This is a genomic window from Prosthecobacter sp. Pr1 (assembly GCF_057652315.1).
This window is the reverse complement of the sequence record NZ_JBYFBS010000008.1, coordinates 1-57,671: the sequence shown is the minus strand read 5'-3', so window position 1 is coordinate 57,671 and position 57,671 is coordinate 1. Positions and strand designations below refer to the sequence as shown.

50 protein-coding genes, 1 tRNA gene and 1 pseudogene (1 of these 52 running past the window's edge) are annotated in these 57,671 nt (G+C 56.2%); 39 read left to right on the top strand and 13 right to left on the bottom strand.

Translation table 11 applies throughout. The annotated features are described in order from the left end of the window. The 15 genes from AC24GY_RS14715 to AC24GY_RS14645 all read left to right on the top strand — a co-directional run. A protein-coding gene (locus tag AC24GY_RS14715; protein WP_487684334.1) for an FtsX-like permease family protein crosses the window boundary here: on the top strand, positions 1 to 787 show its 3' portion. 380 nt of this gene lie to the left of the window's left edge; only the last 787 of its 1,167 coding nucleotides appear in the window; its start codon lies off the left edge, out of view; its stop codon occupies positions 785 to 787. Between the two features lie 131 nt (positions 788 to 918). Continuing rightward, positions 919 to 1,116 (top strand): hypothetical protein, encoded by a 198-nt coding sequence (locus tag AC24GY_RS14710; protein WP_487684331.1) that lies wholly within the window; start codon positions 919 to 921, stop codon positions 1,114 to 1,116. Between the two features lie 248 nt (positions 1,117 to 1,364). Beyond that, positions 1,365 to 2,429, top strand: a complete 1,065-nt coding sequence (locus AC24GY_RS14705; RefSeq protein WP_487684329.1) for a class I SAM-dependent methyltransferase — start codon at positions 1,365 to 1,367, stop codon at positions 2,427 to 2,429. A 102-nt stretch (positions 2,430 to 2,531) separates the two neighbouring features. Continuing rightward, positions 2,532 to 2,617: transfer RNA gene (locus tag AC24GY_RS14700), tRNA-Tyr, on the top strand. A 226-nt stretch (positions 2,618 to 2,843) separates the two neighbouring features. Then, positions 2,844 to 3,056, top strand: a complete 213-nt coding sequence (locus AC24GY_RS14695) for a hypothetical protein (RefSeq protein WP_487684326.1) — start codon at positions 2,844 to 2,846, stop codon at positions 3,054 to 3,056. Between the two features lie 138 nt (positions 3,057 to 3,194). After that, positions 3,195 to 3,719, top strand: coding sequence for a hypothetical protein (locus AC24GY_RS14690; RefSeq protein WP_487684323.1), 525 nt, complete (start codon positions 3,195 to 3,197; stop codon positions 3,717 to 3,719). Next, complete coding sequence (locus AC24GY_RS14685) at positions 3,716 to 4,528, top strand: RecB family exonuclease (protein ID WP_487684320.1); 813 nt, start codon at positions 3,716 to 3,718, stop codon at positions 4,526 to 4,528. The genes AC24GY_RS14690 and AC24GY_RS14685 overlap by 4 nt, the downstream gene beginning before the upstream one ends. Positions 4,529 to 4,589: 61 nt before the next feature. Continuing rightward, positions 4,590 to 4,964, top strand: a complete 375-nt coding sequence (locus AC24GY_RS14680) for a hypothetical protein (protein ID WP_487684317.1) — start codon at positions 4,590 to 4,592, stop codon at positions 4,962 to 4,964. Next, positions 4,903 to 5,349, top strand: coding sequence for a hypothetical protein (locus AC24GY_RS14675; protein WP_487684314.1), 447 nt, complete (start codon positions 4,903 to 4,905; stop codon positions 5,347 to 5,349). The genes AC24GY_RS14680 and AC24GY_RS14675 overlap by 62 nt, the downstream gene beginning before the upstream one ends. Before the next feature lie 90 nt (positions 5,350 to 5,439). Beyond that, positions 5,440 to 6,510, top strand: a complete 1,071-nt coding sequence (locus AC24GY_RS14670) for a WGR domain-containing protein (protein WP_487684312.1) — start codon at positions 5,440 to 5,442, stop codon at positions 6,508 to 6,510. Positions 6,511 to 6,591: 81 nt separating this feature from the next. Next, positions 6,592 to 6,789 (top strand): hypothetical protein, encoded by a 198-nt coding sequence (locus tag AC24GY_RS14665; protein ID WP_487684309.1) that lies wholly within the window; start codon positions 6,592 to 6,594, stop codon positions 6,787 to 6,789. Beyond that, positions 6,786 to 8,228: a DNA polymerase III subunit beta gene (locus AC24GY_RS14660; protein WP_487684306.1), complete on the top strand. Its 1,443-nt coding sequence runs from the start codon at positions 6,786 to 6,788 to the stop codon at positions 8,226 to 8,228. Before AC24GY_RS14665 ends, AC24GY_RS14660 begins: the two co-directional genes overlap by 4 nt. Positions 8,229 to 8,314: 86 nt before the next feature. Continuing rightward, positions 8,315 to 8,713 (top strand): hypothetical protein, encoded by a 399-nt coding sequence (locus AC24GY_RS14655; RefSeq protein WP_487684303.1) that lies wholly within the window; start codon positions 8,315 to 8,317, stop codon positions 8,711 to 8,713. A gap of 789 nt (positions 8,714 to 9,502) precedes the next feature. Further along, on the top strand, positions 9,503 to 10,909 hold the full coding sequence (locus AC24GY_RS14650) for a reverse transcriptase/maturase family protein (protein ID WP_487684300.1): 1,407 nt from the start codon (positions 9,503 to 9,505) through the stop codon (positions 10,907 to 10,909). 7 nt (positions 10,910 to 10,916) lie between these two features. After that, the gene (locus AC24GY_RS14645) at positions 10,917 to 11,405 is read left to right on the top strand and encodes a hypothetical protein (protein WP_487684297.1); all 489 of its coding nucleotides are present in this window, start codon (positions 10,917 to 10,919) and stop codon (positions 11,403 to 11,405) included. 580 nt (positions 11,406 to 11,985) lie between these two features. Here the strand turns inward: AC24GY_RS14645 and AC24GY_RS14640 are convergent. Next, a pseudogene (locus tag AC24GY_RS14640) lies at positions 11,986 to 12,707 on the bottom strand (IS5 family transposase). Positions 12,708 to 13,143: 436 nt separating this feature from the next. On the opposite strand from AC24GY_RS14640, the gene AC24GY_RS14635 reads away from it, so the two are divergent. Then, positions 13,144 to 13,737 (top strand): hypothetical protein, encoded by a 594-nt coding sequence (locus tag AC24GY_RS14635; RefSeq protein ID WP_487684294.1) that lies wholly within the window; start codon positions 13,144 to 13,146, stop codon positions 13,735 to 13,737. 48 nt (positions 13,738 to 13,785) lie between these two features. Continuing rightward, positions 13,786 to 14,061 carry an HU family DNA-binding protein gene (locus AC24GY_RS14630; protein ID WP_487684291.1) on the top strand — a complete coding sequence of 92 codons (276 nt, stop codon included), beginning with the start codon at positions 13,786 to 13,788 and terminating at the stop codon, positions 14,059 to 14,061. 453 nt (positions 14,062 to 14,514) lie between these two features. Here AC24GY_RS14630 and AC24GY_RS14625 read toward each other — a convergent pair whose 3' ends face one another. Together AC24GY_RS14625 and AC24GY_RS14620 are read right to left on the bottom strand one after the other, a co-directional pair. Further along, positions 14,515 to 15,081: a hypothetical protein gene (locus AC24GY_RS14625; protein ID WP_487684288.1), complete on the bottom strand. Its 567-nt coding sequence runs from the start codon at positions 15,079 to 15,081 to the stop codon at positions 14,515 to 14,517. 73 nt (positions 15,082 to 15,154) lie between these two features. Continuing rightward, entirely contained in the window at positions 15,155 to 17,494 is a 2,340-nt protein-coding gene (locus AC24GY_RS14620) for a secretin N-terminal domain-containing protein (RefSeq protein WP_487684285.1), read from the bottom strand. A gap of 933 nt (positions 17,495 to 18,427) precedes the next feature. Between AC24GY_RS14620 and AC24GY_RS14615 the strand changes: the two genes are divergently transcribed. The 16 genes from AC24GY_RS14615 to AC24GY_RS14540 all read left to right on the top strand — a co-directional run bounded on the left by AC24GY_RS14615 (position 18,428) and on the right by AC24GY_RS14540 (position 37,098). Further along, positions 18,428 to 20,593, top strand: a complete 2,166-nt coding sequence (locus tag AC24GY_RS14615; RefSeq protein ID WP_487684282.1) for a cytochrome-c peroxidase — start codon at positions 18,428 to 18,430, stop codon at positions 20,591 to 20,593. A gap of 4 nt (positions 20,594 to 20,597) precedes the next feature. Then, positions 20,598 to 20,855, top strand: coding sequence for a hypothetical protein (locus tag AC24GY_RS14610; protein ID WP_487684279.1), 258 nt, complete (start codon positions 20,598 to 20,600; stop codon positions 20,853 to 20,855). Between the two features lie 104 nt (positions 20,856 to 20,959). After that, positions 20,960 to 22,822 carry a multicopper oxidase family protein gene (locus AC24GY_RS14605; protein ID WP_487684276.1) on the top strand — a complete coding sequence of 621 codons (1,863 nt, stop codon included), beginning with the start codon at positions 20,960 to 20,962 and terminating at the stop codon, positions 22,820 to 22,822. Positions 22,823 to 22,953: 131 nt separating this feature from the next. Then, positions 22,954 to 24,759, top strand: a complete 1,806-nt coding sequence (locus tag AC24GY_RS14600; RefSeq protein ID WP_487684273.1) for a multicopper oxidase family protein — start codon at positions 22,954 to 22,956, stop codon at positions 24,757 to 24,759. A gap of 28 nt (positions 24,760 to 24,787) precedes the next feature. After that, a complete protein-coding gene (locus AC24GY_RS14595; RefSeq protein ID WP_487684270.1) occupies positions 24,788 to 26,146 on the top strand; it encodes an SCO family protein in 1,359 nt (452 codons plus the stop codon). Positions 26,147 to 26,165: 19 nt separating this feature from the next. Beyond that, a complete protein-coding gene (locus AC24GY_RS14590) occupies positions 26,166 to 26,486 on the top strand; it encodes a heavy-metal-associated domain-containing protein (RefSeq protein WP_487684267.1) in 321 nt (106 codons plus the stop codon). A 27-nt stretch (positions 26,487 to 26,513) separates the two neighbouring features. Then, on the top strand, positions 26,514 to 27,305 hold the full coding sequence (locus AC24GY_RS14585; protein WP_487684264.1) for a PEP-CTERM sorting domain-containing protein: 792 nt from the start codon (positions 26,514 to 26,516) through the stop codon (positions 27,303 to 27,305). Between the two features lie 65 nt (positions 27,306 to 27,370). Next, positions 27,371 to 28,303 (top strand): hypothetical protein, encoded by a 933-nt coding sequence (locus tag AC24GY_RS14580; RefSeq protein ID WP_487684261.1) that lies wholly within the window; start codon positions 27,371 to 27,373, stop codon positions 28,301 to 28,303. A gap of 13 nt (positions 28,304 to 28,316) precedes the next feature. Next, positions 28,317 to 29,339 (top strand): hypothetical protein, encoded by a 1,023-nt coding sequence (locus AC24GY_RS14575; protein WP_487684258.1) that lies wholly within the window; start codon positions 28,317 to 28,319, stop codon positions 29,337 to 29,339. Positions 29,340 to 29,411: 72 nt separating this feature from the next. Next, positions 29,412 to 30,464: a hypothetical protein gene (locus tag AC24GY_RS14570; protein ID WP_487684255.1), complete on the top strand. Its 1,053-nt coding sequence runs from the start codon at positions 29,412 to 29,414 to the stop codon at positions 30,462 to 30,464. Positions 30,465 to 30,504: 40 nt separating this feature from the next. Next, on the top strand, positions 30,505 to 31,452 hold the full coding sequence (locus AC24GY_RS14565; protein WP_487684252.1) for a hypothetical protein: 948 nt from the start codon (positions 30,505 to 30,507) through the stop codon (positions 31,450 to 31,452). A 322-nt stretch (positions 31,453 to 31,774) separates the two neighbouring features. Next, positions 31,775 to 32,524, top strand: coding sequence for a hypothetical protein (locus AC24GY_RS14560; RefSeq protein ID WP_487684249.1), 750 nt, complete (start codon positions 31,775 to 31,777; stop codon positions 32,522 to 32,524). A gap of 134 nt (positions 32,525 to 32,658) precedes the next feature. Further along, positions 32,659 to 33,387, top strand: coding sequence for a hypothetical protein (locus AC24GY_RS14555; protein ID WP_487684246.1), 729 nt, complete (start codon positions 32,659 to 32,661; stop codon positions 33,385 to 33,387). Positions 33,388 to 33,680: 293 nt separating this feature from the next. Next, on the top strand, positions 33,681 to 34,577 hold the full coding sequence (locus AC24GY_RS14550) for a hypothetical protein (RefSeq protein WP_487684243.1): 897 nt from the start codon (positions 33,681 to 33,683) through the stop codon (positions 34,575 to 34,577). A gap of 25 nt (positions 34,578 to 34,602) precedes the next feature. After that, complete coding sequence (locus AC24GY_RS14545) at positions 34,603 to 35,334, top strand: response regulator (RefSeq protein WP_487684240.1); 732 nt, start codon at positions 34,603 to 34,605, stop codon at positions 35,332 to 35,334. A 735-nt stretch (positions 35,335 to 36,069) separates the two neighbouring features. After that, positions 36,070 to 37,098, top strand: a complete 1,029-nt coding sequence (locus tag AC24GY_RS14540) for an aKG-HExxH-type peptide beta-hydroxylase (protein WP_487684236.1) — start codon at positions 36,070 to 36,072, stop codon at positions 37,096 to 37,098. A 252-nt stretch (positions 37,099 to 37,350) separates the two neighbouring features. Here the strand turns inward: AC24GY_RS14540 and AC24GY_RS14535 are convergent, their stop codons facing one another. Continuing rightward, complete coding sequence (locus tag AC24GY_RS14535) at positions 37,351 to 38,175, bottom strand: DUF3050 domain-containing protein (protein ID WP_487684233.1); 825 nt, start codon at positions 38,173 to 38,175, stop codon at positions 37,351 to 37,353. A gap of 297 nt (positions 38,176 to 38,472) precedes the next feature. On the opposite strand from AC24GY_RS14535, the gene AC24GY_RS14530 reads away from it, so the two are divergent. Beyond that, a complete protein-coding gene (locus AC24GY_RS14530; RefSeq protein WP_487684230.1) occupies positions 38,473 to 39,030 on the top strand; it encodes a heme NO-binding domain-containing protein in 558 nt (185 codons plus the stop codon). Then, entirely contained in the window at positions 39,027 to 43,997 is a 4,971-nt protein-coding gene (locus tag AC24GY_RS14525; RefSeq protein ID WP_487684227.1) for a PAS domain-containing protein, read from the top strand. Before AC24GY_RS14530 ends, AC24GY_RS14525 begins: the two co-directional genes overlap by 4 nt. A 1-nt stretch (position 43,998) precedes the next feature. Here AC24GY_RS14525 and AC24GY_RS14520 read toward each other — a convergent pair whose 3' ends face one another. The 4 genes from AC24GY_RS14520 to AC24GY_RS14505 form a co-directional block, all read right to left on the bottom strand. Then, positions 43,999 to 44,667 carry a response regulator gene (locus AC24GY_RS14520; RefSeq protein ID WP_487684224.1) on the bottom strand — a complete coding sequence of 223 codons (669 nt, stop codon included), beginning with the start codon at positions 44,665 to 44,667 and terminating at the stop codon, positions 43,999 to 44,001. A 23-nt stretch (positions 44,668 to 44,690) separates the two neighbouring features. After that, positions 44,691 to 45,344, bottom strand: coding sequence for a hypothetical protein (locus AC24GY_RS14515; RefSeq protein WP_487684221.1), 654 nt, complete (start codon positions 45,342 to 45,344; stop codon positions 44,691 to 44,693). A 268-nt stretch (positions 45,345 to 45,612) separates the two neighbouring features. After that, positions 45,613 to 46,257: a LuxR C-terminal-related transcriptional regulator gene (locus AC24GY_RS14510; protein WP_487684218.1), complete on the bottom strand. Its 645-nt coding sequence runs from the start codon at positions 46,255 to 46,257 to the stop codon at positions 45,613 to 45,615. Positions 46,258 to 46,515: 258 nt separating this feature from the next. Beyond that, a complete protein-coding gene (locus tag AC24GY_RS14505; RefSeq protein WP_487684215.1) occupies positions 46,516 to 47,034 on the bottom strand; it encodes a hypothetical protein in 519 nt (172 codons plus the stop codon). A 229-nt stretch (positions 47,035 to 47,263) separates the two neighbouring features. Between AC24GY_RS14505 and AC24GY_RS14500 the strand changes: the two genes are divergently transcribed. Next, positions 47,264 to 49,039: a glycoside hydrolase domain-containing protein gene (locus AC24GY_RS14500; protein WP_487684212.1), complete on the top strand. Its 1,776-nt coding sequence runs from the start codon at positions 47,264 to 47,266 to the stop codon at positions 49,037 to 49,039. Positions 49,040 to 49,143: 104 nt separating this feature from the next. After that, on the top strand, positions 49,144 to 49,506 hold the full coding sequence (locus AC24GY_RS14495) for a DoxX family protein (protein WP_487684209.1): 363 nt from the start codon (positions 49,144 to 49,146) through the stop codon (positions 49,504 to 49,506). A gap of 12 nt (positions 49,507 to 49,518) precedes the next feature. Here the strand turns inward: AC24GY_RS14495 and AC24GY_RS14490 are convergent, their stop codons facing one another. The 5 genes from AC24GY_RS14490 to AC24GY_RS14470 form a co-directional block, all read right to left on the bottom strand. Beyond that, the gene (locus AC24GY_RS14490) at positions 49,519 to 49,848 is read right to left on the bottom strand and encodes a DoxX family protein (protein ID WP_487684206.1); all 330 of its coding nucleotides are present in this window, start codon (positions 49,846 to 49,848) and stop codon (positions 49,519 to 49,521) included. 105 nt (positions 49,849 to 49,953) lie between these two features. Further along, a complete protein-coding gene (locus AC24GY_RS14485) occupies positions 49,954 to 50,181 on the bottom strand; it encodes a TIGR03643 family protein (RefSeq protein WP_487684203.1) in 228 nt (75 codons plus the stop codon). Continuing rightward, entirely contained in the window at positions 50,178 to 51,194 is a 1,017-nt protein-coding gene (locus tag AC24GY_RS14480; protein WP_487684200.1) for an ADP-ribosylglycohydrolase family protein, read from the bottom strand. Before AC24GY_RS14480 ends, AC24GY_RS14485 begins: the two co-directional genes overlap by 4 nt. A gap of 5 nt (positions 51,195 to 51,199) precedes the next feature. After that, positions 51,200 to 52,063: a hypothetical protein gene (locus tag AC24GY_RS14475; RefSeq protein WP_487684197.1), complete on the bottom strand. Its 864-nt coding sequence runs from the start codon at positions 52,061 to 52,063 to the stop codon at positions 51,200 to 51,202. Positions 52,064 to 52,229: 166 nt separating this feature from the next. After that, positions 52,230 to 53,213 carry an NAD(P)/FAD-dependent oxidoreductase gene (locus AC24GY_RS14470; RefSeq protein WP_487684195.1) on the bottom strand — a complete coding sequence of 328 codons (984 nt, stop codon included), beginning with the start codon at positions 53,211 to 53,213 and terminating at the stop codon, positions 52,230 to 52,232. A 720-nt stretch (positions 53,214 to 53,933) separates the two neighbouring features. On the opposite strand from AC24GY_RS14470, the gene AC24GY_RS14465 reads away from it, so the two are divergent. Further along, positions 53,934 to 55,124 (top strand): FIST signal transduction protein, encoded by a 1,191-nt coding sequence (locus AC24GY_RS14465; RefSeq protein ID WP_487684193.1) that lies wholly within the window; start codon positions 53,934 to 53,936, stop codon positions 55,122 to 55,124. 15 nt (positions 55,125 to 55,139) lie between these two features. After that, on the top strand, positions 55,140 to 57,362 hold the full coding sequence (locus AC24GY_RS14460) for an ATP-binding protein (RefSeq protein ID WP_487684190.1): 2,223 nt from the start codon (positions 55,140 to 55,142) through the stop codon (positions 57,360 to 57,362). The last annotated feature ends 309 nt before the right edge of the window (positions 57,363 to 57,671 follow it).

The following is a 57,671-nucleotide window of genomic DNA, read 5'->3' as shown; positions in this document are numbered from 1 at the left end:
CGCCGCAGGCAAACAGCTCAGCCGCCTGGGCGATTGCGTCGTCGGTGCCACCCTCGCCAAGCAGCGCGGATTGCAGCCCGGCGGCCACATTTTCTCCACACCCGAGCAGGCCTTCGACATGGCTGGCGTGTATCCCCTGAAGATGCGCGTCACCGGCATCCTCACCCCAAACGGCACGCCCGATGACGAGGCGCTCTTCGTCGATCTGAAAACCTGCTGGCTCATCGAGGGCCGCTCCCATGGCCATGACGACCTCAAGAAAGACGAATCCGTCGTGCTTACAAAAGAAGAGGGCAACATCGTCGGCAATGCCGCCGTGCGCATGTTCAACGAAGTCACCGACGCCAACATCGCCTCCTTCCATTTCCATGGCGATGTCTCCACCTATCCCATCAGCGCCGTGATACTGCTGCCGCAGGACGCCAAGGCCGAAGCCCTGCTCGCTGGGCACTACGCCCGCTCCAAGGAGCAGCAGCTCATTCGTCCGCGTGATGAAATGGAGGCGCTGCTCACCCAGCTCGTGCGCCTTGAAGGCTTCGCCGCCAGCGCCCTCCTCCTCACCGCCACCGCCGCGCTGCTCGTCACCGCGCTCGTCTTTGCGCTCTCCTTCCGCCTGCGCCAGCGCGAATTCGCCACCCTCGAAGACGTCGGTGTCTCCCGTGTCTCGCTCATCACCGTCAAAGTCCTCGAAGTCCTCATCATCGGCCTTGCCGCCGCCGTGATCGGTCTCCTTCTCCTCCAGTTCTCCTCCTTCGCCGCACCGCATCTGCTGAGGATGGTCTTGTAAGTGGACGTGGTGAATGGTTGGAGCTCAGGCATCTTGCCTGACGACGGACTGGGGCGTCCCGCCTAAGTTCTGAATCAAAGGCCGGAAGTCCCATGGTTGCACTCATCCGCCTTCCGTGAGAAAATTTCCCCATGCTTCTGGAGGAAATCAAAACACAGATCACCCAGCTCAATCCAGAGGAACTCAAAAAGTTTACGGACTGGTTCAACAGCTACATGTCCGACGAATGGGACCGCCAGATCGAACGCGACGTGGCTGCGGGAAAGTTTGACCAGATTTTTGCGGAGATGGATGCGAACATTGAAGCCGGACTGTGCAAGCCGCTTTGAGGAGCCTCTTGCTGGCTTCATTCTGAAGCTGACTTGAGCCAGCTGCCAGCAGATGTCCATGGACTGCCTCACAAGAAAAAGTCGGCAAACTTGGGGCGGTTCGGGTGGGTGAAAGCTATCGTGTGCTTGCCTACCAGACCGAATTGGGCTTGGTCACGGTCACTCACTCCGCGCACCCTTTTTACTTTCTTGTCCTTCGCAGCTCGCAGGGCGAAGAAGGACCACCAACCCCTTTTTACTCCGCAACTGTGTCCTACCCCATCGACGCCCTCATTTACGCCCTGGATGTCAATCCCGACATCAGCACCGAAGGGCGTGTGCTCTTCCTGCGTGCCCAGGCCCATCCCGCCTTGGAGCACTTCGAAGGCCGCCTCGTCTGCCAGCAGACCTGGAAGCCCAAGGCCAATCTCCTCCAGGCTGCCGGACACCGCGTGGAGCGCGAGGTCCACGGCCTCTTCGATCTTGTCCTCGTCCTCCCCGATCCGCAGCGCGATCTCATGGTGGCCGATCTCGCTCGTGCCCATGATCACCTCGCACCCGGTGGCGTCCTCATGGCCGCCGTGCACAACGACGCCGGCAGCAAACGCTGCGAGCAATACCTGCGCGAAGTCGCCGGGCAGATCGAATCCCTATCCAAGCACCACAGCCGCGCATTCTGGGCCACCAAGCAGGAAGGCAGGCCCTGGAAGGCCGACCTCCTCGAACGCTGGCGCCAAGGTGCCGCCATGCGCCGAATTCTCGACGGTCGCTTCTGGTCACGGCCCGGCCTCTTCAACTGGGACCGCATCGACGAAGGCTCCGCCCTCCTCGCCAAGCACCTGCCAGACACCATTGCAGGCAACGTCGCCGACTTCGGCTGCGGCTGGGGCTTCCTGAGCGATCACCTCCTGCGCAACTGCCACGACATCGACACCCTCGACATCTACGATGCCGACGGCGACTGCTTCGAATGCGCCCGCCGCAATCTAGGCCTCGTCCCCACCAAGGTCAAAGCCCACCCCCACTGGCAGGACATCACCACTGGTTTTGAGCGCACCAAGTTTGACACCGTCGTGATGAACCCCCCGTTTCACGAAGGCAAAGAGGCCGATCCCCTCATCGGCCTCAAGTTCATCGCCGCCGCCGCCCAGGCCCTGCGACCCGGTGGTCAGCTCTGGCTCGTCGCCAACCGCCAGCTTCCCTATGAAAACCTCCTGACCGAAGCCTTTTCGCAGATGGACAAGATCGTCGAGACCGGCGGTTTCAAGGTCCTGCACGCACAAAACCCCATCGTCCAGCCCACCTATGTGCGTCGCGGCAAGCGCCGCCGCTGAATCCGACACAAAGAATCTCACAAAGAATGCAAAACAGAGGAACAAAGCGTTTGCAAAACAAGGCACCGACTCGATAATCGCGGCCCACTTCGAAAGGAGAATGGGTAGGTACCCGAGCGGTCAAAGGGGGCAGACTGTAAATCTGCTGGCTTACGCCTACGCTGGTTCGAATCCAGCCCTGCCCACCACCTTCATTCTGAGTGAGTTAAAGACCAAAGCCCCGCCCCAAAGGCGGGGCTTCTTTTTTGGGCGTGCTCAAAATGTGCTCACTTTTTCAGACCGACCGCAATCATCTGTCCGCCTTTCTTTGAGAGATGTTACTTGGGTCAGGTTTGGCCCCTGCAATTCTTCCTCTTTTCACGCTATAAAAACTTGAGAGGTCGGGCTTTATCCCCGGCATTTTCATCACCCACCATGCCTCGGCGAACCCATTATTCGCCCTGCATCGACCGGGTCATCGTCTGCGCACTGTATCACGAAGGCCGGCGGCTACGCCGTCCCATGACAAGACTGGTCAACGATCTGCTCACCTCATCCCTGCAACACACGCAGGGGTGGAGCATCGCTGCCACGCAGATGAGCGTCCCGGCTCAGGGCCGCACTCAGGAGGCTGGCGCCATCCGCTAGCCGCACCACGCCGTCACAGCATCCCACTTCCTCCACCCGGTTCTCTCGTAAGAGTGGCCGGGTGTTTTGTTGTCGGGCCATGTGGCGGCTTCTTCACCCACCCAAGCACATCCACCCCACATCAGGAGACACACCACCATGGCCATCAAACTCAGCGCCAACTATAGCAAAAAACTCGGGCTGCCTCAGTACAGCAGCCATAGCTTCAGCGCCTCAGTTGAAGTCGAACTCAACGACATCACCCAGGTCGAGGCCGAAGTGCAGAAGCTTTACCAGCTCCTGCAGCAGTCTGTCGATCAGGAAATCCAGCACCCAGGCTTCGTCCCGGCGGCCAGCACGAACGGCAACAGTCGTGCCGAACAGCAGCAGAAAGGACGTGCCCAGCCGGTCAATGGCAGTGGTCGCCCGTCTGCGTCATCTAGCGCCGACCGCTGGAACTGCACCGATGGCCAGCGCGGGTTCATCCTGCGCATCGTCAACGAAAACGCCAGCATCACCAAACAGGTGGCCGAGGATCTGTCCCAGCAGCTCTTCGGAATCGGCGTCAAGCAGCTCAACAAGATGCAGGCCTCTCAATTGATCGAGGACCTGCTCGTCAAAGCCGGCAAACCCGCCCCACGCCAGACCCGCTGGCAGCAACAGCCCACCGCCCACGCCGCATGAATACGCCCGCTGCCTCATCTCCAGAGCGCAGCGAGCAGGACATCATCACAGCATTGCAGGCAACAGTGTCAGCTTCCCGGCTGTCGCTGTTCCTGCAATGCCGGTTGAAGTTCTACTTCCGCTACGTGCTCAAGCTCAAGAAACCCAAGACAGCCTCGCTCCATCTCGGCAATGCGGTTCACGCCGTGTTGAAGACCTGGAACAAAGCACGCTGGGTTCAGCAGCCGCTTTCGCTCAAGGTGGTCCATGAGACCTACCAGACAGCCTGGGATGATAAGACCGAAGGATCGGTGGCATGGGAACCCGGTGAAGAAGATGACGACAAAACCACCGGCTGGCGTCTGCTCGACACCTACCTGCGCGAAAGCCATCTTCCCGCTGAGGTCAAACCCGACGCCGTGGAAGTTCCGGTTGAAGCTGATCTGCAACAGCACGGGCTACCCCGTCTCATCGGCATACTCGATCTGGTGCAGCAACGCCAGATCATCGACTACAAGACCAGTGCCACCACCCCCAACGCGGACAAGGTCGCACACTCCACTGAGATCCAGACCAGCAGCTACGCCATCTTGTACCGTCACAACACCGGCTCGCAGGAAGCAGGCATGCAGCTGCATCACCTGGTCAAACTCAAAAACCCCAAGGTGGTCATCACCACACTGCCACCCATGAGCCCGCCGCAGCAGACGCGGCTCTTCCGCCAAATGGAAGCCTACCTCGAAGGCTTGCAGCGTCGTGACTTCATCCCTTCGCCTGGGATGCACTGCTCAAGCTGCGAGTACTACAACGAATGCCGCCGCTGGCATTAAACCCTGCTGCAGGTCGGCGCTCACCACGAGCGCTGGCCTGCGGCCCATCCCCACACCCACAATGAAACATCTCATTCTCATCGCCGGCCTGCTGATGCTGTTCACGCCGAACACGCATGCAGGCTGGTTCTTCGACGATCCGCCGCCAGATCTCGGACCCGAATACCGGGCCAAGATCATCAGGCTGGAAGATCGCATCTCGGAACAACACGCTTCCACTACTCGCTGGGAGATTGCCACCGGCACTCTCGCCGTGGGCTGCGTGCTGTTGTTTGTCATCGGAACCGCCCTCGGGGCCAAAACACGCCAACATTATGATGGAACAACCAGAATGGGACGAACAGTGCCCACCGCTACCCCGGCAGCTCCCAACGGTGCCCGCCACCACCTGGGCGAAGCAGGCCCGCCAGATCGTCATTCGACGCTGGCAGCCTGAACCGCTCAGCGAACCCGTCATTGACGATGCCCTGCCACATCTCAACGCCATTGAGCGCTCTGCTGAGGTGATCAGTTTCACCTGTCGTCGGTTTGAATACTGGCTCTCACCGCAGGGAACCCTGCGGGAGTGGCTCAAGTTCAACCTGCGGCTGGCCATAGGATTTGCGGTGCCAGCGTTGCTGGTAGCTCCGCTGATCACGCTGGCCTTGAATCAATTCAACCTGTGGATCGATGTCATCAGTAAGACGACCTCCAATGTTGTCCTGGTGCCGCTCTCGGTGTTGCTGGTTGTCGGACTCATTGCGGGATTGGTCTCCATCGGGAAATCGATCCTATCAATGCGCATACGTCATCAACAACGCCGGGATCCCTACAACTACTGACGCGCAGCACACGTCGCAACACCCCAACCCGAGAGCCGGATGATCGCAGGATCGTCCGGCTCTTTTCATTTCAAGAAAGAAACTCACCTCATGGAAAGCATCACTTTGTATTTTCGCGAAGGCCCCTCCGACAAAGTGTACCGAGCGAGCATCTCCCCCAAGGATGATGGCTACCACGTACACTTTGCCTATGGCCGTCGCGGTTCCACACTCAGTACCGGCAGCAAAACGCAGACGCCGGTCGAATATCCGATTGCCAAAGGCATCTACGACAAGCTCGTCCGAGAAAAGATGGCGAAGGGCTACACGCCCGGAGCCGACACTGCCACCGCCACGCCACCGGACTCTCCCAACAAACATACCGGCATCCAGTGCCAGCTCCTTAATCCCATCAACGAACAGCAGCTCGACCAGTTTCTGTTGAACCCCGACTATTGGATGCAGGAGAAGCTCGATGGCCGTCGGCTGCTCATCAAAAAGGACGGCGATCAGATCACTGGCATCAACCGCCTGGGTTTTCCCACCGCTGTTCCTGAAAGGATCGCACGCAACGCGGCCAAATACCCGCGCAACTTCGTACTCGATGGTGAAGCAGTTGGAGACACCTTCCATGCCTTCGACCTGCTCGCCATCGGCCCGGAGGACATGCGTCCACTGGCGTTCTCGGTGAGGTATTTGAGGATGCGTGACATGCTCAACGCCTTCGATCATCCCCATATCCGGGAGGTGCGGGTATTCTTCCCCGCTCAAACGGCGGGCTGGTTCCAGCAGTTTAAAAACGAGGGGAAGGAAGGCGTGGTGTTCAAACACAAGGACGCGCCGTACACTCCCAGCCGCCCGAACAGCGGCGGCAGCCAGCTCAAGTTCAAGTTCCATGAAACTGCCTCGTTCATCGTCACGAAGGTGAACGATAAGCGGAGCGTCTCATTGATCCTGTTCGAGGGCGACAAAGTGCGCCCCGCTGGCAACGTCACCATCCCACCCAACCACGAAGTTCCTGAACCGGGAACCGTGGTGGAGTGCCGCTACCTCTACGCATTCAAGGAATCCGGCAGCATCTACCAGCCGGTTTATCTTGGGGCGCGTCCTGACATTCGCGCCGCCGAATGCACCACGGTCCAGCTCAAATACAAAGCCGATGCGATGCAGGCTGCCGCCTAGCCAACTCTACCCACGCTCAAGCCCATGCGTCTTCACCAGCGCATGGGCTTGTTTGCGTACAACCCCCAAAGATCATTCCTCATGAAGAACATTATCCATTTTATCAGGCTGGCAGCCTGTTCGCTGCTCGTCCTCACAGGCACCGCCTGCCCGCACTCCTCTTCGCAACCTGCTATCAAGGAACTGCGGCAGGAATTCATCATCGTCGTTCCGCAAACCAACGTCCCGCCGGAGAAACCATTGCATCCCGGCGATCAACCTCAACCGCCACACCCATGAACCCCATCACACTTCCCATCGCGGAATTAAAACCCGCTCTGGCAGGACTCGGCAAATTGATCAATCCACGATCCACGCTGCCTGTGCTGCATCACGTCAAAGTCGAACGTACCGCCGACGGCTGGATTGCTCTTACAAGCACCTATCTCGACCGCTTCGTCACCCTGCGTCTCGAACAACCCGCCGAAGGCCCGCCTAATGCTGTGCTCATTCCGTATGACCAGCTCCTGCAGCTCTCCAAAAACTGCAGCAAAGACGAACGCCTTCTCATCGAAACCACCGACCAAGGAACCGTCATACGATTCGCTTTGGCCAACAACCTCGGCGCGTCCAAGGTCAAACCGTTCCCTGTGGATCAATTCCCCCAGGTGCCACGCATCAAGACCGACAGTGTTCCTCTGCCACCGACCGTCCGTGAGTCTCTTCATCAGGCTCTCGACTGCGCCAGCACTGATGAAACCCGCTACATCCTCAACGGAGCTTTCATTGATGCCAGCAATCCCAAGGCGTTCAATGTGGTAGGAACGGACGGCAAGCACCTCTACAGTGCGAATTCGTTCACCCTGCCAATCAAGCTCTCGGTCCTCATCCCCTCTCACAAATTCCTCGGCTGGAAGGAATTTAATCAGGATGGCGAATGGCAGATGAAAGCCGATAACGAACACATCCAGCTCTCCAGCCGTCGCTGGAGGTTCATCACCCGTCAGATTCAGGGTAAATATCCTGACTGGCGTGTGACGATACCAAATCCAGCCGACGACAAAACACACATTACCCTGGACCCATCAAAGCTGGAAACGCTCATCAAGCTGATCCAGCGCATTCCTTGCCACGATCCAGACCGATACCAAACCATCGGACTTGAATGGAGAGACGGTCAATTCCTGCTCCTTGGCAAGGACACCGACAACGAGTCTTGGCTGCGCATCCCAGTGCCCGACATCCAAGGCAGTGGCCCCGAGATGACCATCTTCCTCAGCCGGCGGTTTCTCATCAAAGCCTTTAGCTACGGGATGAACACCGTCAGCATGGTCGATTCGATGCACCCCCTGAGGTTTCACTCCAAAGGGAAGCAAATGATCGTCATGCCACTGCGCATTGATTCCGAAAAACAACCAGCCCCACAACAACAACAACAACCCACTCCGGTGAGCATGCCGTCATCCCGGCCTGTTTTGCCGCCTGCACGACCATCCAAGCCCATGATCACGAACCCCACCTCCGAAGGACCACCACCCGCATCCAACGAACCCAAAAACGCCGTGGAAGAAGCCATCGACATGACCTTGCTCATTCGAGACAAGCTCAACGAAGGCTTCAACCTGCTGCGCGATTTGTCCGTGAAGCTCAAAACCATCAATCGCGACCAGAAGGCCAGCAGCCGCGAGTTCAACTCCGTGCGCTCAACACTGCGCAGCCTGCAGGGCCTCAGGCTGTAAGTCAAACCACACACCCACATTCACCGGGGCCGGATGCGCATGTTGCGTGTCCGGCCCCTTTTCATTCCAGAAAGGAATACATCCCTATGATTGCCGATCTCGATCCCCAACCTCAGATCATCCAGCGCCGCAGCCCGAACCTCACTCTTCATTGCGGTGCCTCGCATGTCGAACTCGACGAAGTACACGCCGTTGCCACGCCGCGCCACACGCAGAGCTGGTGTCCTATCCCGCATGCGGAACTCATCAGCACTGTTCAGCGCACGCTGGCCGCCACCAACCTGCGCATAGGCACGCAGGCTCATTCGTTGTCCCACGAGGGCCAGCGCTACTTCGGCCTCATGGAAGTCCACGCCCAGAAATCCAGCGACGACTACTGCTGGGTGCTCGGGCTGCGTAATAGTCACGACAAATCGTTCCCCGCAGGCATCGTGGCTGGATCGTCTGTGTTCTGCTGCGACAACCTCGTGCGCCGTGAGGCGTGAATCATGAACGCAGGGAAAGCCCTGCCATTCTAGCTGAAAATGAATGACTCCAACAACCTAACCTTGGCCCGGCAACGGGATGAGACTTCGAAAGAAGCGGGGGACAATAGCATGGTTGTAAAGCCGCTGTGCGGAAATCTGGATATTCCCAAGAGTCAGCGGCAAGGAGAGGAACATATGGCGAAAGCTAAACTGCCTGAACCCCAGACCCATACCGGAGGATCGCACTCACTGCCCACACCAGATAAGGAGCAGCATCCCCATGACACTCGTTCTCCTAGGTTGGACGAGCCGCATCAGCCAGGGGACGGTGCCGGCAATAAGCCGGACAACGGTCGAACGGGGCGCCTACATGTTCACGATCATCATGATTCATGTACCACGGGATCGCCTACACAGGGGGCAACTCCTGCAAGGCGACGGAGTCTCCATAGTACCCAACGTGCCCGGTTAACGCCGGGTGCAGCCAGCCGCAATGCTGGTCGAAGCAAAGGCAGAACCGACGAGCAATCGGAGGGAAAAGCCCGCGCCCATCGGGGGAAGGGAGACAGTCAGAACAACCAAGAAGAACGTTTCAATGGAGGACAACCAATGTTGACCGATAAAACGATAAAACGACTTCAAGGACTATCTCAGTGCTCACGCAACGGGCACAAGGTGCAGAGAGTGTTTCAACTGATGACCAACTATCCCGATCTTTGGAACGAGGCGAGTTGCAAAATCAGCCGGAACAAAGGGGCCGCTACTCCCGGGGTCGATGGACAAATCCATGCCGACATCTGTGATAGAATGGACCTCATCCGTGAAACACTTCGCAAGGGTGAATACCGCCCGAAACCGACACGCCGGGTTTACATCCCCAAGAAAAGCGGAACACTCCGCCCACTTGGGATACCGACGGCTGCCGACAAGCTCGTTCAAGCCATGGCTGCACGCATTCTGGAGGAAATCTACGAGCCGGTCTTCTCAGACCACTCGCATGGCTTCCGCAAAGAACGTTCATGCCACACGGCCCTCGACGAGCTGAAACACAACTGGAAGGGCACGAAGTGGATCATCGAAGCGGACATCCGCGGATGCTTCGACAACATCAATCACGACGTGCTCATGGAACTGCTGGCCAACAAGATCGAAGACCGATGCTTTCTCAAGCTCATTCGCTCTTTCCTGCAGGCCGGATACCTCGAAGACTGGGTTTACAACCGTTCCTACAGCGGCACTCCGCAGGGAGGCACGGTGTCACCCATCCTCGCGAACATCTACCTGCATGAACTCGATGAGTGGCTCAATCAGAAAGCCCAGACCTTCAACAAAGGAACGACTCGCAAGTACCATCCGGAGTACAAGAAAATGTACAGCCGGTATCAACATGCGCTCTATCGCTCCCGCGACCTGAAGGCTGAGGGCCGACTCGACGAAGCTGAGAAGCTCGAACCTCTGATCCGGCAAACGAAGGTCGATTACCTCGGCTGCCCAACCACGCAGACCCATGATCCAAACTTCAGACGTATGCGCTTTGTGAGATATGCAGATGATTTTGTCATCAGCATCATCGGATCAAAAGCAGACGCCCAGCAAATCCTCGCTGACCTCAACGTGTTTATGACACAGAGGCTGAAGGTGGAACTTGCAGATGACAAGACAGGCATTGTTCACGCTGCCGAGGGAACGCGTTTCCTCGGTTACGACATCAAGATCGTCAGCAGTCCTCACCGGGTCCGCAGGACACGGGGTGGAACACGACGGTCCATGATGAGCGGAGTGGCGACGCTGGAATGGCCGATGGAACGTGCGCTCAAGTTCGCTTGGGAACGCGGCTACATCGACGATCTTCAGAATCGGAAGCCACAGAAGAGAGTGCCTCTGCTTCATCTGTCAGGGGAGGAGATCATCCGGCGCTACATCCAGGAACTGCGAGGCGTGAGCAACTACTACTCACGTGCAAAGAACTGGAGGCACGTCGGCAATCAACTCCATTGGTTGTGCAAAGACAGTCTGGTTAAAACCTTGGCGGCGAAGAATCGCGCCAAACGCACCGATACCTACACCCGCCTGAAAATGGGCAACTCCCTCGGAATCTCACGGGACGAAAAGGCCATTATGCTGCTTCCACCTGCCAAGTGGAAGCGCTACAAGGCTGATCATCCCGACTGGAAACCACAGGGCAGCATCCCCAGCTTTCAGCGCAAAGCCTGAGATGGCAATGTTCGATAGAGAGCCGAATGCGTCGAAAGGCGCACGTTCGGTTCGGAGGGGGGAGCAGCCAGGTCCTTCACAGGATCTGGCGCTCCTACCCTACGCCTTTTACGGAGAGGTCAAACTCGCTCGCAAGCACACGAGGTTCATCGTACGTGATCTGCCCGGCCTCGTGCAGAGCGCCGTGGGCAGACTGATGGAGCGCTGGCACCATCAGGACAGCCGCATCGCCAGCTACAAGCTCGCAGATCTCGATGACCGCACGGCACACGATCTCGTGGTTCGTGCACTTGATGTCGGTGTCTGCCCCAATCGTCAGATCCCGCTGGTGTTGCATGAATGGCGTCAGCCACGTCATGAGGCGTTCCAGCTACGGAACGTCTGGAGCCTCTTCAATGCGTTCACCGAAACACTGAAGGGCAATCTCACCGAACTCCCCCGTCGCACGGAAGCCCTCCATGGCCTTCTCGACAACCATGTCGGGTTATCGGCGTGATCTAGAAAGGCGAGAAGAGGTTCGGCGCAAGCCGGGCCTCTTTTTTTAGCTATTACTGATTCATCTTCAAAGTGATAGCGATGGTCTGCCTTGCTATTTCCAGCCGGAGATCCACTCTGCGCATTAACCTATTGAGCCTTGCGCAATTGACTGACAAGAAGAGCGTTCCTGGTGGAAGTGGACTCGGTGCCTGAATGCGGCAAACTTGCTGCGGGGCTCATTGCAGACGCTGCTGGCAGGCTTGAAGTGTGGCGGAGTGCTGGGTTTGCTTCCCAGCCTGGCTGCCAGAACCCAGGGGAGCACTCGCTAATGCTCGGCACCCCTGGGCTGTATGACGGAAGGCCGTTGGCCTTCAAGACAAGTGCGTCAGTCTATTGAGCAAGTCTCAATAATACGACCAGCAACCGAATCCGTAAAGTTATGACCAAGGCATCGACATCTCGCGGGGCATTGCGCACAACTTCGGCCTTGCAAAAGCACCCCCCCCTCAGGCCAGCGCTTTACAGATGGCCAATCTACGTCTACACTCAGAGGCGGTACGTGACGTTTATTGGCCTGTTCGAGATCTTGGAGGCTGTTATTAACTTTTGCCGAATAGAGAAGAGAGCATGAGGGGCGCGAAAGCGAGTCTGTGCATGCCTGTCAGGGTCGAAGCCAGAGGCTCTTAGTCCAGTGAGAGGCGTTTGAAGCGCGCCGCCCAGCCAAAACTGCGCTCCACAACCCAGCGCTTTGGCAGCAGCACAAAGCCCTTCTTGGCCTCCGAAAGCATGACCACCTCCAGTTTGATGCCGTGCAGTTGTGCCTGTCGTGCAGGCTCTTCCCCGATGTAACCATGATCCACATAGGCTAGTTGCACATTCTCCCCGGTGGCCTGTTGGATGTGCTCTGCAAGGTCGCCGACCTGCGCGCGCTCCTACTCGTCAGCCGCCGTCACCTTCACTGCCAGCAGCTGCCCGAGAGTATCAACCGCGATGTGCAACTTGCAGCCTTTGCGGCGCTTGTAGCCATCATAGCCGGCCCGGCCGCCGCTCTCTGGCGAGGTCTGAAGTGTGCGTCCGTCCATGATGGCCGCCGTGGGCTGGGCCTTGCGTCCCTTGGCCAGGCGGGAGAGTTCACGCAGATCATGGGCCATGGCTTTGAAGCAGCACGCCTTCATCGAGCGCTACGCCTGCTGATAAACGTTCTGCCAGGGCGGCAGGCATGGGGCATCATGCGCCACTGGCAGCCGCAACGCACGATGTAGCACAGCGCGTTGAAAAACTCCCGCAGTGGACATTCCCGCTGGGGAGCATCTTCCTTCATCAGCACAAGGTAGGGACGGCAAAAGCCCCATTCTGCATCGCTGACGTCACTCGTGTAGCCGGGTCTTGGCTTGTTGCTCTAAGGTTCCATCTCAAGCTTATTGCTTGGACCCCCACCGTTATAAAGCACTTTTTAAAGTTAATAACAGGATCTAGCGTCGGACCTAAGCTCTCTGCCACCCTCAAGTCAGCAGGCTTGGCATTCATTCGTGAAGTGGCTGAAGCCAATGTTGATATGCTGGCACTTCTCGTTGTTGGGTATGGACAGCAGCTTCGAGTCTGGCTTCGACTCTTGCAGGCATGCACTGGCTGGCCTTTGCCATTCTCAAGCTTTTCCCCAAAAATCTATAAATCGATTTAGGGTAACCCATTTGTCTGCATGTAGACGAGGAGAGTTCGGATACCTTAGACATCTGGTAAAAGATACTCAATTTTTTATGACTCAATTGTATTTTCAGCAAAGCACCGAAATCCCTTCTAGCAGTCCAGTTGGACAAAATATCGTTACCCCTGAAGTTTCGACTTTCGTAAAGGAATTCCAAAAAGTCAATGAGCCATCAATTAAGCTCCCTCAGAAAACCCGGCTTCCCGCTTGGAATACTGAGCGGACGGCGCAAAAAGAGATCATTGTCCCCTTTGACGAAAGCTCATTTTCCGGCCTGCTCGTGGATAACAAGACCTTTCAAGACGCTTATTCCGTTAGAACTCCTGCGCCGCATAGGGACAATCTCCGTCTTGACGCCGGACGCCCGATCGGCACTCTGGTGAATACTCCTGGATTCTATGACGATCTGATTGGTTTTATTAATGCTATTCTGTTATTTGTAGAGGTTATGCTGCCAGTTTTGACAGCCGCATTTCTACTGTATCACTTTCCAATTTCGAAATGGCTCGCTTGGAGTTTGATCTCCTTTTGGGGCATGATGCTGATAACGCTTAAGCTGTTTATAGTTAGACCGAAATCCTGCCGAGTCTTACTCTGGGGTGGTGCTTCGGCGGTGACTTTGCTTTGGCTGCTCGGGTCTCCTTAATAATCATCGGAGCCGCTTTCATTCCAACAACAAATCTCGTCCACGCGCTTGAACAAAGCTCAACTCATCGACGCCGTGCAGCAAATTCTTGGTGGCAACACCACTAAACGGGCCGCTTCCGACGCCCTCAACGCCGTGCTCAAGGCGATCGCAATAGGAGTGAAACATGGACCGGTTCAACTCATCGACTTTGGCAGCTTCAAGCCCGTTGAACGCAAGGCCCGCATGGGCAGAAATCCAAAATTACCCGAAGTATTGGTTGAAATCAAGGCTTCCAAAACCGTGCGTTTCTGCCCCTCCTCGGCTCTAAAAAGTTCGCTCTGATCCATTTAAGTTTTATTCGTTGAAACGACTCTTGGATTGATCTCGGCTGCAATGCAGAAGGCGCGCGGGTTTTCGGCTGCATCTATGACAAATGAGCGCTGGATGGCTGCATGGCTCCCAAGCCTTTCCGCGAGACCCTGCATGAGTGCCACATGCCTTTGCCCCCGCGTTCGGCGTTTTCGATTGATTGCGCCTTAAGGCATCAAGCACCATGTCCATTTTTGCTCTGGGTCTGCCTCCAGGCTTCAGAGTACCATTTGTTTGAGACGCTTTTTCAGCGGCTCCCAGCATGCAAAGCGTTGTGTTTTCATTGGCATTTCTTCTTGCCTCAATGTCCGCGATTTGCCAATCGACAGGTTTTCAAACACGGCCTACAAACCATGGCCATGTGATGACCCATGGTTATGTCGCTGTTCAGCTATCTGCGGAAGATAATTCTTTAAAATACTTAGATTACTTGGTCTGATTGATTTCTCGATAAAACTGAGTGAACTCGACTTCGCAGTTTACGGTTTTGTTGGAACCAACGGGATTGATCAAAAGATGAGTGACACCAATAAATAACTTCGCTTGTTGAATGTCTTCCAACCACTGGTAGAAGACCTTTTCCAAGGCTCCGGTGATCGTTATTTTCACTTTTGCACGGTTGAAGTATCCAAGATTTGCCTCCACAGGCAATCCATCGGGACCTATTTCTTTAGATTCTTCGATGAATTCTTTGCCGCCGATGCCGAGGCCTCGCTTTGCTGCCTGGGTTGAAATGACCCCGAGCAATTTTGATGAAGCTTCCTCATGGCTTGAAAATGCGGGGATGTGTTCCTCAATCCAGCTGTATTTTTCGGCCCATTCCGAACCCTTCGAGATGGAATGGTTCATATCCGCAATTCGATTGGCGAGAGATTCATTTTCTTCGCGGATGGCCATGTAATTGTTGTACGCATACTTAACACTGCCGCCTCCGACAAGAATGAGGAACGCAAAGGTGAAAACTGTCAGCAGAAACTTTTCACTCTTTTTCATTTATCCGGGATTCCTTTCAATTCGAACCTGAAGTTTTGGTCGCGCCTCGATTGCTGCAAAATGCGTGGACATTTTATTCACGAAAAGGAAGTGCTTTGGGGACGTCTTCCAGCGAAGGTGTGCCGAATTCTACCGTTTCCTCAAAGAGGGCTGAGCGCTCAGATTCTATGGCGTTAGGATTGTCTCCAGAATCATCATTTTTCATGATGTGCGGCTGAATAAATATGAGCAGTTCCTCACGCTTGCTTTCTGTAGTCGTGGTGCCGAACAAGTTTTTAATGATGGGTATGCGGCGCAGAAATATGCCACCTTTGCCTTCTTTGCTTGAACGCTCCGTAATGAGGCCGCCCAGGACGACGGTTGCGTCATTTTTAATGGACACTTCAGTCACCAACTGCTGCGTTCCAATGGTCGGAACAGTGTTGCCGGAGATGATCTGACTGCCAACAATATTGTCATTCACCTGGGCAATGCGCAAAGTGACCTCATCATCAGAGTTGATGAGAGGAATCACTTCCAGCTTTAGCAATACATCACGATAATCAACGCTGACACTGTTACTGACCAGGCCAGACTGAAATCCGCCGTTCGATAAAATCTGTGCAGGAACAGCAATCTTCTGGCCCGAAGAAATGACTGACTTGGATGCGGTCTTTGCATAGACGCTGGGGGTGGCCAGAATTTTGAAATCATTGTTACTGTCAATCACCTTGAGGTAACTGCTCAAGGTGCCGAGCTGTCCATATAGGTTAAGGCGATTCCAGGAAAAATTGACAGCATTTGAAGCAATCTGTCCCCCACTGCTGGAGAGCGAACCGCCCAAGTTGAGGTTGTCTGACGACGAAGTGGAACCATTTGTTTGTCGAATGCTGAAGTCATCCAGCAGTTTGAGAAAGTCGAAGCCATAGTTGTAATTTTTGCCGAGGCTCAGCTGTCCAATGATGGCTGAAATGTATATTTGCTGGGGGCGTACATCCAGTTCTTCAAGAAGCTGATCAATGCGTGAGACATGCTCAGGGGATCCTGAGACAACGAGGCTGTTGGACTGCGGATCGGAAATTAAAAGAGTTTTTCCCACGATCATCGATTCGGGCGCTGCTGCTTTTGCGGGCGAGTTGAGCAAGCTGCGGTTGGAATTGCTTCCATTGCTGTTTCCGTTTGAGCCTCCGAGATTGCTGCTTCCATCCTGGCTGTTGGAGCCTCCGGGTATTCCACCAAGATTATTGCCTGCCGAAGTGCCGGCTGACAGAGCGTCCGTGTCGCCAGGTTGCAGGCTTGCCTTTCTTCGGCCGCCACCAGTTGAAGCCGATCCGTTGCTGTTTTCGATGTCTGTATCTTTTGCAAGTGCATTGTATGCGACCGAAATAAAGTCCTCAACCTTGAGCCATTTCAGCCGCCGTTTTAAAAAGTTGGTCGTGTGATCCTGCTTATCAAGTTTCTCCACCAATCCTTTGATATAGGTGATGTCAACCGGGCGTCCTATGACTAGCAATTCATTCGTTCGTCTGTGGGGGAATACTTTGACTTTGCTGGTCCCCGGACTGGCTGCGGGCGCACCTTGGCCGTTATCCACGGGGTTGATGGTATCACCTTTAGTGGCAGTGCTGTTGGCCTGTGACGAGGTTGAGGACTTACCCCCTTTGTCCTCCTCCCCAAAAATTTCAGTGATGATTTCGGCGACAAGTTCAACGTCTGATCTTTCCAGCCTGATCATTTCGTTGGCAATGTTTGCTGATGGAACGTCGATTATCTGGGCTATTTCATAAATGGTGCGGATCGTGGCGCTATTCTCCGTGATGATGAGCGCTGTGTTGTTTGAAACCGCCGACATCGCCCCGTAGGGGTGCATTTTGATAACCTCTTGAAATGCTTTTGATGCATCATCTGCCGAAATATGCTGGAGCGGCAAAACATAGTGACAAATTTCTTCGTTTACGGGAAGGTCACTTAAAGTGTGATATACTCTCAAACCGTCTGCAGTTGGGCTTTTACCAGCACCGTTGTTGATCAATTTGGCTGTAGAAGCATCGACATGGATAAGGGCATATCCATTCAGCAGCAGTGTTGCCTCAATGAATGCGATGGCATCCCTTTTGGTGAGCGGTTCAGGAGAGATGATGCGCAACTGCTCTCCATTGAGCGACGAATCGAGTATCAGTTTCTTCCGCGTGAGACTCGTATAAAATGGGAGTATGGCTTGAATCGGGGCGCTTGGAAAATTGACCTTAACCATGGCGCTGTCGCTGATTTGGACGTCGTTGCTGATAGCAGCACCTGGCGATAATGGTTCAAGTTTTGATAAGCTCTCCTGTGATCGTCCAATATTCGCGGCTCCCATGAAGAGGATTGGCAAAAATGCGCGAATCTGGCATAGGCGCGTTAATCGAGCGCGGGTGAATGTTGTAACAATCATGAAAATACATAATCACAATAATAAAATTCTACGCTCATGCGCTAGAACAAGTGGAGTAACCCATTTTATTGATCTTCGGTTTAACAGTGATCCCTCTTTGAATGTGCCTGCTGCGGTGATTCCGAAATGAGTTGGCAATCAAAAAGAATGTCTGTTGGCCGCAAGATTTTCCCTTGGTAATGATTCAGCTCTTTGAGGGAAAGTAATGAGGGAACAGCAGACTGCTGCCACCCGGGCATCCCATCTGGATAATTTAAGGCACTTTTGCTTCGTGTCTTTTTGCCGAGCACGCCAAATCGAAAAAGGTGCACTTCACGTTGTTGTCTGACCACACGACGAATGGTTTCACCTTTTGATGGGCAGGTCACCTCCTGAGAGAGTGTAAAAGATGATGAAAAGGGCAGGGGAGGTGATCGTCAGTGCAGCAATATTGAAGGCCGGATGTGACATCGTGTTTTGAACAGGTCTGTGTGCTACACAACTGCTTGAAGATGATATGGAAAGAATGGAAGGTGTGAAAAAGATTAATAGTGCTTAATTAAAAGCTTTTGCCTATCAAATATCGACTTGGTTATCAGGTTGAATACCCAGGGTTAAATAAAAATAATAGGAAAAAGATGGGAAATACAACGGCTTTGCAGGATTGCTGAATTCTGCAAAGCCACTTTGACGAGGCTTAGCCTCATCAAGTTATTTTACTTCGATAAACACAGTGAGTGACACGATAAGTAGGACGTTGAGCATAGTCTGATCGCAGGTCAAAGAAGCGGGGGTGAGGTGGTAATTCTGAATTCGAAAGCGTCATTGAGTGCTCTCCGTGGGTTCCAGAAGGGTTACCACCATAGAAAGTGGAGTAACCCTATCCTTCATTTGTAAACAAACTGTTACGAATGCAAAATTCCATACTCAATAGAAAGCCGGAACTGAAAAAACATGGAAAAAATAGAGATCATCATTGGTCGGAGGAAAATCGGGAGCCGACCTTGTGTATTCTATGTGGGATGTAAATGCCATAATAAAAGCGGGTCTGCTTTGATTGCACTCATGGTGTTTTTCAGCCTTGGGCTACGTGCTCAGGCGCAGTTTACCCCGAAGGTTCAAGAGGCACCATTAACAGAGGCTCAAATCATTGCCGAAGGGGAGATGGCGACACTCTTGCGGAGTCTCAAGGGAGTTATGGTTCCCGGCCCGATGAACCTGGATGAGTTTGTCAGAGATCGGCAAGCAGCCATTGCTTTGGGAAAGGCATTCTTCTGGGATATGCAGGTCGGTAGTGATGGGGTGACTTCCTGTGCCACGTGCCACTTTCATGCCGGGGCGGACAGCCGCCACATCAACACGCTGGCTCCCGCGCTCCTTCAAAGAAATGGTCAGCGTCAGGCAAGTCCAGATACGCAGATCGGGTTGGGAGCTAATCGTGCGCTTAAAGTGGCTGACTTTCCTTTTCACAGACTCTCCAATGCTAATGATCGTCAGTCTCGTGTTGTTGCTGACAGCAATGACATCGTGGGCTCACAGGGGGTATTGAAGGAGCAGTTTGGTCAGGTGGTGCCACGCCGGGCCGAAGAGACGACGCGGACGCAGCCAGACAGTGCCTACCAGGTCAATGGTGTGAACACACGTCGTGTGGCTCCTCGTAACTCGCCTTCAGTCATCAACGCTGTGTTTTACCTGCGCAACTTTTGGGATGGACGTGCGCAGGATGTTTTCAATGGAGTTAACCCTTTCGGGGCGCGTGATCCGAACGCCTTTGTGCTGCAAGCTAAAACGCCGGCGCAAATGGAAGAGGTGCAAGTGAGCCTTCGCTACTCCAGCCTTGCCTCCCAAGCCGTCGGGCCGCCTCTCAATGATGTGGAAATGTCTGCCGCAGGCCGCTCATTTGCCGATCTTGGCAAAAAAGTTCTCAGCTTGCGGCCACTGGCCAGGCAGGTGGTGCATGCAGAGGACAGTGTGCTCGGAGTCATGGTGCATCCTTCGGGCAAAGGATTGGCAGTAGCCAATTACCAGCAAATGATCCAGAAGGCATTTCTGCCGATATGGTGGCAGGGCGTGAACTGGGTGGAAATGTCCGCCGGTGGCGCACCACTGCTGGTCAAGACACCGCAGAATCCAAGCGCCAGGCAGTTCAACCAGATGAACTGGAACTTTGCGCTCTTCTTTGGCCTGGCGATTCAAATGTATGAATCGACGCTCGTTTCGGATGACTCACCCTTTGACCGCTTTGCTGAAGGTTATGATTCAGCACTCACGGCGCAGCAGAAGCGCGGCCTAGAGGTCTTCAAAGACAAGGGCAAATGTGCATCCTGCCACAACGGGCCTGAGTTCTCCGCTGCGACTGTATCGAAGCTTGATAAAATCGACATTCCGCTGCCAGGGGATCCGGTGATCAAGATGCCCGGCACCATTGGAGCACGTCCAAGTATTCCAGACCGCATTGAGCGCATGGTCTTCTCTTCAGTGGCTCCCAAGGCGGACGCCTCTGGCATGGTCAACACTACGGGAAGGCATGTCGTGTACGACAATGGATTCTACAACATAGGAGTGCGCCCGAGTTTGGAGGACCTGGGAATCGGTGAGGATGATCCCTTTGGCAATCCGCTCTCCGAATCGCGCCTGTTTTATGCTGGCAAGCTGCAGGCACTGGGGCTTCCTCTTCCAGCTTTCGCGTTGGACAAACATTACGTGCCATCTGCCGATGGCTCCTTCAAAACTCCTTCGCTGCGCAATGTCGAACTTACAGCCCCTTACTTCCACAATGGCGGTCAGCTGACGCTGAAGCAGGTGGTGGATTTTTACAATCGAGGCGGAGACTTCAAAGATGAAAACATTGCTGATATTCCCACGGACATCACTGATCTCGGCCTGACACCCGCAGAGAAGGAGGCGCTCATCGCCTTCCTCATCAGCCTAACTGATCCGCGGGTGAAGTTTGAGCGTGCCCCCTTTGACCATCCGCAGCTTCTTGTGCCGAACGGGCACCCTGCAGCCGCAGGTAAGATCACTGCAGACGTGCAAGGGCGCGCCATCACCACTTTCCTGGAAATCCCCGCAGTCGGTCGCGCCGGTGGACCTGGAACCCCCAACTTTAACCCCCAATAACCCCATGAGAATTCCGCGGTCCATCTTTTCAGAGAAACGCAACTTCGGTGAGCACGACGCCGCCATCAAGGCACTCCGTCAGCGTGCTTTTGAGATCATGCAGAAAGTCGCCATGGCAAAAAAGAACGCCAGCCCAGCCACACAGGTGCGGCAGCTCGCCGAGGTCAAAGCACTCCAAGGCGCGGCCTCCTATCTCGCATCCCTCAAGTGTCCTTCCGTTCAACGCAAGCTTGAAGCCCGCAAAATGGTCCTGGCGGCCTGATCCCACTTTTCTAACCACCCACACCACCCACACCACCCACACCACCCAGCCACAGCGCCTTAAACGAAGCGTCAAAGCTCTCAAAAATAATACACCACGCACCTATGACGCAAGACGACAGACAAAGCTCCTCAACTCGACGAGATTTCATCAAGACGGGACTCGCCGCCGCAGCAGGCACTTCCGTGTTCAGCATCGGCAATTCCTCTCGTGCCGACGTGCCACTGCCCATTCCTTCGAGCACATTCAAGGGGGCGATCGAAAACACCGTGGTACCACGCTGGACGGATGAGCTTCCCCGCCACCAGTGGGTGCCGCCGCTCAGCACGGGCAGCGAGCCGACGAACTACAATGGCTTGGGCGTAGGCAAGGTCTTCCACGGTGTGGCCCCCGAGTGGGATCCCGCAGTGCGAGCCAAGGAGATCCCCCAGATCCCCGAGGCAGAGTGGAGCAAATATCCTGTGCAGTATTACGGCATGCATGCTGGCGCGGAAACCATGCAGGTGCTCCCCACGAAAATGGGTCTCAAGACGCCGCTCTGGCGCTGGTGTGGGCTGCCTCCAGGTGTAGGTGCTCCAGAGGTAACCTTGCCTGAGTTCCGCTTCCGCATTGGCCAGCCAGCCTTGGTTCGCATCAATAACAATCTGCCTGAAGAAACCGGCGTTCACATGCACGGTGGTCACTGGCCCAGTCACTCGGACGGCCACGCCTCCTTCTTCATTCTGCCGGGTGAGGCACGGGACTACTACTACCCGAATGTGCTGCCTCGCAAACCAGGCACCAGCATTGCCGATGTGTCGGAAAGTCCTTCCAGCATGTGGTTCCACGACCATGCGCAGGACATGACCGCCGTTCATGTGGCCCGCGGCATGGTGGGTGTGTGCAAAGGATTCGATGATCTCGAACTTGCCCTTATCACCCGCGGCGTGCTGCCAGGGATCATCGGCAGATCCAATGTGGGTCCCGAGTACTACAATCCCTACGATGAGTACCTCTCCTTCACCGACCGCGTCTTCACGCAAACCGGTGAGGCGTGGTATGACTCAAACAGTCACAACGGCTACATCGGAAACATCGAAACGGTCAATGGCCGTGCGTATCCGAAGATGACCGTGGAGGCACGCAAGTATCGCTTCCGTCTGCACGGCGCCTCCACCGCCCGCTGGCGCCGCATCCGTGTGGCAGATGCCGCCGGTGTCACCATCAGCTTCCTGCACATCGGCCATGATGCCTGGCTTTTCGACAGGGCTCAAACGAGCCAGAGTGTCTTGCTCTCCCCCGGCGCGCGCGCGGACATCATCATCGACTTCTCGAAGTTCAAGCCGGGCACGCAGATCTTCATCGAAAACATCCTTGAACAGGATGCCGGGGTGGGGCCACGCGGCACGCTGGAGTCAGAAAACGGCAACGTGGTGGTTGGCAAGCCGGCCTTCTCCCACCAACTCATTCGCTTTGACGTGGTTGCCAGAAACATCGCCTATCCCAGTGCGACGATCATCGCCAATACGGCGCTGCGTCCCAATGTGAAGATCCTCGATAAGGAAATTGCCGCCCGTCGCACCTTCCTGTTTGAGCGCAAGAACGGTGCCTGGGCCATGAATGGCGGCTTCTATGACAAGAATGTCGCCAATGCCTGTCCGACTCTGGGATCCGCCGAGGAGTGGACTCTCACGAATAGCTCCGGCGGTTGGTGGCACCCCATCCACATCCACCTGGAATCCCATCAGCAAGTGAGGGACCTCCGGAACAACAAGACCCCTCCTTACTGGGACACGCAGAAGCAGGACATCACGAAGCTCGGACCGAATTCGAGCATCACCATCCGCATGCGCTTCCGCACTTTCAAGGGGCCGTTCGTCTTCCACTGCCATAACAATGAGCACGAGGACTTCGAGATGATGAACCAGTTCGATCCGCGTGCCGTGGGCAGCCTCACGCCGCAGCCGCCACAGCAGTTCTTCCCGTAACCCGCCTGCTGTCTCCAACCCGCTCCGCAGGGAGAAAATTCTCCCTGCGGAGCCCCCCTCAATGACCGGTGCCACCGGGCATGCGCAGAGTCCTTGTCTTTTTTTCCAAGCTTAGATCCGCCTTTTTTCTCATGAACTCATTCCCCAACGAAGTTAGCCGCCGTTCTTTCATCAAGACCGCTTCCTCGGTCGCTGGAGCCAGTGTTTTCAACATTGGCAGTTCGTCACAGGCTAATGTTCCATTGCCGATTCCTGGAAGCAACTTCAAGGGGGCGATTGAGAACACCGCCGTTCCACGCTGGCAGGAAGAGTTGCCTTTTTATAACCAAATCACTCCGCTCAGCACGGGCAGCGATCCTGCCCAGTATGGTGGAGTCGGCGTTGGCAAAGTCTTCCACGGAGTCGCTCCCGAATACTTTGATCATCCGGCCGCTTGGGATCGGATGCCCACGCAGTTTTTCCACATGCGGGCCGCTGCTGCCTTCTCCGAAATGCTGCCAAAGTCGATGGGGCTGAAGACGCCGGTCTGGGCCTACGAGGGCGTGAATGCCGCCGGTGTCGGTATCCGCGCCCCGCAGTTCCGCTTCCGCATCGGCCAGCCAGCCTTGGTACGCTTTGAAAACACGCTGCCAGAGGAGCTTAGCGTTCACATGCATGGTGGGCACTGGCCCAGCCACTCGGACGGGCACGCTTCCTTCCTCACCCTCCCGGGGGAGAAGCGGGATTACTACTATCCTAATGTTCTCCCTTTGGTCCCTGGCACCAATGAGCCGGATGTTTCAGAAGCGCCGTCCACCTTGTGGTACCACGATCATGCGGCTGACATGACAGCGATCCATGTGAACCGTGGCCTGTCTTCCACCGCCAAATGCTTTGATGATCTGGAACTCGGTTTGATCCGTGAGGGCATTCTCCCCGGCATCCGCGGTGTGTCTGACACGGGCCCCGCCTACGACAATCCGTATGACGTGTATCTTGTCATAGGAGACAGAGTCTTCACCAAAGAAGGTGCCATCTGGTATGACTCCAACAACCACGATGGCTACATCGGCAATGTGGAATTGGTCAATGGCAAGGCTTACCCACGTTTCAAAGTGGAAGCCCGCAAGTACCGCTTCCGCTTGATGGGTGGCTCGAGTGCACGTCACCGGCGCTACCGCCTGAGCAACAACGCGAGCTTCCTGCGCCTCGGCAATGACTCGGTCATGTTCCCGCAGCCGCAGCGCACGCAGGCCGTCTTGGTGTCGCCCGGCAAACGTGCCGACATCATCATCGACTTCTCAAAGTACCGCCCGGGCACTAAAATCTACCTCGAGAACATCTTGGAACAAAAGGGTGGGCGCGGCCCCGAGGGCAAACTGGAAGATTCTGACGGCACCACCGTCTCCGGGACTCCTGCCTTCATCCACCAGTTGCTGCAGTTTGAGGTGGTGGCAGCCAATCCCGCGAACCCAGACGCTTCGATCACAGACACCACGGCTCTGCGTCCCCACCGCAAGATCCTGGAGAGCGAGGTCGCTGCACGCAGGTCGTTCCGCTTTGAGCGCAAGAACGGCCACTGGGCCATCAATGGTGCCTTCTATGAGAAGACCCTGGCCAATGCCTGCCCCACCCTCGGTTCGACGGAGGAGTGGACGCTGACCAACGGCTCAGGTGGCTGGTGGCACCCCATCCATATTCACCTGGAGAATCACCAGACGGTCAGAAACCTGAGAACTGGCAAGACGCCGCTGTATCACAACTCCTTCAACCAGGATGTACAAATGCTCGGGCCCAACGATTCCGTGGTGATCCGCATGCGCTTCCGCACTTTCAAGGGGCCCTTCGTCTTCCACTGCCACACCAACGAGCACGAAGACCTGGAGATGATGTTCCAGTTCGATCCACGCGCCGTCGGCAGCCTGACTCCGCAGCCAGTGCAGCAGTTTTTCCCGTAAATTTTCTCCCTCCAATCCATCCGGTCTCATGCCTTCCTATTCAAACTATGTGTTCAAGCGTTTCCAGGTTCTTCTGGGTCTCGCGGCATTGGCGGTAGCCATGCAGCGTCAGGCCAAGGCTGAGCCCAAGAACGATGGGGATGCAGAGCTTCAAAAAGAGTCGATGCGCCTCATGCGGCGCAGCTACGGTGACAAACTGCCGGACATTCCGGTGGTGGACCAGAACGGCAATCACTTCCGCCTGTTCTCAGACCTCATCAAAGACAAGGCTGTCATCCTCAGCTTTTTCTACACCGACTGCAAAGACGCCTGCCCGCTGACGAACAGCAAACTGACGCAGATGCGCAAGGTGCTGAAGAACAGCTTTGGTCGAAGCATTCAGATCCTCTCCATCTCCGTGGATGCCGACAGCGACACTCCGGAAAAGGTGGCGCGTTATGCACGCCTGCAGGCAATCGAATCGTCTGACCCAGACATGCCGGAATGGAAGTTTTTGACGGGGAATGCCGCAGAGATCCTTAAATTGCGCGAGACGATCGGCCTCATTTCCGACGACATCACGCGGTCTCTCGACATCAAGCCAGGCGCGCATGGCAATGTGCTGGTGGTGGGCAACCAGGCTACCGGGCGCTGGACGCTGCTCTCTGCCATCGGCCCCATGGAGCAAAACATGGAGCGCGTGAAGCGCATCGCCGGCTGGACGCAGGCGGTGCGTTATGAAGACCACCGCAAATCCGTGATGGATGCCAGAGCGGCAAGCTCGGGATCTGCCACGTTGCAGGTGCCAGTCTCTGCCGCGATGCCAACCTTGCAGAGCGTGATTCCTGTTCTCGGCAAGATCAACGGAGATCTCCAAGGAACCGAAAGGCTGGGGCGTGGCGTTCGACTCTCGGAGGTGAAAAGCAAAGTGACCGTGCTCAGTCATCTCTACACCGTGTGTCCGCATGGTTCCAAGGCTGTCATCGAGGCCATGCGCAGGCTGAATGAAGAATTTGGCACTCATCCAGATTTTCATCAGGTGTCCATGAGCGCGGGCACCGAGCGCGAGACGCCCGAATTCTTTCGAACTTATGCCGAGGTCATCGAGGTGGGGGCAAAAGAACCTTGGTGGTTTATGACGGTGGAGCGTCCGAAACTGAACGCCTTTACCACGCAGCAGCTGGGCCTGAAGCCGTCACAGCTCATTCCCGAGGAAGAGCGGCTGAATGCTTTTGATCTCTACGAGAACGACCTCCGTCTCGTGCTGCTCGACCGCCAGGGGCAGGTGAGGGGACGCTACCAGATCTTCCATCCCGACCCCGAAGTCGGCGGCAGTGCTGCTGAGGCGCTGCGGCGGGATGTCCGCCAGCTCTTGAACGAACCCGACGCCGTAACGCAGCCCCCCTGAAAACCGCCTCCATCCGCCCATGAAAACACATCTCCTTACCTTGACCGCCTTGCTGGGTCTTCTTCTCGGACAGTCGCATGCCGCAGATGCTTCCTACTGCTATCAGGGCGAAGTGTCAGGCGTCGTATGCAGCGCCTGCGCCAGCAACGTGAAGACCGCGCTCTTGAAGATCGAAGGCGTTCAGGAAGTGAAGATCACGCTCAACAAAGAAGGTGGCAACCCTCGGCTCACCATCCACTCCAAGTCGCCCGATCTCACGCGTGAAGCTGTCGTGAAGGCCCTCGGCAAAGCAGCCGATCATTACGACATACGCAGCCTGGAAAAGACCGCTTCACGCTGAGAATTCCCACTTATTCCGCCAATCAAAATGAAAGCATCTAAAGCATTAATTTTCACCACCATGTTTGCAGCTTGTCTGCTCATCGTGGCCACCAATTCCCGTGCGCAAACCAACCTCGGTTGGAATACGTTTGATTATGGTGTCAGCAGCACCCTGGGGCCGAAGGTCAGCCTCTTCGACGGCGAGCTGGACATCAGCAGTCGAGTCGGCATTTCCAGCACCTATGGCGGCCTCGGATCACCCTGGAATGGTGCGGCTGGAAACGTGGAATATCTGCATGATGACAACTGGCTCGTGGGCGGCATCGGCACTTCCACAAACGGCATCCGTGGTGATCTGGGAACTGCAAGCGAGCTGGTGTTCGAATTTCATGGCAGTGCACGTCTTGATAGTCTGGCTTTGACGATCAGCGCACTCAGCTTTGGTTCCTCCGCGTATGATCAAGGTTTCAATCTGATCGAAGATGATCCCATGCTGTGGTTCAACACCAGCAGCGGCATCTTCAACATCACCGAGCAGGAAATGGTGTCAGCCACCAGCTTCTTTTTGGACGGCACCACGGCAGGTGCTGAGAACGGCTACGTGGACTTCGCCTACTTCAGCTCCAAAATGGGCTTCGACACCACGGTCACCAGCTTTGGACTGCGGGAGACGAGTGGCAATGTCTGGGTCAAAGACATCTACGTCGGAGATTATACCTCCGCGCCAGTTCCTGAACCGGGTTCCGCCCTGCTGATCATCAGCGGTGCCCTGTTAATCCTGCGCCGTCGCCGGCCGCACACCTCTTCCTCAATTTCATCTCGACTGGCTGTTGGGTGAACAAGCGCGGCAGGGGCGGTGACCCTGTTCTGGCCTGCCTCTGCCGCTTGCTTACTTCTCTATTTATGAAACGAGTTCTTTTCCTGATCTTCAGCTCGCTGCTGCTCGTGCTTCATGCACAGGCCCAGTTTCACGTGCCTATCATCACTGCGGTGGAAGGTCCGGTCAAAGGCATCACCCGCAATGCCGATGGCACTCTGCTGCTCACAGTCATGGGGGTGCCGGTGATCCTGAATGCCAGCACTCGTATTCACAGCCCCTCGGCGTTTCTGACGTTCAATCAGTTGTTGAACAACACCAGACTGCCCGGGCGCACCCCACGCGGCTTCATGAATGGCACAGCGATCGCCACCGGAAGTCAGGATGCCAAAGGCGTCATGACCGCGGTTAATCTGTCCATCACGCCGGCAGAAAATGTCGTGGTGGGCATGATCACCAAGAATTCGGGTGGTTCGCTGGAGATGAATCAGATGCCCGTGAAGTTTTGCACTGATGCCCGCATTCCCGGACGCGGTGCCATGAACGCCTTCGCCATTCCGATTGATCTGCCCTCCGTGGTAGTAGGCACCACGGCCACACTCGAAGGCTATTACGACGACGCTTCCGCTTTCCAGTCGATCAATTGTTACATCGACACATTTGCTCCACCACTCAGCACGGCGCCCCAGGTGTCCTTCATGGTCCTGCGCGCCACCGAGCAAATCACCAAGGGGGATGATGTGGAGGCCTTGGGCGGTGTCACATTCTTCCATGCGGGAGGTGCAAACACTCAGACCATCAATCTCTACCGGGTGGATGGCAAAGCCGTCAGCCTGATCGGCAGCGGCATCGCCACACGTGACAACGCATTCACCAACTACGGCCTGTTCAAAATCAAAGTCACCACTCCGGTCTCGGCGGATCCTTTGCTGAGCAAGGCCCCATCCATTCTGCGCGCGGTGAACATCAGCCCAGGTGCTGGCATGGCCTCAACCGAAGACCTGGTGGACATCCGCTAATCATTCATTCGTGATGAACTCCTTTTACCGCTTCTCTTTTACCGCCCTGCTTCTTCTAACCAGCGCTGTATGCACCACTGTGCATGCTGGCCTGGGTAGCTTTGAAGCGGCGGATGGCTATCACATCAGTCTCAACGGGGGCGTGGCCTCCAGCCAGACATTGATTGATGCGGGCGAGTTCACGCAAAACGGCTACCTCCCCACTGCGGAGTATTACAATGTCTCTCTTGCCGCACTGGCGCCAGATTTCCGCTATGGACCTGATGTGAGCCGCTACAATGCTGGAGCTTATGCTGGCGGGCTCCCGCTCGACATCCAGGACAACAGTGGTCTTTGGTCATCCATCTACGGTGGTCGTCTGGTTGAAGATGACTTTGGTGGTCCATGGGATGGTTGGGGCTCCGACTACGCGGCTGCCAACTCAGTGAAAGCCCACAGTGGACTGCAGAGCTTGGCCCTGCGTTCCATGGATGATCGCATTGTTTATGGCTATGCGCTGGACGCGCAGGAGAGAGCTGCCTCGGCCGCCTCTTTCCAGCTCAGCTTCTGGCTTGATCCCTCCGCTGATGACAATGGCTATGACAGCAACGTCTTTGGTCTGGCTCTCAATGATGCCAGCGGTGCCGTGCTCATTGAACTGGGATACTCTGGCAGTGATTTCCTCCAGTATCGCACTCAAGGCCAAAGTTCATGGTACACGACCGACCTCCACCTTGGCAACAACGGCTGGTCGGAAATCTCCCTCCTCATCGATGCCGAGTCGGACACCTTTAGCCTGAGCAGCCAGGGCTTTGACGATTCTCAAGGCGCGCTGCTGGCTGGTCGCACCATCATCTCCGATGCCGCCTTGGGCATGCATTCCAGTTCGATCTCCACGGTGACTTGGAATCTCGAAGGCGGCTATCTCGATGCCAGCAGCACCGACTCGGCCCATTACTTCGACGACTTCACTTTCATGACGGTCTCGGTTCCTGAGCCGGGCTCCGCACTCCTCCTCGTCCTGCCCGGGCTTTGGCTCCTTCGCCGGCGTCGTTAGCCCTCCCTCCTCCACCCACTCCTTAGGGAGTCCACACCTCTCACCTTAAAATTTCCATCCCCAATAAACTCAATGAAAAATAAATCCTCTGCCATCCTCGCTGCCGCAGCTTTGCTCAGCAGCCAAACTTCAACACTCAGCGCCAAAGAAGCCGAAGTAGAAATTCGCCGCGCTCTTTCAGTCAAAGATATCCGCCAAGGGCAAGGCGCTGACGATGCGGTCACTGCCACACCCGACGTCCGCCAAGGACGCGGCGCTGACGATACCGTCACTGCCACGCCTGACGTTCGCCAAGGACAAGGCGCTGACGCTGCGCTTAATGCTGAAGGCACACCGCACATCCGCCAGTCACGCGGCGCTGACGACGCAACCCTTAACGCTGACGGCACAGCTCACATCCGCCAAGCACGCGGTGCTGATGACGCAGTCGTCAATGCTAACGGAACACCTCACATTCGTCAGTCACGCGGAGCGGACGATATCATCACCACTGCTTCCGGTGCTCTGGTGCCTACTGCAGCTGCTTTAACCGCACCTGCACAGACCGCACCTGCACAGACAGCCCTGAAGTCCAGTGGTCGGGAAGACAAGGTGACTTTCGGCGTGGCTCAGCAGGCAGCCCAGACGGTAGGCCTCACCCCCACGGCCGTGCATCGGAGCAAAGGCAAGCACCACATCCTGGATGTGGGCGTGACAGGTTTTGACAAGGTCCCTGACGCAGGCACGGCGGATCTCGAAAATGGCGAAATCATCGGCAATCTGCCGAACAAGCAGCGTCTGCGTTTCGCCCTCTATGCGAATGCCCAGCAGGCCCAGGCTGCCGCCGCTCTATGGGCTGCACCGGCTGCCCAGGACAAGCGCGAGGATCGTGCCGTAGCTGCTGCTGAGACAGGCATCATCGCCTGGGACGACAAATCCGGCGCAGATGATGACAAAGGCACCCATCAGGAAGGCAGCATCAACGGCCTCTTCCTCAGCAGCGACCGCATGCCTGAGATCAATGATGACTTCCTGCGTGGCAAGGTCATCCAGATCTACGGACCGCAGGTGAAGACCCTGGATAAATCAGGCAAGCCGCTTTCCAGCACCCGCCAGGTCTATTGGACCAGCTCACCCCTGCGCTGAGTTCCGCCACCCCGCATCCACATCCCCACCCTCTATTGTGATGAAACCATTCGTTTTGCTTCTGAGCCTTCTGGCGGTCTTGCTGACCTCCATGCCGGCACATGCCCAGGTGCAGCCGGCACCTGCGACGATCCCCGGTTACACTGAAGGCCCCATCTCCAGCATCATGCTGCAGCCAGATGGCAGTGTCATCATGACGGTCATTGGGGTGACGGTGAAGGTCCCGGTGGGCACCCCGGTGAGTTCTCCTTCCCGCAGCCTAACCCTGCGTCAGCTTGCCTTGCGCACCCGGCTGCCTGGGCGAACTGAGCCAGGGTTCATCGGCGCCACCGCCCTGATCGATGGTGTGGTGGATGTCGCCACAGGCAGCTTCACGGCCACCGACATGGTCGTGGAGCCGGCGGAGAATGTGCTCATCGGCGTCGTCACGCAGGCTTCGCCTTTGCGCATTCTGAACAGCGAGATCGCGCCTATCACCGACACCCGCATTCCCTTCAGCATGGTGAATCAGTTCGGCTTCGGCATCACGGCTCCGACGATTCCGGTGGGCACTCCGGCTGCGGCGGAGGGCTATTACGCAGGCGACAAGTTTCAAGCTTTCCTGCTGGAGCTCTCGGGGGATTTTCCTCTGACCAACCCAAAATCCCAGATCAACATCCTGCGTGCGCAAAGCCGGGAGCGAACGCCCAACGCTGCACGAGGAGACGAAGTGGAAATGCGCGGCTTCTACCATGCCCGGAACGGCGGTGTGCCGACCATCCAAATCTTCCGGGTGGATGGCGGTGTCGCCACGCTTCTTGGAAATGCAACCGCCACCCCGGATGCCGATAGCAATCTGCCCAATTTCGGAGGGTGGAGCTTCCGAATCGACACGCCTACCACAGCCGATCCTGTGCTCGGCACGCTCCCAGTCAGACTTCGTGCGGTGTTGGTCGCCCCCGATGGATCCCGCGCCGTCGCCAGCATCGATCCCGAACTGAGACTCTGACGCATGAGTCCTGACCCGCTGCACCTTTCTTCATCTCGTTCACTCATCCGAACTGGCCACGGCTGGCGTCAGTCGGGCAGGAGTCGTGGTCTCCAGCGATGCTTCCGCCGTCATGAAGGAAGGCAGCTCCGGCGGTAAAGGCAAAGGCCTTGGCGCCCCCTGATTAGAAAACGTCCCTCAGGGCTCGCGTGAGCCCTGGGTTACAAGCCCTCTACTCCCTCCCCCATTTTCCCCCTTTCCGAGTCCTGGCACTTCACTACGGGCGGCCAAGACCAAGAAAACCAAACCCAACGCAAACAAACATAGATATATGAAAACAAACATGCTCAAAATCGCTGCCCTCGCTATCGGCGCAGCCATCATCGGTGCCGCTCAGGACAGCCATGCCCAGATCAGCGCCTTCTTGACAGCCACCCCGAACGCCGTGTTCGGAACCTCCCGCGTTCCTGCAGACACGACGTTTACTCTCCCTGGCAACACCAATGCGACGACCCTCGTTCCTTCGGTGGGTTACAAGGTTGACAAGAAAGGCGTGTCCATGCTTCTAGATGTTGTAGGAATGGCTCAAAACCCAATCTACACCCCCATCGCTCTTGGTGACGGACACATCATCGGCGTGATGCCAACCGCTACTCTCCCAGCGGATGTCGCTCCCATCACTGTCGCCAATCGTCGCCCGACGACCACCAAAGGCGGCAGCTGGCGCTTTGCCATCTACACCAACGTGGCTCAGGCCAACGCCGCCATCACTGCTTGGGCAAACCTCGCCCGTGGTGCTGCTGTGCTGGTGCCGACCGCTGCTCAAGACAAGAAGCTACAGTTCGTAGACTCTCAAATCGTGGAGTGGATCGATCCAGCCTTTGACCCGCTGGCTCCAGCCGCCGGTTCCCTGGTTGGTTTCAACTTCAACACTGCTAAGAATCCGTTCTTCACCCCAGCCTACCTCACCGGCAAGGTCATCGTGATTTACGGCCCGGCCCGCATCAACACGGCTGCCAAGACCACAGCACCTACCCAGAACATCGGCTACCAAACCCGTGCCGCCTACTGGGTCACCCCAGCTCTGAAGTAATCGAGTCCAGCTGCCTTCATCCTGGGAGGCGTCGCGTTTGGCGCGCCTCCCAGTTTGATGGCGGACTCCCGCACCCCAAGACCGAACTCACCTCATGCATGCGTGGGGGCACACCCTGCCCCGTGCCTCCACGCTTGTCTGACACGTTCCCGTTTGCACTCAGCATGATCTCCCGATTTTCCATCCCCCTTCTGGCCGCTGCCACGGCCGGCTTATTGAATGCCCAAGAGCCGGATAAGCCTCAATTCGAGCCCCAGCCCCTGGCTGGCTACCAAGCCTTGTGGACGCGCTCTATGTTCACCACTCATGAGGTGAAATCTGAGGTGACGGCTGTTGAGAACGCCGACTGGGCTACCAATTTGCAGCTCTCAGGATGGTCCGAAGTGGACGGACGTCTTTCAGTGTACCTCTATCGCACCGATACGACACAGACCTTCATCTTGCAGCAAAACGAGCCGGCTGAGGCCGGAGTGATGCAACTCGTCGAAGTGGAAAATGCAGAAACCATCCTCGACGCCCGCGTGCGTGTTCATCTCAACGGGCAGGAGGCCTGGATCAGCCAAAAGAATGAATCTGAGGAGCCGCCAGCGGTGACTCCGGCCCAGCAACCAGCCCAGCTAGCCGCCGCAGGAGTGCAGGCACCTACCTCCGTGGATTCGCGTGCAGCCATGCTGCGGCCCGGCGTGGTCCTGAATGCGGGGGCCACTTTTGATAACAGCCTCGCCAAACCTGAGCAGTCTGCCTCTACTGCAGTATCTGCCAGCTCCAGTGAAGGGAGTCGATCCAACGCCGAAGTACTGTTGCGGCTGAGAGAACGTCATGAGCACCTCTACCGGATGTTTCCGAGACAAGGCGGACAGTGATTTGGGCTAACCCATTTGGCCGATAGCTTGAATCAATGATATGTTGTTTTTTATAGAAAATACAATGGATGACCAAGCCGATAGTGAATACACGCTTCATGACCTCGTAGCCCAAGGTGCATGTTACCCCCTGGCCATGATGGCCTGGCATCAGTTGATGCCCCGGCGACAGCCTCACACGAAATCAAAGCTCTCAAACACCATGATCCATTCGTCATACGTTTTTGAAGGCACTGAGTGTGAAGGTGATGTCGAAGAGTCCGCTTTGAATTAATGCAGGCAAATCAGAAATCATGTCAACTTTCCTCACCCCGCCTTCAAGGCAAGAAAATGTTGAGAGGCTGCAAACCTCTCGATGGAGTATTCAGCACCTCCTGCGCAAGAGCTGTGAAGTGACTCAGGCTCTTGGTGCTGTACTCATGACGCAAGTGGATGGATGCGAACCGCAGTACAGAAGCTGCCACCGGGTGGCCAAAGCACTGGCGGAGAATATCATTGATCAGTTTAAAAATGAACCCTTTTCACCAGGAAAGACAGCCTGCAGCCTCAAAATCATCGGCATGGGGACTGTTCTTTGCATGGCGGTCAGCACGTTGATCAATCAATCAGAGAAGGGAAGGTGGAACCAAGCTCGTCTTGTCGTCATTATTCCAACGGAGCGGCAGGTAGGCAATCATGCGGTGAGTCTGTTGGAAGACGTTCTCAACGACATCGGTCTGGCCTTGGACTTTTACCAACGTCATGCCGCCTATTTCACAAGGTTTGACGAGCAAGCGGGACTCAAGACTTGTTTGATTTGTGAAAATCTGCACTCTTCCACCGGTCAATGGCTGCGTTGGAATGAGTATTTGGTTCGCCACATTGGCGTGAGCCTCAGCCATACCGTATGCTGCAGATGTGCTTCTCTTCACTATCCCGAATGCTCGGGGGCAAAAAATGCGTCGCAGAACTTCCAACGGAGCAGCAACTCCATTTTTCGTTCGTTTCATCAGGGTGCCTGCATCGACGTTTGTGCTATTTGCGAAAATTTGAGTACCGAGACTGGGGAGTGGGTTCGCTGGGACGAATACTTCAGTCGCATGGCCGGTGTTAGTTTCACCCACACGCTATGCCCTGCATGCTCTGGTCATCAAAAAGGAGATTGTGTGATGATCAATGGCCGATGTGATCTAGTAGATCAGGTAGCCTAACCTGGCCAGGTTAAGGAATTAAAAGATGATTATCAAAGCGAAGATGCCCAAAGTCGTAAGGATCGGTTTGGTCGAAGATGACCGGATCACAAGAATGCTCCTCGTTGAGATGATCAGCCGACAGGCGGAACTGGAACTTGTTGGACATTGGGGGAGTGCGGAGGAATTTTGGCATGAAGGAAGAGAAATCCCGGCGGATGTCCTGCTTGTGGATCTTGACCTGCCCCAGGAGGACGGCGCATCGCTGATATGCCGAATCAAACAGGAGAGGCCTGATCTTTCCTGTGTTGTTCTTACAGCTTCATGTGACCCTCAGGATGTCTTCAAGTGTCTGCGCAAGGGTGCCTCAGGTTATCTGGTGAAAGACACGTCACCGGCTGAACTGCTGGATGGAATTCGTGCAGTCGCCAAAGACGGTGCCTCCCTCAGTCCACTGGTCGCACGCTTTTTGGTGGAGGAGTTTCGCAACGTCTCCGTCGTTGACGTGGAAAAGCCAGGTCTGAGGGTGTTGACCACACGGGAATTGGACATTCTTCGAAGGCTGGCGTCTGGCCAGACGCCCAAAGATGTCGCCAACGAACTCACGCTGAGCTACGAAACGGTGCGTGCTCATTTGAAGAAAATTTATCAGAAACTTCATGTTAAATCGCGTGAGGATGCGGTGGCGCGTTTCGTCACGGAGGGCGGCAAGGTTGGGAAGACCAGTCCTTCTCACTCAGAAGTCACTGTCTTGAGTCCGCTGGAGCGAGGCCGTTAGAAATTCCAGAGTCAGGCAGGGCAGATTTATCGCAGTGCCGAGAGATTAATGACTTAATGAGAGTTGAGTTAACCCAACTGAGGGGCTGTCCTCCTTTTGATGCTATTCTACTCTTGTAAAGTGCATGATAAACAATTCAGTCATAGATGATGTCTAGACCATCAGTTATTTTCAATTTTAACGAAAACGGAATTCTGGATTTTATTCATTATCGCTTGTCCAGTGCCGGATGGGTGATGGACGATTTGCCTTACCATGGATGGAAACTCTTGGTTATTGTAGGGGGGCGGTGTTCATTTCCGCACTCTTTCTGAGGCGTTTCATTTCAAGAAGAAGGACTGTGAAACGCCTTGCAACAGCAAACTTGATCAAATGCAATGTGACATCCTCACGGAAGAGGATCTTGGTGGCGATACACTATCAATACAATATTGGAGAAATTTGTTACAGGTCATTTGAGAAAATTATTCGATATCCGCAAGTCAATAACGAGGACTATCGAGCTATTTGCAGGTCGGTGATTGCAGGAATTACACGTGAACCATTGCTGGAGGTTTACGGCAGTTCAACCACGCGTCTCAAATCGCATTCTGTACAAGAAAGCATCAAGCGCAGAGTTCCTGAACTGGTAAACGCTCAATTTGGAGTTTAGGCATGCGCCTATTTTGGGCGTGGTGAGGTTTTGTTAAAAATCAAAATGCAATTACAAACAAGCATGCTGTTCATGCTATGAGCATGGTCTCCAGCTATCCTTCTGTTCTGATGAATTCTGCGCCGGGGGAGGGGCATTCATCTGGTGCAGGACTTGATGATGTTTGGTTCACAGGCGAACCTTCTGCCAAGGCGGCGGCGGCACTGGCCCGGGCCTGGAGAAAATTCTGGCAAGGTCAAGCCAGACACGCGCTGAAGGCTGCCTCCGAGGGGGTAAACCAAAAAGTTTGCCGATTGATGCTCTGCGTGGATACGCTGGATCTTAGCCGAAAACTGTCTCCCCGGATGATTGCGCGTCTAGCAGTGCTGATGGACGCCATGTCAAATGAGGATGGTTATGGCGTATTTGATACACTGCAGGCGTGGATAGGCGACAATCCCGAACAGTGGTACATTGATGAGTGTATTTTGGAGTCTGTGGCGGCGCAGGACTGGGAGGGGCCGTTGCTTCGAGAAATCAGGTCCACGCAAGTGGCAGGTGTCGCCGCCCTGGAGTTTTTTCCACTTCTTGAGGAGGACTTGAGCCCTTATAAGAATGCTTTGATGCAGGCGCTCGATCTTATTCAGCAGGTGGATCAAGACATGTATGGGGAAATACAAACGCATGTGGGGATGATCAAACTTTTTGACGGACATGGCATTGAAGGTCTCAGCACACCGAAAGCATTTGGTGCCATCTGGTTAAAAGCCCCTGGTCATGAAAATGCCGTGGCTTGGTTTCTTGAGCATCTGGTGCATGAATGCTCGCATTTGCATCTGAATTCCCTGATGGCTTTTGATCCCTTGTTGAGAAACCCCAATGAAATCAACCGATCGCCGATACGTCCGGATCCACGTCCGATGTTTCAGGTGCTTCATGCAACTTTCGTTTTATGCCGAAATGTGCGGGTTCATTCACGGCTGCATGCCAGGTTTCCAGAGCTAAACCTTGGGAACGCTTTGCAGGAGTTCAGCTCGCAGTTTGAATCTGGTGTCGCGGTGTTGGAACAGTTTATGAAGCCCACCCGGCTCGGGCAAAAGTTGCTTGATTCACTCCTGTCAATGGAGGTCTAGTTTGATGGCAGCGAAGGGGGGCGGCATTTGAGCGGCTGTTGTTTGGAGATTTCAATGAGCCGTTTTCCCGAAGTTGTCGGTGTAGTGGAATCGCTGCGTTTCAAGCTTGTTTGCAAGCAATGAGAGAGGGAGCGCTGAGGAGCATTTCCCTCTTCGAGCTGCATGTGGCGCGTGGGTGCCCGTGGCAGTTGAATCCGTGCGGATTGCGTCCCTGTAACGTGGTCTGCCAGCACGCTCGACTGGTGGTGTCGATCAAGCGGGCTCCAGAATCGCAGGCTCTTTTTTTGTTTCCATTGCCAGTGCGATGCCGTCCCAGAGCAAATTTCGAGACCGCAGGGCATCCACCGCTGCCTGAGTGGCCTCATCTTCACGGCGAGAATCTCCTTCGCAAAGCAGAGCCACCATTTGCCTGCCCATTTCTCCGTGCTCGTCGCCGTCCAGAGCGATATGCCTGTCTAGGTAATAGCGCAGGGTGTCCAGTCTGCCGGGAAATTGGTTCTCCAACCCATGCACCAGCTGGGTGAACATTTCAGGAATCAAATCCTCCCGTCCGTAAGTAAAGGCTGCGGCGATTTCATGAGGACGACCACGCTCAATCACCTCAAAAGTTTGCCGTGCGAATGCCGCCACAGCGGCCGGCACACCAGTCTGTTCCAGAGCCTCCACCACAGTCTTCCCTGATTCCAACTCATGGATGAAACGGTCCATTTGAACTGTTTCGGCTCCTGTCTCTTGCATGGCCTGCAAATATAGCTCGAAGTGACTGGCTGCCCCGCCAGCGGGCAGCGCATCGCTCTCTTCCCCGAGCACAATCTCATTGACCAGCCTCCGCACCTGGGCGTTCCCAACTGGTCGCCAGGGCACACTGGCGCACGTCAGGCGCACCTGCAGAGACTTCAGCAGTGACATGAAATCCCACACGGCAAACACATGGTGCTCCATGAACACTGCCAGATGCCTCAGCGTGCGCAACTGGCCATATAGCCGATGCTCCAGCAGTGACTGTCGCTCAGACTTGATAGCCTCGGCCAATCGCTCCTGAAAGGAGGTCGGTTTTGTGTTTTTCGGATTGTTCATTGATTGTTCTGACATTGCTGAAACCTACGTCTCAATGACAATTTGAGATGGCCAAGATTCGCCCTTCTTGTTTCTTCAGCGCTGCAGCTGCTCTGAGGGGAAAATTGTGCAACAGGGTGGCCGCTGTTTCCTGCCGTGCCGCTTTTCTTGCGACAGCCAAGATCCTTTATTATTTTGGAGGTGTCCTCGCGCACAAGGCCAAATGGGTTAACCCAAGATGCAGGTGTGATGTGAAGCGTACGGCAGTTAATTTGGGTTACCTCTTTCTTTCAACTCACCACATTTATCTGAATAATCATGTACGGAATGGTCAACAGTGCACTCATGGATCTTCTCGTGGCTAATCATGGGGAGGCGACCTGGCTGAAGGTGAAATCCAAAGCAGACGTGGAGGATGAGATGTTTATCTCGACGGAGTCCTATCCGGATGAAATGACTTACAGGCTGGTGGACGCCGCGTCGGAGGTGCTTGACCGGCCAGCGGGTGAGATTTTGATTCAATTCGGCCGCTGGTGGGTGCTGGAAACGGCACGCAACAACTATGGCCATCTGCTGAAATTCGGCGGGCGGAATCTGGGGGAGTTCCTGAGGAATTTGCCGAATTTTCATACGAGGGTCGTGATGATGTTTCCAGCGCTGCAGCCGCCGATACTTGAGTGCACCGATCTGGGGCCTGAGGAACTGCGGCTGCACTACCGCAGCCATCGACGCGGACTTTCGGCGCTTGTGATCGGGATGCTGGAAGGGCTTGGGGAGATGTTTGCGGTCGTGGTGACGATCACGCATGAGGAACGGTTGGACGAAGGGGCCGATCATGATGTATTCCACATCGCATGGAGCGAAGCCAAAACATGAATACAGTGGTTGAACTGCCACACCTGCCCTGGTTTCAGGTGGAGGAGGCTTTCCCGTTTCTTTTCGCCTGGAACAGTGAAATGCGTATCGTTCAAGTCGGCCCTTCACTGGCGCGCATCGCACGGAATGTGGCTGCTGGTGCGCAGCTTGACCAGCTGTTTAAACTGGAGCGGCCTCAGGGCGCAATGGATGCGGACTGGCTGTGCAGACACCGCGGTATCCTGCTGCTGCTGAAGCACCATGACACCGGGATGATGATGCGCGGGCAGGTGATGCATCTGGAGGAGATGAATCTGGATGTTTTTCTGGGCTCTCCATGGCTGGCCACACCGGATGAACTCGACCGTTTGGGGCTGGCTCTTGCGGATTTTGCCCCGCACGACTCGGCGCAGGATCTTCTCCAAGTGACGCAGGTGCACCGCATCGCAAACAAGGAACTTCGCATGCTCAATGAGCGTCTGAAGATAAGCCAGTCGAAGCTTATCGAAAAGGAAGCTGAGTCGCGCAAGCTGGCGATGGTGGCGGAACGCACGGACAATGCGGTGATCCTAGCCAACCAGGACGGCCTCATCGAGTGGGTCAATGAGGCGTTTGAACGTATGACGGGCTGGGCGCTCAATGAGGTGCGCGGAAGCAAGCCTGGCTCCTTCCTGCAAGGGCCGCTCACTGACCCGCAGGTGGCCAGTGAAATGGGACGCAAGGTCAGCGCCGGTGAGGGCTTTCACACAGAAATCGTGAACTACCACAAAAGTGGCACTCCCTACTGGGTGGACATCGAGGTGCAACCGATCAAGGATGCCCAAGGTAAGGTGACGCATTTCATGGCGATCGAGGCGGATGTATCAGGTGTGAAGCGCAATGAGATGCGTCGCCAGTTGGAGGCGGCGGCAGCCAAGGTCATTGCCAGCGGGGTTAAACTGGCCGGGCTGATCCCTATGATGCTTGCGGCTTTGGGGCGGCAGTTGCAGGCGACCGTGGGTGCGTGGTGGGTTCCGGGCAGCAGCGGGGAAGTACTGCAAATGGCCCACATGTGGCAGTCTGATGGTGCGCAAGTGGAGCCGTTCATGCAGGCTTCGCGAGAGCTCTCGTTCACCCCGGGGCGGGGGCTGCCTGGCAGAGTCTGGGAAGCACGCACGAGTCATTGGATCACCGATGTGCGCAAGGATGACAATTTTCCCCGATGCGATGCAGCCGCCGTGTGCGGCCTCACAGCCGCGGTGGCCTTTCCTGTGCATTTGGATGGCCAGGTGCGTGGCGTCCTGGAGTTTTTCAGCCCGCAGCTGGATGCTGCAGATCTGGATCTTCTGGGGGCTCTCAACCACATTGGCCGTCAGCTGGGCCTGCTGCTGAAGCGACTGGAGGCGGAAGAGGACCTGCGCAAAAGCGAACGTGCCATGAATGAAGGCCAGCGGCTGGCCCACCTGGGCACCTGGGCCTGGGATCTGCGCACGAACGTGCTCGAATGGTCGGATGAGAAATACCGTATCTACGGTTTTGAGCCCCGCAGTTTTGTGCCAACGCTGGACCATGTGCGCAGCTGTGTGCTGCCGGAGGATCTGCCGCGGTTTTTGGAGGTGCTGGAGGCCGTGGCACGCACGGGAGAGAGCCAGGAGGTCAGTTACCGCGTCACGAGGCCGAGCGGTGAGATCCGCCATGTGCACACGCTGGCGACGGCAGAGCTGGATGCCGAAAACTTGCCCTGCCGCCTGGTCGGCACGATGCAAGATGTGACGGAAAAGGTCCAGACTGAGGACGCATACAAGCAGGCCCAGCGTATTTCCCATCTGGGCAACTGGAATCTGGAGCTCGCGAGCGGCGCGGTGAGGTGGTCAGATGAGAAGTATCGCATCTACGGATACGAGCCCGGTACAGTGGAGGTGGACATGGACTTCTGCCGTCGCGCCATTCATCCCGACGATTTTGAAATGGTGATGCAGTTCATTGATTCCGTGGCGAAAACCGGAGAGCCGATGACGATCACCTACCGCATCACACGTCCGGACGGCGAGGTGCGCCACCTCCGCAGCAGTGCTGAGGTAAGCCATGACTCGAGTGGCAGAGCACGCGAGATTCTCGGCACTGTGCTGGACATCACTGAGCTGGTGGAGGCCCAGCGTACTTTGCAGCAAACCGAGGAGCGCTGGCACTTTGCCCTGCAAAACAACGGCCTGGGAGTGTGGGACTGGAACATCATCAGTGGCTATGTGCTTTACACCGACCGCGTGCAGCAAATGCTCGGCTATGAGGCGGGAGAGTGGCCGCAGCACGTGGACAGCTGGGCCTCACGCGTACATCCAGACGACCTCCCCTTGGTGATGGACACGATGAGCAAGTGTCTCAGCGGCGAGACCCCCGACTACATTTGCGAGCATCGTCTGCGCTGCAAAGACGGCTCGTGGAAATGGGTGCAGGATGTGGGCCGCATCGTCTCCTTCACAAAAGAAGGCAAGCCGCAGCGGATGATCGGCACGCAGATGAACATTCACATCCGCAAGGAGTCTGAGGAGGCGGCGAAGCGGCGTGCTGAACTGCTCAATGGCATTCGTGCGGCACAGGAGCACTTCATCGGCACCACGGATGTGGGGGCTGTGTTCACCGGGCTGCTGGATGTCGTCGTACAGCACACTCACAGCGGTTTTGGCTTCATTGCTGAAGTGTTGAAGGATGAGCAGAGCCAGCCCTATCTCCGCTCCTATGCGCTGACTGACATTTCATGGAATGACGAGATACGGCTGTACATGCAGTCGATGAGGCCGAAGGGACTTGAGTTCCGCAATTTGAAGTCGCTTTTCGGAGCGGCGCTGGTCACCAGGGATGTGGTGATCGCAAATGATGCAGCGAGCGATCCACGCCGTGGCGGGCTGCCACCTGGACATCCGCCTATTCACACTTTCCTGGGATTGCCGATATACAACGGGCTGGAGATGGTGGGGCTGATCGGCCTGGCCAACCGCCCGGATGGCTATGACAAGGACGGGTTAAGGGAACTGGATCCATTTCTCGCTGCCGTGAGCAGTATGATCGTGGCGCGGCGTGAGGGTGAGCGCCGCCGCCAGATCGAGGAGGAGCTGCGTGCCGCGCGTGACAAGGCGGAGGCAGCCAGCCGCGCGAAGAGCGAATTCCTGGCGATGATGAGCCATGAAATCCGCACACCCATGAACGGTGTCATCGGCATGACCGGACTGCTGAAGAAGAGCAAGCTTGATGCAAGACAGTCGGAGATGGTGGATGCTGTTCAGCATAGCGGCGGAGCGCTTATAAACATCATCGATGACATCCTCAACTTTGCGAAGATCGAGGCTGGCCAGATCGAACTGGTCGAACGTCCCGTGGTGCTGGACGAACTGGTCGAGGGCGTGGCGGATCTTTTGCACCATGAGGCCACTTCAAAAGGGCTGGAACTGACCACCATTCTTGCCCCCGAACTGCCGGAGGTGATTCGCGGAGATGCCGGACGCCTGCGACAGGTGCTGCTTAATCTAGCGGGCAATGCAGTCAAGTTCACTGAAAATGGTCATGTGACCATTCGAGTGTCAGGTTTGGGAGATCAGATTGAGTTTCGCGTGGAAGACTCAGGAATCGGACTGCCGAAGGCGGCGCACGAGCGTCTTTTCAAGCCATTCAGCCAGGTCGACAGCTCACAGTCACGCCGTTTTGGTGGCACGGGGCTCGGGCTGGCCATTTGCAAGAAGCTGGTGGACGCGATGAGCGGTGGCATCGGAGTGGAGAGCGAGGCAGGGGAGGGGGCGCAGTTCTGGTTCCGCGTGCCGCTGCATGCCGTGCCTGCTCGGCATGCCGCTCAGCAGGCCCAGCCGCAGCAGGTGTGGATCGCCCACGCATCACCACGTGTACGGGAGAGCATCCGCGCCGCGCTGGCAGCGCCGGGCGTGGATTTTCATGAATTAGAACGTGTGCAAATTCGCAGGCATCTGGCCTCGGGACGTGCAGCAGATGAGGTGCTGGTGATGGATGCCGCCTGGATGCCTGCGACGGTTGTAAAGAAGCGAACTGCGCAGCCAAATGGGGCAGGCTTGAATCGGTGGCAGGTGGTGCTTATCGGTTCGGGGATCTATGAAGCAGGCGCAGCACTTGCGGAGGTGCAGGCGGTCACTATGCCTTTGCGACGCCAGGCCCTGCGGCGGGCTGTCTGGCCCGTGGCTGCGCCATCTGCGGAAGGCAAAACCTCCTCGACGCACCGGCTGGCGCTGGGGCTTAACGTCTTGGTGGCAGAAGACAACCGCATCAATGCACGTCTGGCCTGTCTGCTGCTGGATGATCTCGGGTGCAAACCGGTGGTGGCCGTTAATGGCAAGGAAGCTGTGGCAGCATTTCAGAAAGAGTCTTTTGACGTCGTGCTCATGGATTGCCAGATGCCGATCATGGACGGCCATGCGGCCACGCAGAAAATCCGCCAGTGGGAAAGCCGGCGTGGCAAACAGCAAAAACGGGGTGGGTGCAAGATCATCGCGATGACAGCGAGCGCGCTGCCTGAAGAGCGTGAGCGCTGCTTTGCCTCAGGCATGAACGAGTATCTGTCCAAGCCCTTTAGTTCCGAATCGCTGGAGCGATTGCTGGTCGATATTTCGCGGCAGCCTGGTGCGGCGGAAGGCAGCGGTGGGAAAACGGTGCCTGCTGCCATGGATGATCCTCTTGCACCACTGACGGAACAGATTGGTGCGGTGGAGGCTCGCAAACTTGCGGACATATGGCTGGAAGAAGCACCTGGCCGCCATCAGCGACTCATGGCGGCTTTGAAGCGACGCCAGCCGGAAGTGGCGCGAAAAGAAGCCCACGCGCTGCGCGGAGCAAGTTCCATTTTTGGCATGCGCTCACTCATGGATGCTTGCACCTTTGTGGAGATAGCAATTCGCAATGACAAGCGTGTCGACGCAGGTTTGCTTGAAGAATTCAGTGATCATCTTCAACATTCTGCGGCAGTGCTTCAGCAGAGCATGGCAACAGGATGAATCATCGCTGGGTCTCCTGAGCCAGCACCGCCAGGGCTTCAGATTTTGATTTTACGTGAAGCTTCTGATAGATTTTTTTCATGTGTACGCGCACGGTCTCATGGCTGAGGCCCAGTGCTTCGCCCATGCCCTTCGCACTGCCATGCTTGGCCATGCTGTCCAGCACCTGGCGCTCGCGGGAGGTGAGTGTTTTCAGAGCCAGATACCTGCCTCCAGGCTGGGGAGGCGCATGACGGAACTCATCAATCAGCATGCGCGCGATGAACGGGCTCAGGCTGACTCCGTCTTGGATCACCTGCCTCAGATTTTCTAAAAAAGCCTGAGTATCCAAAGTTTTGACTACATAGCCGGATGCCCCACCCCGTATGGCGGAAAAGACATGCTCCGGCTCAAGCGATGAGGTGAGCACCACGCACCGAGGGGGATTTTGGAGCTTGTTGAGTTGCGAGATTAATTCCAGACCACTGATGCCGGGAAGTTCCAGGTCAATGAACAGCAGTTCCACAAGCAGGAAACGAGTGTCCGCCAGCATGGCCTCAGCACTTTCCCAGGCATGCACCAGTTCGACTTCCGGTGTGTTCTTGAGCAGGCCGGAGAGATAGGCGCGATAAACGGGATCGTCTTCGACCAGGGCGGTTCGCTGGGGAGATGTCAGGGAATAATGAGGCACTGTGAATGGTATGGCGGAAGATTTTAGGCCTGATCTTGCAGCACAAAGCTGTAAAGCGCCAGCGCACACTTCTCGCAAACCGTGCGGAAGGTGCCCTGCACGTCCCTCAGATTACTTTGGTGATCCCAGTGCATCCAGCCATGTTCAAAGGAATGATAGCGGTGGCAGCAGGTGCAGGAAATGGTTTGTTTTCCCAATGCCTGAGCCAATTCCACGCTTTGCTTTGAAAGCTGCCAGCTGATTAGTGCCTGCATGCTGCACCTAAGGCCGTCCACGAATCCCGCCAGACGCGAAGTCAGTTCAAACTGACCTTCAAACAACATGCTGAGCGAGTAGGTGCAACCATCCGCCTCCGGCTGCGTTGAAAGTCTGGCGCACATGTGGGTTTTATCTTTCCAGCGCAACAACAGCACAGGTCTTTCGCGGGAGTTTTGTGCTGAATTCACGAGAAGGGCGTTCAACGAGGAATCGATCTCCATGGCGGAGCCTAAAAGATTGACGAGTTGGCAGTTGTTGCCCCTATGGCGCGTCACCCAGGCATGGGTGCCTCCCAGCAATTCGCAGGCATCTTCCAAACCAGGAATTTCCAGAGGAGATCGAGTATCCGATGTGCTCGTATGAATGGCATCCAACTGATGCGGATTCAGGAGTGGGGCAAAGGAGGGGGGCAAAATCATTCTCTCAAAGTAACCAAGAGAGTTTACCGCAGCGATTGCTCGATTGGGTTAACCCTTGATTGCCTCGGCGTGTTACCCCAATGCAATGTTTGCCACTCTGAGCATTTAACACGACAAATCATCTACTCCGCATGAGCAGGCGTTCGTGCTGGGGCTGTTGGGCTGGTGGCGGTTTGTGTGACCGCCGCCAGCTATTGGCCTGACTTCACGAAAAAACAATTCATCCGATGTGTTGCATCGGTTACCGGCGGGGCTTTGGGCAGCTATGTCAGGCCGCGCTGCTCAGGAGTCCGTGCTCGATGCAATAGTGAGCAATCTTCGCAGAAGACTTGATGCCGGTCTTTTTACTGATGTTGTGCTTGTGCACTCCAACGGTGCTGGAAGATAATTTCAGATTAGACGAGATGTTCTTGAGTGATAAACCTTTGGCAATCTGCACGAAAATTTGAAGCTCGCGCGGACTCAGAGCGTTGTGAGGGAAGCCGTTTTTTCCATTAGCTACGTGCTCTGACAGGCTTTGAATCGCATCAGGTGACAGGTGGCTTCGCCCCTGAATTAATGCATCTACGGCTTTCACGATCTCATCGCTGGGACATGCCTTGGTAAGGAACCCGCGGGCACCCGCACGCATTGCGCGATCTATCCATGAGGCATTGGCTTCGGCGCCCAGCAGAAGGCAGCGCGTCTTTGGAGATGTGAGTGATATGTCTTTTATTATCGAAAGAACAGAATGATCAAGCCCGAGAACGTCGGTCAAAACAATGTCGAACGAAACGCTGTGAAGAAGCTCGCGAGCTTCATTTATGGATGTGGCGTTGAAGATGGTGAAATCTTTAAACTGATCCTGCAGGAAAGCCGTCAGGAATTCGCCAACCATTATATGTTCAGCAATAATCAGCACGCTCTTCTTCATTTTTCTAAATTCTGAATGTGGATTGATAACATTCTTCTTTAGTTGCTGAGACCGTGGACTAAATAAAATGATGTTCTGGGTTACCGCATTTGACATTATGAGATGCAAAACGAACGGCGCTGCCTGGACGGCATGATGGGACGGAAAAGCCTGATTAATCTGCCTCCGCGCAGTTCTGCAGAAGCAAGTTGTGTTAACTTGATCAATGAGACCTTGTCATGCTGAACTGCCTCTCTGCGGCATAGGGCCGATCTTTTCCTATGCATCACATTCGAGAATGCCCCTGCTGGCCTCCTTGGCTGCATGAAGCTGGCCCTGCAGGTGGCGTTGATCAACGTTCATGACCGCGCTGCCGCCTGCTAAAATCAGCAGGCGCAGTCGAAAAGACTGCCATAGAGTCATGGGGGCGGGCAGAATGGGCACACCCATATTGCTGACAACACCGACGGCACGGTCATCCCATAAGGCAAGCATGCTGTGATCTTTACAATTCGTGATCTCAAGCTTGGGCAGCCCGTGACGGGAACACCATTGATGAATGTTGCTCTCTTCGTAGGGGTCGCCGGCACGAGCGGTGAAAATTTTGACGGTGCGCCCCGTTTTAAGCCAGAAGCGGACCCGTTTAAGCATCTGCGGCACCGGCGCGCCAATATGACGTGGACCCATGCTGGGCTCACATCTTGCCAGCGTGCCATCAAGGTCCACGCCGATCCAGCCCTTCTTTGAGTATTTAGGATGTTGGAGCAATTCTTGGTCGATACGTTGGCTTTCAAGCATTGCCTAAATGCTAAAACAGACTTCTGATGAAAGCGGAAATTAATCAGAGTAAAGTGTGGTAACCCGCTGTTAAGTGAATGGAGGTCCAATGATCTGCAGTTGAATATTTGATTGATCTGATTCTGGCCAATCAGGGGTAATCCATCGTGCTCTCAAGCGATAAGGACTTGGAACAGTTCTGCAAAATTTGAAGACGGCGTGGAGGGTTTGAGATAAAGACCTTCCCCCCATGCGCTTCCTTCTTTTCCTTTTGGCTTTCCAGAGCCTCTCCGCCGCTGATCTCGTCACGGAAGGCTGGCATCACCGGGTGTGGGCTGTCTATCCAGTGGAGAAGGTGAAGGCGGATGAGGAACTGCCCGTCACGCCCATCGCCCCAGCGGTGATGATGAGTGCGGCACGAGGAGAGCGGGAGCCGTTTGTGGCCGTGCTGCGACCCCAGGTGCCGCTGCGGGAGGTCAGTGTTGTTGCGGGTGCTTTGAAGCATGCCGATGGCAGCGTCATCCCGGCGGTAAACATCACGGCTCAGCGGCTGGGCTACGTCTTCATCGACGAGCCAAGTGGCACGCGGATCAAGCAGGCGATGCCTTATCCGGTTGGCGTGGGGCAGTTTCCTGATCCCTTGCTGGCGAATCGCGGTGAGGTGCGGCCAGGGCACAATCTTCAGTTTCTCATCACGGTGCAGGTGCCGAGGGATGCGCATCCGGGGCGCTACGAGGGCACGGTGAAGCTGGTCTTTCGCAAGGAGACGTGGATGAAGCCAGATCTCGCGCCGGAAGACACGATCCGTGTTGTTCTGAACGTGCGGCGCTTCGCTTTGCCGGAGCGTTCGCCACTGCTGAACACGAGTTATGCGAATCTACGCGAGCTTCCTGAAGCGCAACGCACGTCGGAGCGTCTAGCGGAGATGCAGCGCGGCTTCATCGAACATCGGCAGACGCCGGAGCCGCTGATGCCCTCACCCAAGCTGAAGATCGGCAAGAACGGCTTGCTCACGGTTGATAGCGCCGCGTGGGAGCAAGCGGTGGAGGCTGTGTTTCAAAACGGCGGCACGCATGTGTTTGTGCCTGTGTGGGGTTTTTATCCCGAACCGTCCATGGCGCAGGGGATGTACTTCCTGCATCACTTCCCGGCGGTGACCAATCAGAAGTGGCTGGGCGCGGTGATCTGTAAGCCGGACAAAACGCTGACGCCGGAGTTCACCACGCTGTTTGGCAGCTACCTGAAGCACATGCATGGCGTGTTGAAGCAGCGCGGGTGGCTGGACCGCGCGTTCATCGCCACGATGGACGAGCCTTACACCTACCACACTGGTGATCGCGCCCAGGATATCTCGGCCAACAACTACGAGGTGGTGCGCAACTACGTGCACTTTGTGCGGGAGGTCGCTCCAGGCCTGCGTACCTTCTGCACGGCTGATCCGGTGGAGGGACTCATCGGCCACATCGACCACTGGTGCCTGCGAAATCTCGATCACGCCGCAGCGGCCAAGGAACGTGCCGAGAAGCACGGCGAGATCGTCACTTTTTGCGACAACTACCGCAGCTTCATCGACTACCCGGCCATCAGTGCCCGCAGCTTCGGCTGGCTGGCCTGGCAGATCGGTGCCCGTGGATGGCTGACTTTTGAGACACTCGGCAGCTACCGCACCGCATGGGAGGCTCCGGTGCTGGTGTATGCGCAGTTCAATGGGGCGACGGTCTGGGGCATGGGCCAGATGTTTTACCCTGATCCACTCAGCGGTGCGCCACTGCCCAGCCTGCGCTGGGAACTCATGCGCGAAGGCTGCGACGACTACGAGTACCTGTGGCTGCTTCGGGAGGCCTTGAAGGCCCGGCCGAATGCTGAAGCCCAGCAAATTCTGGACTCCGCCGCCTCCCAAATCGTGCGCGGCGGGGGTGATGCGGAAACGATGGCTCAAACGCAGACCCAAAACGCGACGAGCAATTCTACTGCGCATGAAATGCGCGGGAAGATCGCGGATTGGATCGAAAAACTCACGCCGTGAGGTCGCTCTATGACCAATGGTAGGGATTAGCTTGCTGTTTAGAGTGAGTGAAGCATGCTGACCTTTCTTGATTCCACCGAAGTCGAATCTTTTGCCTCATTACCATGTTTTATCTCATCATCTTTCTGAAACTTACCGTGGCGCTTGGCATTCTCAATGTCTGGCTCCTGCGTTCCGGCAAAGCGACCGCGTACCGAGGCAAGGATGCGAAAACCCTGCGCGAGGAGTTCGCCGTCTATGGGCTGCCTTTCCCGATTTTCTGCCTCATTGGCGTTCTCAAAGTTGGCTTTGCACTGGCGCTCCTGGCCTCGTTTTGGATTCCCAGTTTGGCACAACCTGCGGCATTTGGCATGGGAGGTCTCATGCTGGGGGCCTTCTTCATGCACCTCAAAGTGAAAGATCCGATCAGCAAGGCGCTGCCCTCTCTCGCGGTACTGGCGATGTGCGCCGCCATTGCGCTGCTGTAGGTGGTGTGCCTTTCAGAATCCGGCAATGCAGAGATAGGTGTTGAGCGCCAGATAAAACACCGCCGGGATGGTTTGCAGCAGGGTGTCCTTGATCTGGATGCGGACGAAGACGGCAATCAACATCATCAGCGCCAGACCTCCTGCTGCCAGCTGGCCCATCCATGGCTGGCTCATTCCCGCCAGCAGGCCGATCCCCGCGAACCCCTGCAGTGTACCCACCATGATGCGATGCGCTGCGAGGTGGTAACGAAGAAACTCCTGCTTCAGGCGGCTCGATAAAAAACACGCCGATCCATAACCGAGGAAGGAAAGGGCGGAGAAGAGGATGAGGGCTGTTTTCAAGATGAAGACTCTGAATCAACTGGCATGAACGATACGTCGGTCATGAAGCGACGGGACGACTCGTTCTGCCAAAGGCAGTGAATCCGCCGCCCGGCTGAGTTGCTGTCAGCCTTTGAGCCTTAACTCAAGCCGTTTGCGGTGTTTGGTGACTCGACCGCTGACGCGCTTCCGCCAGCAGCGGAAGCTGGAGGGTTTGAGCTCACGACGCATGAGGTCGATGACCTGACTTTCTACAAAGCCGGTGCGCTCTCGGATCTCTTCAAAGCTCGTGCGGTCCTCCCAGGCGAGGCGGACGACGAAAGAGGCTTGTTCGCTGCTGAGGTTGGTCTTCATGGACGAGTGACGATGGTTTCGATCTGACATTTGAGGCGGGTGGCATCGTCGATGCCATCGACATACCTCTGAGGCATCTTTGAAACGCTCACAGCCCCGCCAATCAAAGCGCCGATCACGGCTCCACGATGGCAGTTGTCACCGCCGACATTCGCATTGGCGGTGACGCCGCTTTCAAAGTCATCGGCATATTTCCATGCCAGGTACAAGGATGCGGGGAAGGCTTCCGCAATGTAGCAGGCCGGGCTGACGCGCCTGCCGATCACGACCTCGTCGGGATCTTTGGACCATTCCAGGGCTTTGCGTTGAGAGAACCAATCGCTGCCATGGGCGAGTATGGCTTCACGCAGGGGCAAGCCCTTGAGCAGGTCACAAGCCATCCTCCCCAGGGCGTCTGCTGCTGCGAGCACCTCAGGAGAGCGATGTGTAAGGCTGACGTGCTCGCGCACGGCTTTCCGTGTGGCTTCGAGGTCGCCACGGAAATAGGCGCTTAAAACACCGGCATGGGCCAGGCCGCCAATGTGGATGTCTGTGCCTGCACATTTTCTCGGAGCGGTGCCACGCGCATAGGCGGTGAAGAACTTGCGATGACACTCCTCGACGTAGGTGTCCCGATGCTTCCCAGGCGTGAGCATGAAGTCGATGTAGCGCGTGAGATAGTCATCCGCATCGTAGTCGCCGCAGGTGATCAGGGAATCCATCAAGACCTTGGCGAGCTGGAGGTTCAGCGTGTTCTCACCGGCCCTCAGGAATTGGTGATAGTGGATTCCGCGCTGTCCCCAGTAGCGCGCCTGATCATGCAGAATGTTTCTGCGCTCGTTGATCGCGGTGTATTCAGAGCGCCAGAGAATGCTGCCGGGATGCGGAGATTTCGGGGCCTTGTAATCACGGATGGTACCGTAGTCATGGCGCAAAGCTGAGCGGTCGTAATACCAATGCACGGGCATGGCGAGGGCATCGCCAATGAAGCCGCCCATGGCGAGGCCTGTGAGTGAGTCCGCAGTCTTCTCCATGAAGATCAATGCGTGATAGCTGCGCTTGGATTGGCAGCCTTGCGGGTCCATTGGACGAGTTTTAAATCACGAGTGCTCAGGCCACGATTGCTCTCCAGGCCGCGAAGATTCCAATGATGGGCGTGGAGCTTGAATGGGCTGCGGATTCGCTCATCAAAGTCGGTAGGCCAAAGGACGCCGTCTATTTTCTTGAAATCACGGAGGGTTACATCCACCTCGGCTCCACGGGTGCTGTCCAGGCCGTTGAGTGTGAGGCGCACTCTGCGTAGAAGCTTGCTGCTGCGGTCGATGTGGAGGATGACGCGGTCCTCTTCTGCCATGCCCAAACCTGGGCGCAGGATGGCGAGCACCTCATCACACAGGGCCTGATCAACGAACGACTCGCCATTCATGGCGAAGACCGTGCCGCTTTGCTGGAAATAGAATGGGCCAAGCAGAAAGAGCGCGTAGGCATCAGCCACGAGCGCTGCGGCCTGCTCGGTCTCGTCGTCATCAGTGGCCGTGCCATTGTAGGCAATGGCGATTTTACCAGGCGAACGCAGCACTTTCTTCACGCCTCCCGGTCCGGTGTGGGATTGCGCGATGATTCTGGGTGAGAGGATAATCCTTTCCTCAGACGCCCCACGGAACTTTGAGTCCACCAGCACAGGCTGAAAGAGTGGCCCGATGGACGCCCACTTGCCTTCATAGCGCACGCTTAGATCCATGATTCGATCAAAGGCGAAGCTTCCATGAGCCTTCTGTGAGGCTGTGACAAGGGCCTGTGCTTTAGGTTCGGAGGAGGTGATGGATCTGGTGCAGATCTGCTTCGAAGCGCAGGAGCTGAGGAGGCCCATCAGAAAGATGAGCATCAGAGGTGTATGTTTCATGTGGCAGAGGGTGGCAGGCAGAAATCGCCATAGTCTTTACGGACGGCGTCAGTGGTGTGGACGAATTTCCGCGCAACTTATCAGAATAGCGGGTGGGTTGGGTGTGACTCCCTCCCAGCCACGATGGCTGATTCTAAAAGAGTGTGGCACACTGGCTTGCAGCTCCTCAATGAGGCAGATTGGCGAGCAGCGTCTCGGCTGCGGCCATTCCAGATAGCGCCGCACCTTCGACTCTCGGCCCTGCAAAGGCGTCTCCTGCCATCACGAGGGGCGGAGCTACCTGCAACAGGGCGCAGGGATGCGCATCAACTTGAATGGGCTTGCTGTAGCGCCAGCCGTGTGCCTGGTAGCTCAGCACTTCGGCACCCAGCCATGGTTGGGAGGCATCAAGGAGCAGCCGCCCGCTCTCCATGCGATCCTCATCCCAGTGCGCGAGACTGAATTCATGATTGGCATGAATCGTGACCGCAGGTTCCACGGAGATGCCTTTGAGCTGATTGTCGGCGATCCATGAAACCGGGCCGCTGGTCGGCACAAGTCCACCTGGAGGCGGAATTGAAGAAGGACCTTTCAGCACGGCCATGACGGCCAGGCAGCGTTCGTATTGAATGCCTTCAAGCCGTATCCGCATCGCAGGATCAAGTGCGATTTCACCCGCTGCCAGCAGCGCAAGAGATTGTGGCACCGGAGGTGTGAGCAGTACTGCCGCCGCTGAGTAAAGCTCTCCAGTGCTGGTCTCGACCGAGTAGCGATCACCGGCACGTCTGAGGGCCACGACCTGCTTTTCCATTCGTGTTTCCAGGCCCTGCGCCAGATACTTGGCGAAGGCCGTCATGGCTGGCTGGCCTCGCCAGCGCGTGTGCCCGTCAGACTCAGTGGAGAAGCCCTGGCACCATTCCGTCATCATGCCAGCCTCCGCGCCCTGTTTGAGGATCTCTTTAAAACGGGCATCCCGGGTGGTGATGAACTGCGCTCCATGATCAAAGGTGGCCGCACCGATACGACGACTGGCCAGCCTGCCGCCGAGACCGCGCCCTTTATCCAGCAAAAGCACGCTGCGACCAGCACTCTGTATCTTACGCGCCGCGATGAGACCTGAGACACCTGTGCCAATAATCAGCACATCAAAGCTAGGTTCATGAGTCGGCATGGAGCTTTTCAAAGAATGGAAGATGAGTTTGGCCCTCGGTTGTGGCATGTATTTGGCGGCTTACTTTTTCCCCGAAGGCGAAGAAGTTTGATCCTGAGAGAAATTTCCTGAGTGTCTGAACATCCTCGGAACTGTATGAGCTGAAGACTGAATTCAATACGCTAATTGGGGGGGGTTCGTTGTTACAACCCGCAGCTTACGCTTGAGGGTTGCAAACAGATTATGGTATAATCGCTTCATGTGCCGTGGATCGACTGATTACGCGGTCCTCGCGGAGCTTTCACGCAGACCCAGTGGCGGGGACATCCTGAAAATTTGCGTGAACGCGATTCATGCGGGGGCACCCGACCATTGGCCGAACTGTTGGACCGTGAACTTCGCCGGCGGCGTGAGAGGCGGCGAAGTTATCGGCAAGTCCGACGACATCAGCGGCTAGCCAGCCGAGCCCCGTCGTGCCGAAAGAGATCGTCGCCAAGTTCTCCCAAGCCATGGGCATCGACCTTGTGATCTAACTCCCCAATCCCAAGGCAGGCGATCAAGGAGCTGTTAGCGTGATAGCGGCGGGTGATCTGGTTCCAGTTGTTATCAGTTAATATGCCGTTGGGGTAACCCAAAAAGGCAATGGTGGGGCGAGACTGAAACAGGCTAGGTTAACCCGTTCATAGGCGTGGCATCGCAGCCCCTCCATCTTAGTCATCCAACCCTCACTGCTTTTGTCAGATGCTTGAATTCTTTTCGGCCAGTACTCGTATGGTGAATTCAAGGCATGCCATCCAGGAATGCCTTGAAGCCGCCCTCGGAGCCGACAAAAAATGCGACCTCGTCATGCTCCATGCCTCGATCGGGCATGATTACCTCGTCTTGGCCGATGAGGTGCGGCGGCAGATTCCAGGGGTGCGCGTCGTGGGGGCCTCCTGCTGCGGCATCGTGGGCTGCGAAGGCGTGAGCGAGTCGATGAAGGACGTGGCGCTGATGGCTGTCCGTGGACCGGAGCTGGCTGTCGCTCATCTGGACGGCATCTACGGCCATAATGCCTTCGAAAAGGCGGCGGAACTGGCCCGGCAGCTCAAGGCTCAGCAGCCCGGCATCACGATGATTCACTTCTTGGCCTCGGGAATCGATATCGCCAATGACAGGGCCATCGCCGGCATCGAATCGGTCTTTGGACCGGATGTGACGATCTTTGGCGCGACCTCCTCGGACAACATGCGCGGCGTGGTCAGCTACCAAATCGTCGATGACCAGGTTTTTGAGCATGGCGCATGGGCAGTGGGATTTGCCGATCCTTCTCTGGAGGTGGACACTCAGGCCACACATGGCTTTCTCGCCGTGGGCGAGCCGATGGTGGTCACACGTGCCGAGGGCACCCGCATCCTCGAATTGAACGGCCGCCCGGCCTGGCAGGAGTACACCAGCCGCCTGGGGCTCGATCCTGAAAAAGCCACCTGTGGCGACTCGATCCCCGTGGGAGCACTGGCCGAGGAGCTTCCAGCCAGGCTGGCGGTGGAATATGGCAACCCTCACATCTTGCGTGTGGTGACCAAACGGGATGCCGGCGGGGCCATGCACTACGCCACGACGATCCGCGAAGGAACACGGCTTTGGCTCACCGTCCGGGACGAGGAGCGCATTTTCGCTGACATGGGCCGGATGATGGCCGCGATGGTGGAACGGGGGGGCGGACGCAAGCCAGTGGCTGTTTTCCACGCGGACTGCCTCGCGCGAGGCCGCTACCTCTTAAATCGCGTGATGAAGGAAGAGCTTGTGGGCCGGATGCAGTTTCCGCTGAGCAGCGACGGTGTCGTGCCGCCCTGGCTGGGCATGTATGGCTTTGGCGAGTTCGCACGGCTGGGCGGCGTCAACACCTACCACAACTACACCACGGCCATCTATGCCATCTACCGCCGTTGAGAATGTCTCATCCAGATGATGACTGACAAAGAAGAAACGCCCGCCCTTGCGGTGCTGAAGCAAAGTTACGACGAGCTACAGCGCCGTGTGACGCGTTTCTCCGTGGTCGAGCAGGAGCTCATTGACATGCGGAACAGGCTCGACTGCGAACTCGGGCGTTTCGGCCGCATTCACGCCTTCAGCACACAGGCGCTTCACGCCGATTCTGACGAGGCCTTCGCCATCATGGTAGCTGACGCGCTCCTAGATGTGTTCGAGCTTGAAGTGGGCTTGTTCTGGCTCTTTGACGAGCAGGGTCGCCTGCTGTCGGAACCGGCCGCCTCATCGGGTTTTCGAGCTGGCCATGCATCCTTCGAGCGCATTCGTTCCTGGCTCGAATCGCGCATCACGGTCCAAGAGGACAAGGCTTGCTTTTTTGCCGCAGAGAGACCTGAACTCCAGCAGGCAGCCCTCGATTTCTCCCAGATGCTCGTCGGCTGTTACAGGCATCCCGGCGGGAAACCGCTCGGGCTGCTGATCACCGGCATCACGATGGCGGTCGCAGATTTTCACGATGCGCTGAGCGAGAATGAAGCGCAGTCATTCCGTGTCTTCACGGCGCAGGTAGCTGCCTTGTATGCAAACCGTGCCAGTGCCGCGATCATCCGGAGGCAGATGACCGACCTGCATGAGTCGGAGGAACGGCTTTCGCTGGCCGTCAAAGGCAGCGAGATCGGTTTCTGGGACTGGTGTTTGGACTCGGGCGCCATGGTGCTCTCACCTGAGTGGAAAGCGACGCTGGGCTATCATGATAATGAGATCGTGAGCAACCTGGATGCATGGCACTCCCGCGTCCATCCGGAGGATCTCGATCGCAGCCTGCAACTGGTGAGCGAGCACATGGCCGGCATGACGGAGATCTACGAAAATCTGCACCGCCTCCGTCACAAAGAAGGTCATTATGTGTGGGTCATGGCCCGTGGTCGTGCCCTACGGGACGAAAAGGGTCGTGCACGACGTTTTGTCGGCACGCATCTCGACATCTCACGGCAGAAGGCCCTCGAAGAACGTCTGCGTGAGGCGGAAGAGCTCCAGCGCCAGGCACGCCAGCAGGCCGAGTCTGCCAGCCAGGCCAAAAGCGTCTTCGTGGCCAGCATGAGCCACGAGATCCGCACGCCGATGAATGGTGTCATTGGCATGCTGCAGTTGCTGCAGGACACCTCGCTCACTCCGGTCCAGTCCTCCCTCGTCACGATCGCCGAGCAATCCGCCACGGCGCTCCTAGACATCATCGGGGACATTCTTGACATCTCCAAAGTCGAGGCCGGCAGGGTGGAGATCAAGCACGAGCCCTTTGACCTCCAGGCGCTCGTGAAAAACGTCATCCAGCTCATGCGCCATCGCGCCGAAGCCAAGGACATCCAGCTCGAATGCCACATGCCGAAGCAGCGAGAGTGCAGGGTCCTCGGCGATGAAGGTAGGCTCCGCCAGGTGCTGATCAACCTCATCGGCAATGCCATCAAGTTCACCGACCGTGGTAGTGTGCGCCTTGATGTCAAAACGGGCCGCGGCGCCATCAACAGGCATTCTTTCACCTTCTGCATCACGGACACGGGCGTCGGCATTTCGCCGCAGGCCTTGGAGCATTTGTTTGAACCGTTCAATCAAGGCGACTCGAATCTCAACGTTCGCAAGTACGCTGGTACCGGCCTCGGTCTGGCCATCTCGCAGGCACTTCTGCGGCTGATGGGCGGTGACATCACGGTGGCCAGTAAGAAAGGCACCGGTTCTGAATTCCGCTTCACCTTGTCGCTACCCCGTCCCAGCCCCAGCACATCCGTGCCTTTGTTGGAGAGCGACCTGCCTGCCGCCATTCCCGAACGGCTCACGGGACGAATTCTCGTCGTCGATGACAGCCAGACGAGCCGCATGGTGGCGAAGCTCATGATGGAGCCGACTGGATTGAAGGTGGATCTCGCCTTCGATGGCGAAGAGGCCGTCAGCAAGGTCAAAAAAGGCTGTTACGACGCCATCCTCATGGACTGCCAGATGCCTGGCATGGACGGCTACGAGGCCACACGGCATATTCGAAAGCTGCCGGGAAAGCGAGGTCGGCTTCCCGTCATTGCTCTCACCGCCAATGTCGAGACCGGGTTCATCGGCGAGTGCTATGCATCTGGCATGACCGATCACCTCTGCAAACCGGTCCAGAAGACATCGCTTCTTGCCAAGATCTCACATTACCTCGCCGAATCTTGATCGCCCATGGGGCGGGACAGGCTTAAAACACGGCGGCATCGTCCTTTTAGAAAACCGGACTTAGGGCGTAGGTTTTACAACTTCATGAAACGAGCCCTAGCTGCTTCTGTCTGTCTGTCTAATCTGTTAAGAAATTGCTTTCGGGTGCCGGATCGTGGTGGCCATGGGTGGGACGCGTAGGCGGGAAGTTGGGCGGGGTGGAAGGCGTGAACCAGCAAGATGCAAAAGCTCGTGAAGCACAGCGCTGCAAATAGGCTGAGCCAAGCTGAAAATTGTTCATTCGCTATTCTTCAACATCGCCACCAATTC

What these genes read in the sequence shown, in the direction of transcription:
- AC24GY_RS14545 (WP_487684240.1), top strand. Translation starts at nt 34,603, where the DNA reads ATGATTATCAAAGCGAAGATGCCCAAAGTCGTAAGGATCGGTTTGGTC.
- AC24GY_RS14645 (WP_487684297.1), top strand. Translation starts at nt 10,917, where the DNA reads ATGTTCGATAGAGAGCCGAATGCGTCGAAAGGCGCACGTTCGGTTCGG.
- AC24GY_RS14470 (WP_487684195.1), bottom strand. Translation starts at nt 53,213, where the DNA reads ATGCCGACTCATGAACCTAGCTTTGATGTGCTGATTATTGGCACAGGT.
- AC24GY_RS14495 (WP_487684209.1), top strand. Translation starts at nt 49,144, where the DNA reads ATGTTTTATCTCATCATCTTTCTGAAACTTACCGTGGCGCTTGGCATT.
- AC24GY_RS14580 (WP_487684261.1), top strand. Translation starts at nt 27,371, where the DNA reads ATGAAACGAGTTCTTTTCCTGATCTTCAGCTCGCTGCTGCTCGTGCTT.
- AC24GY_RS14665 (WP_487684309.1), top strand. Translation starts at nt 6,592, where the DNA reads ATGAAGAACATTATCCATTTTATCAGGCTGGCAGCCTGTTCGCTGCTC.
- AC24GY_RS14475 (WP_487684197.1), bottom strand. Translation starts at nt 52,063, where the DNA reads ATGAAACATACACCTCTGATGCTCATCTTTCTGATGGGCCTCCTCAGC.
- AC24GY_RS14535 (WP_487684233.1), bottom strand. Translation starts at nt 38,175, where the DNA reads ATGAACAATCCGAAAAACACAAAACCGACCTCCTTTCAGGAGCGATTG.
- AC24GY_RS14510 (WP_487684218.1), bottom strand. Translation starts at nt 46,257, where the DNA reads ATGAAGAAGAGCGTGCTGATTATTGCTGAACATATAATGGTTGGCGAA.
- AC24GY_RS14465 (WP_487684193.1), top strand. Translation starts at nt 53,934, where the DNA reads ATGCTTGAATTCTTTTCGGCCAGTACTCGTATGGTGAATTCAAGGCAT.
- AC24GY_RS14585 (WP_487684264.1), top strand. Translation starts at nt 26,514, where the DNA reads ATGAAAGCATCTAAAGCATTAATTTTCACCACCATGTTTGCAGCTTGT.
- AC24GY_RS14695 (WP_487684326.1), top strand. Translation starts at nt 2,844, where the DNA reads ATGCCTCGGCGAACCCATTATTCGCCCTGCATCGACCGGGTCATCGTC.
- AC24GY_RS14605 (WP_487684276.1), top strand. Translation starts at nt 20,960, where the DNA reads ATGACGCAAGACGACAGACAAAGCTCCTCAACTCGACGAGATTTCATC.
- AC24GY_RS14515 (WP_487684221.1), bottom strand. Translation starts at nt 45,344, where the DNA reads ATGATTTTGCCCCCCTCCTTTGCCCCACTCCTGAATCCGCATCAGTTG.
- AC24GY_RS14660 (WP_487684306.1), top strand. Translation starts at nt 6,786, where the DNA reads ATGAACCCCATCACACTTCCCATCGCGGAATTAAAACCCGCTCTGGCA.
- AC24GY_RS14505 (WP_487684215.1), bottom strand. Translation starts at nt 47,034, where the DNA reads ATGCTTGAAAGCCAACGTATCGACCAAGAATTGCTCCAACATCCTAAA.
- AC24GY_RS14620 (WP_487684285.1), bottom strand. Translation starts at nt 17,494, where the DNA reads ATGATTGTTACAACATTCACCCGCGCTCGATTAACGCGCCTATGCCAG.
- AC24GY_RS14560 (WP_487684249.1), top strand. Translation starts at nt 31,775, where the DNA reads ATGCTCAAAATCGCTGCCCTCGCTATCGGCGCAGCCATCATCGGTGCC.
- AC24GY_RS14595 (WP_487684270.1), top strand. Translation starts at nt 24,788, where the DNA reads ATGCCTTCCTATTCAAACTATGTGTTCAAGCGTTTCCAGGTTCTTCTG.
- AC24GY_RS14650 (WP_487684300.1), top strand. Translation starts at nt 9,503, where the DNA reads ATGGACCTCATCCGTGAAACACTTCGCAAGGGTGAATACCGCCCGAAA.
- AC24GY_RS14530 (WP_487684230.1), top strand. Translation starts at nt 38,473, where the DNA reads ATGTACGGAATGGTCAACAGTGCACTCATGGATCTTCTCGTGGCTAAT.
- AC24GY_RS14710 (WP_487684331.1), top strand. Translation starts at nt 919, where the DNA reads ATGCTTCTGGAGGAAATCAAAACACAGATCACCCAGCTCAATCCAGAG.
- AC24GY_RS14670 (WP_487684312.1), top strand. Translation starts at nt 5,440, where the DNA reads ATGGAAAGCATCACTTTGTATTTTCGCGAAGGCCCCTCCGACAAAGTG.
- AC24GY_RS14570 (WP_487684255.1), top strand. Translation starts at nt 29,412, where the DNA reads ATGAAAAATAAATCCTCTGCCATCCTCGCTGCCGCAGCTTTGCTCAGC.
- AC24GY_RS14480 (WP_487684200.1), bottom strand. Translation starts at nt 51,194, where the DNA reads ATGGAGAAGACTGCGGACTCACTCACAGGCCTCGCCATGGGCGGCTTC.
- AC24GY_RS14655 (WP_487684303.1), top strand. Translation starts at nt 8,315, where the DNA reads ATGATTGCCGATCTCGATCCCCAACCTCAGATCATCCAGCGCCGCAGC.
- AC24GY_RS14680 (WP_487684317.1), top strand. Translation starts at nt 4,590, where the DNA reads ATGAAACATCTCATTCTCATCGCCGGCCTGCTGATGCTGTTCACGCCG.
- AC24GY_RS14485 (WP_487684203.1), bottom strand. Translation starts at nt 50,181, where the DNA reads ATGAAGACCAACCTCAGCAGCGAACAAGCCTCTTTCGTCGTCCGCCTC.
- AC24GY_RS14590 (WP_487684267.1), top strand. Translation starts at nt 26,166, where the DNA reads ATGAAAACACATCTCCTTACCTTGACCGCCTTGCTGGGTCTTCTTCTC.
- AC24GY_RS14600 (WP_487684273.1), top strand. Translation starts at nt 22,954, where the DNA reads ATGAACTCATTCCCCAACGAAGTTAGCCGCCGTTCTTTCATCAAGACC.
- AC24GY_RS14565 (WP_487684252.1), top strand. Translation starts at nt 30,505, where the DNA reads ATGAAACCATTCGTTTTGCTTCTGAGCCTTCTGGCGGTCTTGCTGACC.
- AC24GY_RS14615 (WP_487684282.1), top strand. Translation starts at nt 18,428, where the DNA reads ATGGAAAAAATAGAGATCATCATTGGTCGGAGGAAAATCGGGAGCCGA.
- AC24GY_RS14575 (WP_487684258.1), top strand. Translation starts at nt 28,317, where the DNA reads ATGAACTCCTTTTACCGCTTCTCTTTTACCGCCCTGCTTCTTCTAACC.
- AC24GY_RS14550 (WP_487684243.1), top strand. Translation starts at nt 33,681, where the DNA reads ATGTCAACTTTCCTCACCCCGCCTTCAAGGCAAGAAAATGTTGAGAGG.
- AC24GY_RS14525 (WP_487684227.1), top strand. Translation starts at nt 39,027, where the DNA reads ATGAATACAGTGGTTGAACTGCCACACCTGCCCTGGTTTCAGGTGGAG.
- AC24GY_RS14625 (WP_487684288.1), bottom strand. Translation starts at nt 15,081, where the DNA reads ATGAAAAAGAGTGAAAAGTTTCTGCTGACAGTTTTCACCTTTGCGTTC.
- AC24GY_RS14540 (WP_487684236.1), top strand. Translation starts at nt 36,070, where the DNA reads ATGGTCTCCAGCTATCCTTCTGTTCTGATGAATTCTGCGCCGGGGGAG.
- AC24GY_RS14460 (WP_487684190.1), top strand. Translation starts at nt 55,140, where the DNA reads ATGATGACTGACAAAGAAGAAACGCCCGCCCTTGCGGTGCTGAAGCAA.
- AC24GY_RS14610 (WP_487684279.1), top strand. Translation starts at nt 20,598, where the DNA reads ATGAGAATTCCGCGGTCCATCTTTTCAGAGAAACGCAACTTCGGTGAG.
- AC24GY_RS14690 (WP_487684323.1), top strand. Translation starts at nt 3,195, where the DNA reads ATGGCCATCAAACTCAGCGCCAACTATAGCAAAAAACTCGGGCTGCCT.
- AC24GY_RS14635 (WP_487684294.1), top strand. Translation starts at nt 13,144, where the DNA reads ATGACTCAATTGTATTTTCAGCAAAGCACCGAAATCCCTTCTAGCAGT.
- AC24GY_RS14685 (WP_487684320.1), top strand. Translation starts at nt 3,716, where the DNA reads ATGAATACGCCCGCTGCCTCATCTCCAGAGCGCAGCGAGCAGGACATC.
- AC24GY_RS14500 (WP_487684212.1), top strand. Translation starts at nt 47,264, where the DNA reads ATGCGCTTCCTTCTTTTCCTTTTGGCTTTCCAGAGCCTCTCCGCCGCT.